At 69.1% G+C, this 57226-nt stretch carries 49 protein-coding genes and 6 pseudogenes; 31 read left to right on the forward strand and 24 right to left on the reverse strand.

Features of this window, described 5'->3' with window-relative positions:
* Positions 1-158 precede the first annotated feature (158 nt).
* Positions 159-344 carry a hydrophobic protein gene (locus ACFYYB_RS32630; RefSeq protein WP_389439989.1) on the reverse strand — a complete coding sequence of 62 codons (186 nt, stop codon included), beginning with the start codon at positions 342-344 and terminating at the stop codon, positions 159-161.
* 456 nt (positions 345-800) lie between these two features.
* On the opposite strand from ACFYYB_RS32630, the gene ACFYYB_RS32635 reads away from it, so the two are divergent.
* Positions 801-1754 carry a hypothetical protein gene (locus ACFYYB_RS32635; RefSeq protein ID WP_389439991.1) on the forward strand — a complete coding sequence of 318 codons (954 nt, stop codon included), beginning with the start codon at positions 801-803 and terminating at the stop codon, positions 1752-1754.
* A 36-nt stretch (positions 1755-1790) separates the two neighbouring features.
* Here the strand turns inward: ACFYYB_RS32635 and ACFYYB_RS32640 are convergent, their stop codons facing one another.
* Positions 1791-2726, reverse strand: a complete 936-nt coding sequence (locus tag ACFYYB_RS32640) for a hypothetical protein (RefSeq protein WP_389439993.1) — start codon at positions 2724-2726, stop codon at positions 1791-1793.
* Positions 2727-3793: 1067 nt separating this feature from the next.
* On the opposite strand from ACFYYB_RS32640, the pseudogene ACFYYB_RS32645 reads away from it, so the two are divergent.
* Positions 3794-4005 (forward strand): annotated as a pseudogene (locus ACFYYB_RS32645) (transposase family protein); the annotation flags it as partial.
* Positions 4006-4072: 67 nt separating this feature from the next.
* Here the strand turns inward: ACFYYB_RS32645 and ACFYYB_RS32650 are convergent.
* Both ACFYYB_RS32650 and ACFYYB_RS32655 read right to left on the reverse strand, forming a co-directional pair.
* Complete coding sequence (locus ACFYYB_RS32650) at positions 4073-4615, reverse strand: SMI1/KNR4 family protein (protein WP_389439995.1); 543 nt, start codon at positions 4613-4615, stop codon at positions 4073-4075.
* Positions 4616-5710: 1095 nt separating this feature from the next.
* On the reverse strand, positions 5711-6424 hold the full coding sequence (locus ACFYYB_RS32655) for a hypothetical protein (protein ID WP_389439997.1): 714 nt from the start codon (positions 6422-6424) through the stop codon (positions 5711-5713).
* Positions 6425-6951: 527 nt separating this feature from the next.
* On the opposite strand from ACFYYB_RS32655, the pseudogene ACFYYB_RS32660 reads away from it, so the two are divergent.
* The 7 genes and pseudogenes from ACFYYB_RS32660 to ACFYYB_RS32690 form a co-directional block, all read left to right on the forward strand.
* Positions 6952-7113 (forward strand): annotated as a pseudogene (locus ACFYYB_RS32660) (transposase); the annotation flags it as partial.
* A 102-nt stretch (positions 7114-7215) separates the two neighbouring features.
* Complete coding sequence (locus ACFYYB_RS32665) at positions 7216-7977, forward strand: isocitrate lyase/phosphoenolpyruvate mutase family protein (RefSeq protein WP_389439999.1); 762 nt, start codon at positions 7216-7218, stop codon at positions 7975-7977.
* Positions 7978-8406: 429 nt separating this feature from the next.
* Positions 8407-8936: pseudogene (locus ACFYYB_RS32670) on the forward strand (alpha/beta hydrolase); the annotation flags it as partial.
* Between the two features lie 210 nt (positions 8937-9146).
* The gene (locus ACFYYB_RS32675) at positions 9147-10406 is read left to right on the forward strand and encodes a protein kinase (RefSeq protein WP_389440593.1); all 1260 of its coding nucleotides are present in this window, start codon (positions 9147-9149) and stop codon (positions 10404-10406) included.
* A gap of 902 nt (positions 10407-11308) precedes the next feature.
* Positions 11309-11470: a hydrophobic protein gene (locus ACFYYB_RS32680; protein WP_389440001.1), complete on the forward strand. Its 162-nt coding sequence runs from the start codon at positions 11309-11311 to the stop codon at positions 11468-11470.
* Between the two features lie 173 nt (positions 11471-11643).
* A complete protein-coding gene (locus ACFYYB_RS32685; protein WP_389440003.1) occupies positions 11644-11997 on the forward strand; it encodes a PRC-barrel domain-containing protein in 354 nt (117 codons plus the stop codon).
* A 243-nt stretch (positions 11998-12240) separates the two neighbouring features.
* The gene (locus tag ACFYYB_RS32690; RefSeq protein ID WP_389440005.1) at positions 12241-12471 is read left to right on the forward strand and encodes a DUF5133 domain-containing protein; all 231 of its coding nucleotides are present in this window, start codon (positions 12241-12243) and stop codon (positions 12469-12471) included.
* 226 nt (positions 12472-12697) lie between these two features.
* Here the strand turns inward: ACFYYB_RS32690 and ACFYYB_RS32695 are convergent, their stop codons facing one another.
* Entirely contained in the window at positions 12698-13063 is a 366-nt protein-coding gene (locus ACFYYB_RS32695; protein ID WP_389440007.1) for an STAS domain-containing protein, read from the reverse strand.
* A gap of 380 nt (positions 13064-13443) precedes the next feature.
* On the opposite strand from ACFYYB_RS32695, the gene ACFYYB_RS32700 reads away from it, so the two are divergent.
* The gene (locus ACFYYB_RS32700; protein WP_389440009.1) at positions 13444-13821 is read left to right on the forward strand and encodes a hypothetical protein; all 378 of its coding nucleotides are present in this window, start codon (positions 13444-13446) and stop codon (positions 13819-13821) included.
* 339 nt (positions 13822-14160) lie between these two features.
* On the opposite strand, the gene ACFYYB_RS32705 is transcribed toward ACFYYB_RS32700, so the two are convergent.
* A complete protein-coding gene (locus tag ACFYYB_RS32705) occupies positions 14161-14652 on the reverse strand; it encodes a hypothetical protein (protein WP_389440011.1) in 492 nt (163 codons plus the stop codon).
* A gap of 300 nt (positions 14653-14952) precedes the next feature.
* A complete protein-coding gene (locus tag ACFYYB_RS32710; protein ID WP_389440013.1) occupies positions 14953-15183 on the reverse strand; it encodes a hypothetical protein in 231 nt (76 codons plus the stop codon).
* A gap of 150 nt (positions 15184-15333) precedes the next feature.
* On the opposite strand from ACFYYB_RS32710, the gene ACFYYB_RS32715 reads away from it, so the two are divergent.
* The 3 genes from ACFYYB_RS32715 (at position 15334) to ACFYYB_RS32725 (ending at position 20183) form a co-directional block, all read left to right on the forward strand.
* The gene (locus ACFYYB_RS32715) at positions 15334-17862 is read left to right on the forward strand and encodes a helix-turn-helix domain-containing protein (protein WP_389440015.1); all 2529 of its coding nucleotides are present in this window, start codon (positions 15334-15336) and stop codon (positions 17860-17862) included.
* A gap of 169 nt (positions 17863-18031) precedes the next feature.
* Positions 18032-19144: an alpha/beta hydrolase gene (locus ACFYYB_RS32720; RefSeq protein WP_389440017.1), complete on the forward strand. Its 1113-nt coding sequence runs from the start codon at positions 18032-18034 to the stop codon at positions 19142-19144.
* A 358-nt stretch (positions 19145-19502) separates the two neighbouring features.
* Positions 19503-20183: a DUF6585 family protein gene (locus ACFYYB_RS32725; RefSeq protein WP_389440019.1), complete on the forward strand. Its 681-nt coding sequence runs from the start codon at positions 19503-19505 to the stop codon at positions 20181-20183.
* 97 nt (positions 20184-20280) lie between these two features.
* Here ACFYYB_RS32725 and ACFYYB_RS32730 read toward each other — a convergent pair whose 3' ends face one another.
* Together ACFYYB_RS32730 and ACFYYB_RS32735 are read right to left on the reverse strand one after the other, a co-directional pair.
* On the reverse strand, positions 20281-20931 hold the full coding sequence (locus tag ACFYYB_RS32730; protein WP_389440021.1) for a hypothetical protein: 651 nt from the start codon (positions 20929-20931) through the stop codon (positions 20281-20283).
* A 352-nt stretch (positions 20932-21283) separates the two neighbouring features.
* Positions 21284-21886 carry a hypothetical protein gene (locus ACFYYB_RS32735; protein WP_389440022.1) on the reverse strand — a complete coding sequence of 201 codons (603 nt, stop codon included), beginning with the start codon at positions 21884-21886 and terminating at the stop codon, positions 21284-21286.
* A 422-nt stretch (positions 21887-22308) separates the two neighbouring features.
* Between ACFYYB_RS32735 and ACFYYB_RS32740 the strand changes: the two genes are divergently transcribed.
* Positions 22309-22740 (forward strand): hypothetical protein, encoded by a 432-nt coding sequence (locus tag ACFYYB_RS32740; protein ID WP_389440024.1) that lies wholly within the window; start codon positions 22309-22311, stop codon positions 22738-22740.
* A 219-nt stretch (positions 22741-22959) separates the two neighbouring features.
* Here the strand turns inward: ACFYYB_RS32740 and ACFYYB_RS32745 are convergent, their stop codons facing one another.
* The gene (locus ACFYYB_RS32745) at positions 22960-24501 is read right to left on the reverse strand and encodes a hypothetical protein (protein WP_389440026.1); all 1542 of its coding nucleotides are present in this window, start codon (positions 24499-24501) and stop codon (positions 22960-22962) included.
* Between the two features lie 527 nt (positions 24502-25028).
* On the opposite strand from ACFYYB_RS32745, the gene ACFYYB_RS32750 reads away from it, so the two are divergent.
* The gene (locus ACFYYB_RS32750) at positions 25029-25412 is read left to right on the forward strand and encodes a hypothetical protein (protein ID WP_389440028.1); all 384 of its coding nucleotides are present in this window, start codon (positions 25029-25031) and stop codon (positions 25410-25412) included.
* A 341-nt stretch (positions 25413-25753) separates the two neighbouring features.
* Here the strand turns inward: ACFYYB_RS32750 and ACFYYB_RS32755 are convergent, their stop codons facing one another.
* On the reverse strand, positions 25754-26281 hold the full coding sequence (locus tag ACFYYB_RS32755) for a GNAT family N-acetyltransferase (protein ID WP_389440030.1): 528 nt from the start codon (positions 26279-26281) through the stop codon (positions 25754-25756).
* A 263-nt stretch (positions 26282-26544) separates the two neighbouring features.
* Here ACFYYB_RS32755 and ACFYYB_RS32760 point away from each other — a divergent pair, with 263 nt between their 5' ends.
* Both ACFYYB_RS32760 and ACFYYB_RS32765 read left to right on the forward strand, forming a co-directional pair.
* Positions 26545-27129, forward strand: coding sequence for a S1 RNA-binding domain-containing protein (locus ACFYYB_RS32760; RefSeq protein WP_389440032.1), 585 nt, complete (start codon positions 26545-26547; stop codon positions 27127-27129).
* A 31-nt stretch (positions 27130-27160) separates the two neighbouring features.
* Positions 27161-27661 (forward strand): annotated as a pseudogene (locus ACFYYB_RS32765) (transposase).
* A gap of 4 nt (positions 27662-27665) precedes the next feature.
* Here the strand turns inward: ACFYYB_RS32765 and ACFYYB_RS32770 are convergent.
* The 3 genes from ACFYYB_RS32770 to trpM form a co-directional block, all read right to left on the reverse strand.
* The gene (locus tag ACFYYB_RS32770; protein WP_389440034.1) at positions 27666-28100 is read right to left on the reverse strand and encodes a hypothetical protein; all 435 of its coding nucleotides are present in this window, start codon (positions 28098-28100) and stop codon (positions 27666-27668) included.
* A gap of 620 nt (positions 28101-28720) precedes the next feature.
* The gene (locus ACFYYB_RS32775; protein ID WP_389440036.1) at positions 28721-29956 is read right to left on the reverse strand and encodes an MFS transporter; all 1236 of its coding nucleotides are present in this window, start codon (positions 29954-29956) and stop codon (positions 28721-28723) included.
* A gap of 63 nt (positions 29957-30019) precedes the next feature.
* Positions 30020-30202, reverse strand: coding sequence for a tryptophan biosynthesis modulator TrpM (gene trpM / locus ACFYYB_RS32780; RefSeq protein ID WP_389440038.1), 183 nt, complete (start codon positions 30200-30202; stop codon positions 30020-30022).
* Here trpM and ACFYYB_RS32785 point away from each other — a divergent pair.
* Entirely contained in the window at positions 30131-30796 is a 666-nt protein-coding gene (locus tag ACFYYB_RS32785) for a Ku protein (RefSeq protein WP_389440040.1), read from the forward strand. The genes trpM and ACFYYB_RS32785 overlap by 72 nt on opposite strands.
* Here the strand turns inward: ACFYYB_RS32785 and ACFYYB_RS32790 are convergent.
* Positions 30765-31622: a GntR family transcriptional regulator gene (locus tag ACFYYB_RS32790; protein ID WP_389440042.1), complete on the reverse strand. Its 858-nt coding sequence runs from the start codon at positions 31620-31622 to the stop codon at positions 30765-30767. The two genes, ACFYYB_RS32785 and ACFYYB_RS32790, sit on opposite strands and share 32 nt — an antisense overlap.
* A gap of 239 nt (positions 31623-31861) precedes the next feature.
* Here ACFYYB_RS32790 and ACFYYB_RS32795 point away from each other — a divergent pair, with 239 nt between their 5' ends.
* The 5 genes from ACFYYB_RS32795 to ACFYYB_RS32815 all read left to right on the forward strand — a co-directional run bounded on the left by ACFYYB_RS32795 (position 31862) and on the right by ACFYYB_RS32815 (position 38087).
* Positions 31862-33157: an extracellular solute-binding protein gene (locus tag ACFYYB_RS32795; protein WP_389440044.1), complete on the forward strand. Its 1296-nt coding sequence runs from the start codon at positions 31862-31864 to the stop codon at positions 33155-33157.
* A gap of 43 nt (positions 33158-33200) precedes the next feature.
* On the forward strand, positions 33201-34112 hold the full coding sequence (locus ACFYYB_RS32800) for a carbohydrate ABC transporter permease (protein ID WP_389440046.1): 912 nt from the start codon (positions 33201-33203) through the stop codon (positions 34110-34112).
* Positions 34109-34957, forward strand: coding sequence for a carbohydrate ABC transporter permease (locus tag ACFYYB_RS32805; RefSeq protein WP_389440048.1), 849 nt, complete (start codon positions 34109-34111; stop codon positions 34955-34957). Before ACFYYB_RS32800 ends, ACFYYB_RS32805 begins: the two co-directional genes overlap by 4 nt.
* A gap of 24 nt (positions 34958-34981) precedes the next feature.
* Positions 34982-36502 (forward strand): beta-N-acetylhexosaminidase, encoded by a 1521-nt coding sequence (locus ACFYYB_RS32810; protein ID WP_389440050.1) that lies wholly within the window; start codon positions 34982-34984, stop codon positions 36500-36502.
* A 124-nt stretch (positions 36503-36626) separates the two neighbouring features.
* Positions 36627-38087: a cellulose binding domain-containing protein gene (locus tag ACFYYB_RS32815; protein WP_389440052.1), complete on the forward strand. Its 1461-nt coding sequence runs from the start codon at positions 36627-36629 to the stop codon at positions 38085-38087.
* Between the two features lie 209 nt (positions 38088-38296).
* Here ACFYYB_RS32815 and ACFYYB_RS32820 read toward each other — a convergent pair whose 3' ends face one another.
* Positions 38297-38677 (reverse strand): MerR family transcriptional regulator, encoded by a 381-nt coding sequence (locus ACFYYB_RS32820; RefSeq protein WP_389440054.1) that lies wholly within the window; start codon positions 38675-38677, stop codon positions 38297-38299.
* An 83-nt stretch (positions 38678-38760) separates the two neighbouring features.
* Between ACFYYB_RS32820 and ACFYYB_RS32825 the strand changes: the two genes are divergently transcribed.
* Complete coding sequence (locus ACFYYB_RS32825) at positions 38761-39570, forward strand: alpha/beta fold hydrolase (RefSeq protein ID WP_389440056.1); 810 nt, start codon at positions 38761-38763, stop codon at positions 39568-39570.
* Positions 39571-39995: 425 nt separating this feature from the next.
* Here ACFYYB_RS32825 and ACFYYB_RS32830 read toward each other — a convergent pair whose 3' ends face one another.
* Positions 39996-40589: a TetR/AcrR family transcriptional regulator gene (locus tag ACFYYB_RS32830; RefSeq protein WP_389440058.1), complete on the reverse strand. Its 594-nt coding sequence runs from the start codon at positions 40587-40589 to the stop codon at positions 39996-39998.
* A gap of 94 nt (positions 40590-40683) precedes the next feature.
* Between ACFYYB_RS32830 and ACFYYB_RS32835 the strand changes: the two genes are divergently transcribed.
* Positions 40684-41052, forward strand: coding sequence for an ester cyclase (locus tag ACFYYB_RS32835; protein ID WP_389440061.1), 369 nt, complete (start codon positions 40684-40686; stop codon positions 41050-41052).
* 747 nt (positions 41053-41799) lie between these two features.
* Positions 41800-42744: a methylenetetrahydrofolate reductase gene (locus ACFYYB_RS32840; RefSeq protein WP_389440063.1), complete on the forward strand. Its 945-nt coding sequence runs from the start codon at positions 41800-41802 to the stop codon at positions 42742-42744.
* Positions 42745-42829: 85 nt separating this feature from the next.
* Here ACFYYB_RS32840 and ACFYYB_RS32845 read toward each other — a convergent pair.
* Together ACFYYB_RS32845 and ACFYYB_RS32850 are read right to left on the reverse strand one after the other, a co-directional pair.
* A pseudogene (locus ACFYYB_RS32845) lies at positions 42830-43120 on the reverse strand (transposase); the annotation flags it as partial.
* A 100-nt stretch (positions 43121-43220) separates the two neighbouring features.
* Complete coding sequence (locus tag ACFYYB_RS32850; RefSeq protein WP_389440065.1) at positions 43221-43751, reverse strand: hypothetical protein; 531 nt, start codon at positions 43749-43751, stop codon at positions 43221-43223.
* A 482-nt stretch (positions 43752-44233) separates the two neighbouring features.
* Here ACFYYB_RS32850 and ACFYYB_RS32855 point away from each other — a divergent pair, with 482 nt between their 5' ends.
* Together ACFYYB_RS32855 and ACFYYB_RS32860 are read left to right on the forward strand one after the other, a co-directional pair.
* A complete protein-coding gene (locus ACFYYB_RS32855) occupies positions 44234-45688 on the forward strand; it encodes an alpha/beta hydrolase (protein ID WP_389440067.1) in 1455 nt (484 codons plus the stop codon).
* Positions 45689-45714: 26 nt separating this feature from the next.
* Positions 45715-45933, forward strand: coding sequence for a hypothetical protein (locus ACFYYB_RS32860; protein ID WP_389440069.1), 219 nt, complete (start codon positions 45715-45717; stop codon positions 45931-45933).
* Positions 45934-45999: 66 nt separating this feature from the next.
* On the opposite strand, the gene ACFYYB_RS32865 is transcribed toward ACFYYB_RS32860, so the two are convergent.
* Positions 46000-47001, reverse strand: a complete 1002-nt coding sequence (locus ACFYYB_RS32865) for a M20/M25/M40 family metallo-hydrolase (protein WP_389440071.1) — start codon at positions 46999-47001, stop codon at positions 46000-46002.
* A 1464-nt stretch (positions 47002-48465) separates the two neighbouring features.
* Between ACFYYB_RS32865 and ACFYYB_RS32870 the strand changes: the two genes are divergently transcribed.
* Entirely contained in the window at positions 48466-49026 is a 561-nt protein-coding gene (locus ACFYYB_RS32870; protein WP_389440627.1) for a hypothetical protein, read from the forward strand.
* Positions 49025-49245: pseudogene (locus ACFYYB_RS32875) on the forward strand (IS630 family transposase); the annotation flags it as partial. The gene ACFYYB_RS32870 and the pseudogene ACFYYB_RS32875, both read left to right, overlap by 2 nt.
* A 100-nt stretch (positions 49246-49345) precedes the next feature.
* Here ACFYYB_RS32875 and ACFYYB_RS32880 read toward each other — a convergent pair.
* From ACFYYB_RS32880 to ACFYYB_RS32895, 4 genes are all read right to left on the reverse strand, one after another.
* Positions 49346-50569 (reverse strand): FG-GAP-like repeat-containing protein, encoded by a 1224-nt coding sequence (locus tag ACFYYB_RS32880; RefSeq protein ID WP_389440073.1) that lies wholly within the window; start codon positions 50567-50569, stop codon positions 49346-49348.
* Between the two features lie 229 nt (positions 50570-50798).
* Positions 50799-51452: an IS3 family transposase gene (locus tag ACFYYB_RS32885; RefSeq protein WP_389440075.1), complete on the reverse strand. Its 654-nt coding sequence runs from the start codon at positions 51450-51452 to the stop codon at positions 50799-50801.
* A gap of 6 nt (positions 51453-51458) precedes the next feature.
* The gene (locus ACFYYB_RS32890; RefSeq protein WP_389440077.1) at positions 51459-51674 is read right to left on the reverse strand and encodes a hypothetical protein; all 216 of its coding nucleotides are present in this window, start codon (positions 51672-51674) and stop codon (positions 51459-51461) included.
* A 249-nt stretch (positions 51675-51923) separates the two neighbouring features.
* Positions 51924-53510: an FG-GAP repeat domain-containing protein gene (locus tag ACFYYB_RS32895; protein WP_389440078.1), complete on the reverse strand. Its 1587-nt coding sequence runs from the start codon at positions 53508-53510 to the stop codon at positions 51924-51926.
* Between the two features lie 1170 nt (positions 53511-54680).
* On the opposite strand from ACFYYB_RS32895, the gene ACFYYB_RS32900 reads away from it, so the two are divergent.
* Complete coding sequence (locus ACFYYB_RS32900; protein WP_389440080.1) at positions 54681-56606, forward strand: FG-GAP repeat domain-containing protein; 1926 nt, start codon at positions 54681-54683, stop codon at positions 56604-56606.
* Positions 56607-57226 lie beyond the last annotated feature (620 nt).

The following is a 57226-nucleotide window of genomic DNA, read 5'->3' on the forward strand; positions in this document are numbered from 1 at the left end:
CCCGCCCGGCCCTGCCCACCCCCCCCCTTTCCCCCCCCCCCCCGGGGTGGGGGGGGGGGGGGGGGGCGGTGGGGGGGCGGGGGGGGGGCCCCCCCCCCCGGGGGGGGGGGCCCCCCCCCCCCCGCCACACTGCATCTGAACTGCGGTTCTGTGAGCAGCTACCAGCGATACCATCGGCCGCTGCTGCCCTTCGGGCGAGCGACGAATCCGATCAGCCACAGGACGAGGACCGCGATCGCGACCCACCAAAGAATTTTGATCGCGAAACCCGCACCAGCGAGAAGGAGAACCAACAGAAGAACGAGAAGCAGGGGAACCATATTTATCAACCTCCGAGCACTCATCTGCCCGACCGCCCCTCGAACATGCGCGCATAACTTACCTGTTTCTTATCGGCGCAGGCGGGAAGGCGTGTAGCCCGTTTTTCGATTCATTGCCGCTTGGTGTGGTGCCAGTCCGCCGATGATGCGGTTCTCGGCGTAGAAGCTCTTCAGGATCGGACCGCCGGCACGGGAGCGGCAGGCCGGCTGTCCGACGGCAGGCCGGTGCAGGCGGCCGCACCGGCCACCGTCCTCGGCACGGCGGCGCACCTGAAGCAGAAGTCGACGGGGGTGTCCGGGGACCCGCTGAAGAACATGACCGAGGGCAGGACCGGCTGACCCCGAAGAGGTGAGGACAAGCCGGGGTGACCGCCCGGCCGTCCGTGTGCATGGCGGCCCGGCCGTGGCGTGGTGCGGGGGAGCGGACGGGCCGCCGGGGCTAGCCTCGGCGGCCGGACGACCAGGACAGGTAGGTGCGCCGTGCCCCGTTCCGCAGTTCCCGAACCCCCGCGTACGAACCGTACGGGCAGTTCCGGCCGCAGGGCCGGCTCCCTCCTGGTGCTGCTGGCGCTGTGCGCGATCGGGCTGGCCCCGGCCGGTACGGCAGCCGCCTCCGACCCGGGACCCGGAGGCGGGGGCAGCCCGCTGTACGTCTCCGACTACGGCAACGACCGGGTGCTGCGGGTGGCGCGCCGCGGCGGCCAAGACGTGGTCCCCGCCATGGGCCTGGTCCGGCCCACGGGCATGGTGGTCGACGCCGCGGGCGACCTCTACGTGGCGGACACCGGGAACAACCGGGTCGTACGGATCCCCGCGGACGGCGGCCCCCAGGTCACCGTCGCGACGGACGGGCTCTCCCGCCCCCTCGGGCTGGCACTGGACGCCGAGGGCGATCTGTACATCGCCGACAGCTTCAACGACCGGGTCGTCGAGGTACCCGCGGACGGCAGCGGGCAGCGCACCGTACCCACCGTGGGACTCCTCCACCCCTGGGGCCTGGCCTTCGACTCCGCGGGTTCCCTCTATGTCACCGACTTCGTGAACGACCGCGTCGTCACCCTCCCCGCCGGAGGCGGCGCGCAGCGCACCCTTCCCTTCACGGGACTCTCCCAGCCGGCCGGCATCGTCCTCGACCCGGCGGGCAACCTCTACGTCTCCGACACCGGCAACAATCGTGTGGTGAGGCTGGCGGCCGGCGGCTCCGGCCAGAGCACGGTCCCCGCGTCCGGGCTCAACGACCCGCTGGGGCTGGCCCTCGACGGGAGGGGCCGCCTCTACGTCGCGGACGCCTTCAACAACCGGGTGGTCCGCCTCGCCCCCGACGGCAGCGGCCAGACGACCCTCCCCGTCACAGGCCTGAACACCCCGACGGGCCTGGCGATCCCGCCCACCCGCACCCTCCCGGCGGGCACCCATCACGAGGGGCGGTCCTAGGAACCCTGCGCCGCCGGGTGGGCCTGACCGGGTGCGTCAGGAGGTAGTCGCTCGCCAGCCCGAGAGGTCGCCCTCGTCGGCGTCTTCGAAGCCGACGGCGACGGGTGCGTCGCCGTCGGCTGTCAGGTGGATGCTGCACTGCGTCACGCTGCGGCCGGGCGCAACCATGGTCTGGTCTTGCTGGGAGGGGCAGGCGGTGATCCCCGGTCCGTCGAGGAGCTGCGCGGGTACGCCGCCGATCTGCTGGCCGCCCTCGGTGAGCAGGCGGATGCTACTAGGCAGGAGGGGGGAGTAGAGGTCGCTCTTTCCGGGATTGCGGTAGGAGATCGTCACGTAGTACGGGGTGCGCAGCCGCTGCTCGTCGTCGAGCTTGAGACCGAGCTTGGCGAGGTCGGCGGGGCTGCCCTTCTTCACGGACTTCAGGGTGGCGGGCAGTTCGAGGACGCCGCCGTTTTGCTTGCCGGCGTCCCACCTGACGGCGATCGTGTCGCCCGCGTTCGCCATGTCCTTCGAGGCGGTGGCGAGGCCGCCGCCGACCGGCCAGGAAGCGACCTGCTTGGCCGGGGTGATGAACCCGCCCCCGGCGGTGTGCACGACGGACATCGCGCCGACGTCCTTCGCCACCATGTACATCCCGCAGGAGGTGTACGAGGCGCCGGGGGCCAGCGTGTCCGGCGAGGTGTCCTGGCAGAGCTCCGAGGCGCTCATGCTGACCTGCGTTCCAGGCGCCCAGTCGGTCCCGGTGAGGGCGAGGTTGCGGAACACCTCATAGGCGTGGGGGATCGCTTCTTTGCCGGTGTTGGTGACCTCGTAGGTGAGGTAGTGAGGGACCTTGCCCTCCAGGTCGCCCTCGACACGCACACCCTGGAGGTCCTTCTCCGACCCGCGGACCAGGCTCTTGACCGCGAGCCGGACCGGGTACTCCTTCTCGTCGATGGAGGTGTGGATGACATCGCGCGCACCGGTCTTCACAGGCAGCGTCGTCCCGGACGGCGAACCTTGCTTCGACTCCACTGAGTCCTGTGCACCCGCACACCCGGCGAGCAGAGCTATTCCTGCCACTCCCGCGACCGCCATCTTAAAGTGCCTGATCAGGCGCACAGCTTCCCCTTGCAACACAATGCTCTGCCATGTTCTTTTGATTGGCACATGCTAAGTGATCGCTGTGTACGGAAACGCGCCGGCCCCACGATCAGCTTCCTGAGCGGCCGTGTGCCGCTGCGCTGAGGCCGTCGGCTCACGGGCCCGTGCTCAGCATCGGCCGGCTTGGTGGGCTGCTCGGTCGTGCCACCGGCAGGACGCGGCCGCCGGGTCGGTCCAGCCACTTCGCGCACCAATACTGAAGTGCCGCGTAGGGGGCGCTGTAGGTGCGGGTCCGGGTCGGTGATCTCCTTCCAGATCTGCTGCATGGCCTCGTCGGGGTAGCCCAGGCCCGGCGCGGCGAAGATCTCATTGACGTAGGGCGAGGGGCTCGGGCCTGGTACCGCCGCCGGGTGCTGGCCCACCGTTGTGGTCGCGGGTGGTGGCGGAGGCTGCCGACCCAGAGGCGATCCGGGCCTCCTGTTCACTCCCTTCCCGGGAACCACCCCACCCCTGCCGGTTCCCGGGAAGGGAGTCAGCAGGAGGCCCGGTGGAGTGCGTCCAACGGCCAGCTACTCGCGTCCCCCGTCATGTCGACGCGCCCAACTACCCTGCGGGCCGCGTGCAGCGCTCACCAAGGCCCGCGCTCCTAAGGTCAGGCCGCACGGTCGAGGTTCGGGAACAGGTACTCAACTTGTTCTTCAAGGTCGGACCGGGCTGGTGGCGACATGTGGCAGCGGGACACCACAGCCCCGAGTAAATCCGATGGCACCGCCAGCCTTTCGGCGACAAGACTGCACTGGTGAACACCCTGCCACCGCCGCCTGACCCGCTCCTCCTGCCGGTACGGGACCCGCGCGCCCGCGACCTCGTTCTCGACTATGCGGACATGCACGCTCTGGTTACCGACCTGGTTTTGCCGGGCGACGCGTCGATGTACGTCATGAGTGCGATGGAAACCTCCCGCGACCACGCCCATCAGACGGCTTCCCGGCCAGGACCTCACCACAACCCAGCAGACGATCATCCGAGCCCTGTCAGCGGCACGAGCACCGGTCGAAGGAAGCATCGCGCGACTCAAGTCCTGGCAGATCCTGCGCCGGGCCCGCTGCAGCCCAACCGGATGACCGTCATCGCCGCAGCCGTCCTCACCCTGGAACGTCAACGCTGATGCATCTCATTGCCGTTCCTAGGGTGAGGACCGATTGGCAATGGTCGTCATCCAGTGGGCAACCGTCTCACGACCAGACAAGTCGCCCTTCGGCAACGGAACAGACCGGATAGTCCCCCGCGCCGATCCTCGTCAGCATCTCCGCCACGGAGTCGAAGTAGTGAGCCAGTGACGCGTACTCGCCGGTGACCGTGGGCTCACCCACAAACCATCTGCCGAGACGTCCGTCCCTCGCGTCGATGAACCGCCCCAACCAGCCGTCCCGGTCCGACTGGAAGGGGATCCACTCCTTGCGCCATTCGTCCCCACCGGACAAGGGGTGATTCGCGTAGAGCCTCTCCATCGCCCGGATGCCCAGAAAGAAGCGTCCCTCGTCGGGGAACCGGTCGAAGCCGCAGCACATCACGTCGTCGTCGACGTCCTCCTGCGGCAGATCCAGATTGTTCTGCAACAGCCACGTCCGCAGGTCCCCATGAAGGGAGATTCCCATCCGTTCCTCGGCTGCCGCGAGCATCTGCTCCGTAGCGGGCCCAGGCAGATCCGCGTGATCGGCCGGCGCGTGCTCTCGAAGAAGGCTCATCACACGCGACCAACTCTCAGCCACACTCATCGCCCTATGCTCTCTGTGCTCTCTCCATGGATGTCTCCGTCCGACTACGCCACTGCAGAGGTTGGGAAGTACCGGCCGGAGAACCTTGCAGGGATGGTACTTCGAGCACGCGTTCCATCCCTGCCCACAGTCACCTTCCGCCCCGAAGCGCAGGACCGGCCCCTCAGCGAAGTGACCGCCAGCGACTTTTCACAGACAACCCACCGTGCCCGGCGGGCCCAGCCGAGGAGCTTCCAGGCTCGAGCGAGGGCCGTGGCGTCACCCTGGAGTGGCGAAGCTGAAAACGTTCACTGTATGAGAGCTGCCAGGCCCCGCTGAAACGCCTGCTCCGCCTTGCTCGGGCCCTTGCCCGCATGCAGGGCTGAGGAGGAGGGGCGAGGGGGAGGGGGAGCCTGGGCGGGTTGTACGCCGAGCTTGGTCAGCCGGTCCTGCTGCTCGCCGGTTGGTTGTCCCCAGGTGCTGGGCTGTTTGTGCTGGCCCAGCCGCCGGTCCGAGGTCGTCTCCGGCGAAGAGGACGCCAGGAGCGATGTCGGGGAGATGCCGCCGGCTTCGGCGTCGACCTGGTGACCGGACGGACGGACGGACGGTGGGAGTCGGCCTGTCCGGTTCTGCGGCGGCACCCTCGCCCGCGACCTGTCCCTGCAGAAGGTTCGCGAGCGCTTCGACCTTCCCGTTGTTGAGGAATGGGCGTGGGCGGAGGCCCGTACGGGCCCGCCCGGCCGTAGCGAAGGTCTCGCTCCTCCTGCACCGCGTCCGGATGTCCGGCCCGCCCCTCGTGTCGAAACACCCTGTCCTCAACCGGCCTCGGCCACCGTCTCGGTACTCACCAACGGCCTCGCGCTACTCACCTCCGCGACGCTGGGGACTCAAGCACCCAGCACCCAGCAGCCGATCCAGACCGGCGTGGACCGGTCCAATAGGGCGGACTCCACGGCACATCGAGCCGCAGCGGAACTCCGCACCCCGCCCCGGCCCGACAGCACAGGGCCCATGACGCCGCAGTCCCAGAAGCAGAACGGTCTCGTGCCGCAGACCGCCTCGCCTCTGGGTGTGTGCTGGGGATGGTGCCTTCACCGCCGGGACCGGGGGTTGCTCTCAGACGGCTGTCGGTACTGGCTGCTTGGCCTCGTCTACGGGTGCGGGGGTGATCTCGGGCACGGGCCAGGTGTAGAACACGGTGCCCTGCTGGCTGACCTTCTCGAGCTCTTCCTTCTTCACGAGACTCTGCAGGGCGTTGCGGAGTGTCTGCACTGAGGCTCCCCGCTCGGGGTGCGCCGCTTGGAACTCGCTCTGGATCTCGCTGACCTTCTTGGGCTCGCCGGGCTGCTTGGACAGGATCGCGCTGAGGAGCTGGCCAAGGGTGGGCCCGGTCGTCGCGGGGTGTTGGGCTTCATCGGCTGCGGTCTTCGTGGCAGCCGTCTGTTTGGCGGCCAGGTTCTTCTTCGCAGGTGTCGCCCCGGTCTTGGCCGTGGCCTTCTTGGCGGCAGTCTTCCCGGGGGTGGTGGTCTTCTTCACCGAAACTGCGCTGGCGGTGGCCTTTCCCGCCCTCGGCGGCGGCACGGCCGCCGTATCCGTGCCTTCGCCGGCCGGGGGAGTGCGGCGCGTGGTGTGGACAGGCGCCGGTGTCGGCTCAGCATGGGCATCCTGCGCAGTGTCCACCAGTGCCGCGGCGAGCCACTTCTCCTCTCCCTGGAGCTTGCTGAGACGGTCGGTGAGGATCGCCTGCTCGGCCTGGTTGGCTGCGAGGGCAGCGGCCAGGTGGTCCGTGTACTTGCTCTGGTTCGGGGTGCTGACTGGCTCGTTTGCCACTGTGGTCCACGCTCTTTCTGGAGGGATGTGTGTTGATTCGCGATGCTACTCGGCTCAGGCTGAGGCTGGTTGGGGATTCGCCTTCTCCTGAAGCAGGCCAAAACCCGCCATCTCGTAGCGGATGGCTAGGCGGTGAAGGCGGAAGGTGGTGGATCTGGGCCACGGCCTGGAGGAGCTGTTGCTGTGCGCCTGATGGCGGGGTGCCGGCTCCACCGGGGTCGGGGGCAGAGTCGGGGAGCCGTCGTTGAGCCGGTCGCGGGGTTGTTTCGGCGTGACGATCCACATGCCCGTACGGTGGGGCCCGCTCGGCGAGTCCGACCAGTTTGCCCTGTATCTCAGTCCTCACTCCGGTCGTTCCCGGCCGGGACCGGGTGCAGTTGGGGGAGGTGGCGCGGGTGTGCCGTGCCGCGGTCGTGAAGTGGCGGCGCCGGTACGACGACTTTCCCGTCAGGGTGGGCGGCACGGAGGTGCAGCCGCTGTTCGACCGGTCGGCGGTGGTCGCGTGGCTGCTCGCTCACGACAAGATCGGCGTGCCTGTGGCCATGCCGGCGGGAAGCTACCGTGGCGAAGGCAAGACCGACGTGAAGGACGCCGCAGTCATCGCCGACCAGGTCCGCATCTGCCGCGAACTGCACCCCTTACGCGCCGGCGACGAAACCGTCGCCGACCTCGAGATCCACACCGGCCGCATGACGATGTGATGGGGGGCAGGGAGAAGGCTTGCACTTCTCCGTCATGGCGCATTGCCGCGTCAGCACGTTGTCGGTGGTGATCAGGGGTAACGTCTCGACATGGACCTTCGCACCACCATTGAGCGCGCTCAACGCCTCAAGCAACTGCACGCCGACCACAAGCCGCTCGTGCTGCCGACCGTCTGGGACGTATGGTCCGCGCGGGCGGCAGCCGATGCCGGGTTCCCCGCGCTGACGATCGGCAGTCATCCACTCGCCAGCTCCCGGGGGGCTCAGGACCAAGAAGGACAGACCTTCGAGGAAGTGCTCGCCGCCGTCAGGCCGATCATCGAAGCGGTCGGTATCCCCGTCTCCGTGGATCTGGAAGCCGGGTACGGACAGGAGCCCGCGGATCTCATCACCGGACTCACCGAGGTCGGAGGTGTCGGCCTCAACATCGAGGACACCGTCCACTCGGAGGGCGGACGCCTACGCAGCACACATGAGCACGCGAGCTACATCGCAGGCCTCCGCACGGCTGCCGATGACGCGGGCATCCCGGTCTGGATCAACGGGCGCACTGACCTCTTCGCGCACGCGCAGGACACCGCCAGCGTCCTTGAGGAGGCGATCGAGCGACTGCTGGCTATGGAGCAGGCCGGCGCCGACAGTGTCTACCCCGTTCGCATTCAGGATGACGACGACCTGCTCGTCGCGGTGACCGGTGCCGTCACCGTTCCTGTGAACTCCACGGCCCATCCCGTCAAGCATGATCTTGAGCGCTTTCGCCGCCTCGGCGTCGGCCGGATCACCTACGGCCCGCTGCTGCAAATCGCGATGACCGATGCGATGAGGGACATGCTCCGGCCATGGGCACTCTGAGTAGGTGATCGAGCGACGGGGGCGCACACGAACAGGGCGGCCCCGTCGCACCCGGTCTCGAACCCTCAGCGTTCCCGCAGTCACGGTCCTGAGATGAGTTCGTAGAGGCTGGGGAACCCGCTGAGGTGCTTGACGCGGGAGCAGGCGCGGGAATGGCCTTCGGCGCGTTGGTCGTTGACGAAGTCGCTGACGGCACGGCGGAAGCGTCAGCGTTGTCCGGGGATGAGGCTGCTCAGGTCGGAGGCGAGGCGCGGCAGGGTCTCGTACGTGGGCACGGCGAACATCTCCGGGAAGCACGGATCAAGGCGATGGGGTGGCCGCGCTTCGGGGCTGGGCTCACCGGTCCGGTGTCGATGTGAGGAGACGGACGAGTCGGCCGCTGCGGTGCTTGTTCACGGTCTGTTTTACCGTCCCGAGCACTTTGCGGTGTTGGCGGAACGGTTGCGGACCGACGGAACCGAGCCTGCTGTGCCCGAGCTCCACCGTGGCTCTTTGGCTGCCGACACCGCCGCCGTCCAGGGCGCCACCGATGCGTTGCCCGAGCCCCGGTCGTCCTTGGCCATTCCTACGGAGGGTCGGTGATCACAGGGGTCCGCGGAGCGTCACACCTGGTCTACCTGGCAGCGTTCGTGCTCGATGCCGGCGAGAGCGCGGCCGGTCTGGGTGGTGCGTCCCAACAGCTCAAGGACGCCATCGTCGCCGAGCCGGACCGCTCGACCACCCTGCACCCCGCGCCGGCCATCGACACCCTCTACAGCGACTGCCCTGGCCCCCTTGCCGCGCGGGCGGGCGGCCTCCTGCGTTCGCAAGCCCCGGGCTGCGGACGAGGAGTCCCCCGACACCACAGCTGGAAGGAAACCGCCTCTATCTACGTCATCTGAGGACAGGACCGGGCCATCGACCCCGGCCTCCAGCGAACCACGGCCTCGCGCTGCACCGACGTGCGCGAGACGACGACACCAGCCTCATCGGAGTCCAGGTGCGCTGAGACTCCAGGTCGCGTCGGGCTGATCGCCGGCGGTCACGACCCGCCGGGTTCGCTGCCGGGAGCCGGTGCGTGGTACGACTCGCAACGGGTAGGCGCGCGGGACAGCCCGCGAGCGGAAGAGGACACTATGCCGGCCCGGCCAGTCCCCACGTACGGAGCACTGCCCGAACGCGACGCTCTGATGGGCGGCCGCTACCGGCTCGAAGGCGCCATAGGATCCGGCGGGACGGCGGACGTCTACCGCGGCGTCGACGAAGTTCTGGGCCGTGAGGTGGCCGTCAAAGTGTTCCGCACGGGCACGGACACGGTCACTGCCGACCGCTTCTGCGACGAAGCACGCCTGCTGGCCCGCCTCTCCCACCGTGCCCTGGTCACCGTCTACGATGCCGGTCGCCACGGACAGGGCGCCTTCATGGTCACGGAGTTGATCCGTGGCGCCACCCTGCGCGCCCGAGTGAACGCCGGCCCCCTCAGCCCAGTCCAGGTCACACGGATCGGCGCCGACATCTCGTCGGCCCTCGACCACGTCCACGCCCACGGCATCATCCACCATGACGTGAAACCGTCCAACGTCCTGCTCAGCGAGGAAGGCTCCCCGCACCTCGCCGACTTCGGGCTGTCCAGGACCGTGCACGAGCATTCCGTGAGCGCACCCGACGCCCTGGTCGGCACCGTGGCCTACATGGCTCCCGAGCAGCTCCTCGGCGAAGGCACGAGTACGGCCAGCGACATCTACGCCCTGGGAGTGACCCTCCTCGAAGCACTCACCGGCCACCGGGAGCACCAGGGAACGCCCGTGGAGATCGGAATCGCCCGCCTCCTTCATCCGCCCCGGATACCCGAGGGGATGCCAGACGAACTCGCCCGCCTGCTGCGGGCCATGACCGGCCGAGATCCTGCGGTACGTCCCGATGCGGCCGCCGTCCACTTGCGTCTGCAGGACGTCGCGCGCGCCCTGCGATCCCGCACCGCATCGAAACCGCACCCCACGGACACCTCCACCACCCACCGCTCGCCTTCGCGGCCCCTCGCTGCTGCGGGTCCTCGCGCTGAACCCGTACGAACGCCCGGACCGACGCATGGCAGCGCCGCGAGCCGTCGGAAGAGGGCCCGATGGGGTCTTGTGGCGGTGAGTGTCGCGGGAGCCTGCACGCTGGTGATGGGCGCTATCCCGGAAGGGGAGAGCGGCGGGCCTGCCACCGCGCCGGTCCACGAGCAGCCGGCGGCATCGAATGGCACTGCACCGGCAGAGCCCCAGCCGGTGCGGTCCGCGCTGCCGTTGCCCACCGCAATACCATCCACGGGACCCGACCTTCAGATACCCACCAGTACAGCCGAGGCGCGGCGGGGCAGTGATCGCCTTCCCCCGGTGGCGCCGGAGGCGGCGAAGACGAAGGACACCCCCGGGAAGGCGAAGGGCAAGAAGGACAAGGGGCGCTGATTGACCGCGTTCCTCCGCCCGTTCTCAACTGGCGGGCGGGTGTGCGGTGGTGGATCAGGGTTTCGGCTCCCACGCCGTGTCGGCGGCATGAGCGCGTCTGGATCTCTGCTGTCCGTCATCGCGGCCCGGGGTCCGCTCGGTTGCTTTCGGTCCGGGCTCGATTCCCGTACGTCTGCCCGGGTGGACGTAAGCCCAGCATCTCGAGGAGCGAGGCCAGGTCGCTGGGGCTGGTGGTATAGGACGTGATCACCTCCTGGGCACGCTCGTGAGCGTCTATGACGCCCGTGAAGGCGCTCCGATGGCGGGGTCGGGCTGATGCGCCCCCTCCGGACCTGCCCTGTCGATCGGGGCGCGATCGGTGCCCGGAGGCGGACGTGCAGACGGCTGTGGTGCCTGCGGCGCGGCCGGCAGTACTCGGCGTGAAACGACGGCAGGGGCCTCCTTCAGGAGGTGGGGACTGATCGTGCGCGGCCGAAGCGGCAAACCGACATGGAACCGTTGGGCGTTGCGACGTCGGCCTGTCAGTTGGTGCTTCTCGCCGTTCCGCTCAGGTCCTGGCGGGTGGCAGCCGGAGCTGCGAGGTCGCCCCGGGTGCGCCGGCCCATCTGCGTCCATTCGGCAAACCAGCAGGCGCTGGCTATCCCCCCACACCAGCCCGCTGAGTAGAGCCATCCGCCAGGATGCGCCTTCGCTGACACGCTCGACGCCCGTCAAGGTCGCCCAGCTGATGGCAAGTACAGCAATCGTACGAAGATGTCGGTGACTGGCGTCACGAGAATGCCTGTTGCCTGTTACCGGAGACGGCCTAGACGTTTTCCCGTCTGCATCGATAGGAAACAGGTAAGTTCTGTGCGCATGGTCGGGGCATGGTCGGGCAGATGAGGCCCCGGAGGTTGATAACTATGGGTCCCCTGCTTCTTGTTCTTCTGCTGGTTCTGATTCTCGCCGGTGCGGGTTTCGCGATCAAAATTCTCTGGTGGGTCGCTATCGCGGTCCTCGTGCTCTGGCTGATCGGTTTTGTCGCCCGCCCGAAGGGCAGTAGCGGCCGGTGGTATCGCTGGTAGCTGCTCGCAGACTCGCAAGCTCCGGATTTGGCCGGAGGGGTGTACGAGACAAAACGCAGGGCAAGCGAGGAGTATCCCGGAACGCGAGTTCCGGCCGTGAACACAAGAGGGCAAAGGGTACGGTAGGGATTTCCTTTCCTTCCGTCCTCATTGACCGAAGGAGTTGTTTTCGCATGACTGAGAATTTCTGGAACTACCGCGAGGCGTCCAACCGTTCGGCTGGTGCTGATCTGACGGGGTACAAGGTCGAGGCGAGCGACGGTTCCATCGGCAAGGTCGATAAGCACTCGGATGAGGTCGGTTCCTCGTACATCGTGGTCGACACCGGGCCGTGGATCTTCGGCAAGGAAGTCCTGCTGCCCGCGGGCACGATCAGCCGGATCGACGCGAACGACGAGAAGATCTATGTCGACCGGACGAAGGAGCAGATCAAGAACGCTCCGGAGTTCGACAAGGACAAGCACCTCGGTGATGCCGACTACCAGCGCCAGGTCGGCGGCTACTACGACGGTCCGCACCACCTCTAAAACACGGGCGGGCACCAAGCACTCCAGGGTGGGGACGACAGCGTCAAGCTGTCGTCCCCACCCTGCTGCTGCGCTCCTTCGGTGACACGAAGCGGGCCGCCGGCCGTGTCGAGGGCTCAACCTGAGGGCGGCACGGGGCCCGCTGGAGAGAGTCCCGCGTTCCGTCCGGGTGCCGGGGTTCAGCGGTGATCGCCAGGGTAGACGTCGGCCATCTGATGGAACGGTCGGCGGAAGGCAATACCCATGTTGATGGCTCACCCGGCGGTGCTTCCCGGGCTTGTTGATCGCTACTGGGCGCTGTCCGTGCTCGATGCCGCGGAAGGCGACTCGCCCGTGCGCAGGGAGATCAGGGACGTTGAGCACACCCTGTGTGTGGCTACCGGCACGGCGGACGTGCACGCCGCGCTGATAGCCGCCCGGCATCACCTGCCCGGCACGGGCGCTCTCGATGACTCAGTACTCGCCTCCCGCTGACCCTGTCGGATGAGGGCGCACAGCGGTTGTGGGCCAAGACCCAGCCCTGGCACCGATCCCGAGTAAGGCGCCACCCAGCAGGGTAAGGAAGCCGTTTCCTTGTAGCCGAAGTGCGCAATGGCCCAGTCCGCCCCCCGGGGGCGGACTGGGCCATTGCGTCGCGTGTCGCCCGTGCGCGCTGCTTAACCGGCGGCGCCGGCCCCCGGCGGGGTCGGGGTGTCCGGTATCACGCTGCCGCGGCGATCGGCGTAGATGCAGCCGAGAACGCGGCGGCGGCCAGGGGGCGGGTGGGCTGGACGGCCAGCCCCTCGGCCCCCGTCTGTGCCTCCAGCGCCCGGCGCGTTTCGGCGGTCGCCGCGAGGACGGTCAGCGTTGCTCCTGAAGAGCGGCACATGCGGTGGGTTCGTACGACCGTGCTCACCGCGGCGGTACTCAGCGGCGCGTCCGAGAGTTCCAGCATGACGGGTGCGGAACGGTGGGCGGTGAGGTAGCCGTCGATCGCCCAGGCGGCCGCGGCCCGGCCTGCGATATCCAGGTCGGCTCGCAAGTGGATGATCAGGACACCGTTCTCGGTCACGTTGCAGGGCAGCACGGACACTCCTTGTCTTCACGACCACATCGTCTGGGTACCGTTCGGATGCCCGCGGATGAGACTGGTATGCGTGTTCCTGGACGGTCGGGCCCGCTGGTGGAAGCGGGGAAGGGACGGGTGATCAACCCGCCCCCCCGGGGGCGCCCCCGGGTCGCCGTCCCGGGGGCGCCCCCGGGTCGCCGTCCCGGCGAGACCATGCGCCGTCCTTGCGCCGTCCTTTCAGATGTGTCGCCAGGTCCGAGGAGCATGCGCCGCCGACGCGGGGGTACGCGAGCGGCATGCACGGACATCATGCGCGTCCCACGAGCACCTTGTTCCGTACCCCCCAGCCCCGCGAGGCTCCTCCGGCCGGCGCGGGACGGCACGCGGGCGGGGGAGGGATGCTCCGTCGGCTGCGCCGCCGGCTCCTCGCCTACCAGCACGTCGACCTGCTGTCCTCGCACATCCCCGGGGACACCGGCACCGGCGACGAGGTCCTGCTCCTCATCCACGTCCGCAAGGTCGTCGGGGAGGTCCACTACCGGATGTGCCTCACCTGCGCCGAGGCCGTGATCGCCGCAGTCGACATCGACCCGCGCTTCCTCGGCACGGGCCTGGACACCCGAGCCCTGTCCCACCTCCGAGCCCGCCATCCGGGACTCGCCTGGCACAGCACCCTGAACCTGCGCGGCACTCGCGACCTACTGCGCCGATCGCGCATCCTCGACGGCGATGAGGTGTGCCACCACCTACGCGTCCATGCTCAACCGTCCCCCTGATCACAGCGGGAAGAAGGGACCGCAGGCCGCGATGTTCCCGGCCAGGGGCAGAAGGCCGCCTCCAGCCGGGCGCCTGACCGGGTCGCCCGCGCAGCCGGCCATCCAGTCGGCGCCGTAGCCACTCAGCCGAAACCGGACGCCGCTGGTCGAGATCATCCGAATGCGGCTGTCGCCTTGCAGCCTGAACCCGATCAGTGCTTTGCCGGGTACGCCGGTGACCGGGGTGGGGTCGGTCTGCCATGACTGCGGAGGAGTGCGGCCTCCCAATGCGGGGGAGAGGTGGGAGGTGTTCCACCAGCGCACCCACTCGAGCAGAGGCGCGGCCGGGCCACATGGCTGTCAGCCGATGTTGGGCGGCAGGCTGGGCGGGAAAGGGGAACGCTCCTCCAGGTAGTCCTTCGTGCCCCGTTGCGAACACAGGGTGATCCCGGTCATCGCGAGCGCGAACGCGGTGATGAACCCGATGATCTGGGTCTGTGCCGATTCGGTGTCGAATTCGGCTTGGGCGATCATGGCGCCGATCGCCACGCCGGACAGACCGGCGATGATGCCGAGCTGCGTGGTCAGTCTCTCAGCCCCGTCCTCGTCGCCTGACAGGAGCAGGAACGCGTTCCGCGCTATGGACAGGCCGAAGAGCAGGAGCACCAGGCAGATGAGCGGGCCGAAGCCGGACTCGAACGTCTTGATCCCGGTGTACGCCGCGTAGCAGGCCATGGTCCCGCCGAGCAGCATCGCGAAGACCCCTGCGGCCGTTGCGACGCCCGGCCGCCGTGCGGAGGCCGGTGCCGGGGTGGGGCGGCGGTCATAGGGGTTGCTGGGTGGATTGGTCACGGCATGCCCTCGCTCTCGTCAACTCTGGTTGCCAAATCGGAAGATGCTTCCCCACTGCGGTCCCTTCTGCTGCCTACCCGGTGCCTGCCTGCGGCCTCTTCGGCGCGACGGACACGGGCCTGAACGTGCACCCGTTCCGGATCCCCGAAGAAGAGGCGGACCTGACCCGGCGTTCCGGACCCGCTTGCCGATCTCGTACGAGATTCCGCGTCGGCCCTGTCACGAGCGGCGCCGGCACCTTGCCCGGAGGCTCTCCGCCGTGCCCCGTCGGTGATGCCTCTTATCAGTGCGCGCAGCCGTTCAGTGGCACCAGGCGGCCACGATGGTGGTGAACACGATGAGTGCGGCGGCCGCCAGCAGGAGACCTCCGTTGCGCGCCCTGGGGCCGAGTCTTCGGGTCTCTACCTGGCCACCTGGGGACGTGCCCGGGTGCTTGCGGGCGTAGTGCTCGATCTGCCGGCGCAGCCCCTCGGACTTCTCGAGCCAGGGCGTCTTGAAGCTGCACTCTGCGCACCAGTAGCGGTTGGCCACATCGGCTCCTTGCCTTCCTTCGGTGGGGGGCACCGACCCGATGGTGAGCTCGGTCGTATGGGCTGTACAGGTCACCCACCCGGCCATTGGTGACCGGCGGCCACAGGTAGGATCACCGCCGTTCGTAGTGGTGGTCAGGGGAGGCGCTGGATGACAGAGGACCTCGGCACGTTATTACGCGAGCTGCGCGATGAAGCGAGCCTCACGCAGGAGCAGGTGGCCGAACGGTCCGGGGTCAGCGTGCGGACCATTCGTCGGCTGGAGGGCGGTAGATCCGCGAACCACCGGATGGGGACGGTGAATCTGCTCGCGGACGCGCTCGGCCTGGATGAACAAGACCGTCTGCGCCTGGCGGCCGCTCTCACCGGATCATCCGGCTCCCCTGCTGCCCGAGCGGGAACCGAATCGGGCTCGCGGCCCGAATCCATACCTGAACGCTTCCCAAGGCCCAGCCAGGAACCCTGGTCGGCGGCCCAGGACGCCGGCGTCCCCGGACTGCCAGAGCTCGCGCCCGCTCCGCCCGCCCGGTCGCCCGTCCACGACGCGCTCGCCGACGCCGTGCAGGAGCTGGCCTCGGAGGTCCGGCGTCGCTGGCGCCGCGAGGAGGCGCAACGCCGCGTCCACGACCCGTTCCCCCTGCCCGTCAGGTGGGAGCCGGCGCCCGCGGTTCTGACCGACCGGGCGGAGAACATCCAGCGCCTGGGACCGGGTGAGACTCCGCGTGAGGTGGATCTGGACGGCGACCTGCGGAGCGTGGCCTCGGTCTACCTCCGGATCCCTTCCGGACGGCTGGTGATCCTCGGCCGGGCCGGCTCGGGCAAGTCCATCCTCACGATCCGGCTCGTCCTGGACCTCCTGGAAGCCCCGGCCTCGCACCATCGCGTACCGGTCCTCTTCAGCATCGGCTCCTGGGATCCGTCGACCACTGCCTTGCGGGACTGGCTGATCGGCCGGCTTCTGCGTGACCACCCGCACTTGGCGCGCCGCAGCTCCGGCGGGGCGCCCCTGGCCGCCGCGCTGGTTGACGCCGATCTCATCCTGCCGGTCCTGGACGGGTTCGACGAGATCGCCGAAGGCCTGCGGCGCGACGCCCTGGACGCACTCAACGCGACCTCCTCACCGCTCGTCCTCACCAGTCGGCGCGACGAGTACGCCGAAGCGGTCCGCGCGGCGCACGCGCCGCTCGTCTGGGCGGGGGGCATCGAGCTCACCGACCTCAGCCTCACCGACCTCGCCGACTACCTGCCCCGCACCACCCGTACCGTCCCGTCCGACGCGAGCGCCGCCTCCCCCTCGGACCTGCCCGGCTCGGCCTGGGATGGGGTCCTCAGGGAACTGCGCACGCACCAGGGACCGGCACACACGAACCTCGCCGCGGTGCTGAGCACCCCGCTCATGGTCGTCCTCGCCCGCACCCTGTACAGCGAGACGCCAGACCGGGATCCCGGCGAACTCCTGGACGCCACCCGGTTCCCCTCGGTGAAGAGCCTGGATGAGCATCTGCTGGCGGGTTTCGTGCCCGCGGTCTACCGACGCCGTGCCCCGGAGCGGGACGCGGCCGGCCGACAGCCCAGGGCGCCGTACGCGGACCCGGCTCGGGCCGAACGCCGGCTCGGCTACCTCGCCCACCACCTGGTCCGCCTCGACCGCGAACGCCAAGACCTGGCGTGGTGGCAGCTGGGGGATTCGCTGTCACGTTCGACGCGAACCCTGGCCTTCGTCCTGGCCACCGCCCTGAGCATCACCCTGGCCGACTGGCTTGTCGGCCTCCTGCTCACCCCACTGTCAATCGGCGAACTCTTCTTGCAGGGCACCCTCATGGGACCCGCCGCAGGCCTCGCCTTCGGAGCCGTCTACACGATGGTGGACAGGACCGGCGGCGCAGCGGCTTTCGAACCGGCCCGGATCCGGCTGACACTGCGCGCCACGCACGAGAGTCTCGGCCGCCGCCCCCTGCACACCTTCACCCTTCGCTTCGGACAAGGCCTGATCGGCGGCACCGTCATGGGCATCGGATGCGCCTGCGCCCTCACCCTCGGGCGCGCCTTGGCCGCGGGGACATCCGTCACCGCCCCGACCGTCATCGAAGGCACCCTGATCAACATGCTGGTCCTCGGACTGGTCTTCGGCACGGCCGCCGGTCTCGTCTTCGGGCTCATGTCCGCGCTCGAAGTGCCTGTGGACGTCACCGCGGCGGCCACTCCGACCAGTTTGCTGTCCTCAAACCGCACGACGGCCGGCCGGCAGTTCCTCATCCTGGCTCCGGCGTTCACCCTCGCCATCGCCTTCGGCGGGTACCTGATCGTCCGTCTGCTCCAGGGCACCATGGGACCGCTCAACTGGGGAGTCCAGGACAGCCTGTTCATCGGCGCGGTCGGCGGGCTGGGCGGCGCGGCCTCCTACGTGCTCACCTTCACCGCTTGGGGCCAGTGGATCGTGCTCGCACGTGTCTGGCTGCCCCTGGCCGGACGGCTCCCCTGGGACCCGGCCGCGTTCCTGGACGACGCCTATCACCGAGGGGTGCTACGCCAGACCGGAGCCGTGTACCAGTTCCGCCACGTCCGGCTCCAGCACCACCTCGGACGCACCTTCCGCAGTCGGCACCCGGACTTCGCACCGGCCACGTTCACACCCTCCTCGACCAGCACCTCGCGACCGCGGGAACAAGACGGCGAGTGACCTCGGCACCCGGGATCCCGGTACCCGGCATGGAGCGGGCCTCACCGATGGCCGGTCACCAATGGCCGGTGGCTTGGCCTGTTGGCCAGGCCGTTCGGCACACCACCATCGGAACGTCCGGCTCGCGGCAGCTCACCACACCGCGAGCCTCCTCAACGAAGGGTCTCCGATGACGTCCCTGCGACTCACCTCGCTGAGCGCGGCACTCGCGCTCACCGCCCTGACGGGCACCGCCGCCGCACACGCCGCAGCACCGACCGCCGCGCCGGCGGTCACCGTCTCCACCCCCTCGGCTTCCGCCGTCGTCCCCGCCTTCAACGACGGCTACGGTCTGAGCCTGGTCCCCGAAGACACGCAGGTGAACAGCCCCACCGACTTCACCATCACCGTCACCACCCCGCAGCTCTCCGGGAAGCACAAGATCCGCATCCTCCTCCCCACCACCTACGACACCGACCCCGGCCGCCGCTGGCCCGTCACGTACTTCCTGCACGGCGGTGCCGGCAACGTGAACGATGTCGCGGCCGCGCCGGCACTGCACTCGGACTCGATGATCACCGTGGTGCCGGACGGGGGACTGAAGGGCTGGTACGCCGACTGGCTGATGCAGAACACCGTCGAGGGGAAGGCGAACTGGGAGACCTTCCACCTCACCCAGGTCGTCCCGTTCATCGACGCCAATCTCCGTACGCGCGCCGACCGCGCCCACCGCGCCGTCGTCGGACTGTCCATGGGCGGCTACGGCTCCCTGCACTACGCCCAGGCCCGGCCTGACCTGTTCGGCCACACGGCCGCCCTGTCGGGGGGCATCGACTTCGGGATGTGGGAGGTCCGCGGGGCTGTCCTGGCCACCGAGCTCAACCTCGCGGGCGCCTGGTGCGCGGCGAGCGCCTCGTCCGGCTCCGGCTCCGGCGACTGCGCAGGCCACGGCCCCTATGTGGACAGCGACGCGATCTTCGGCTCCCCGTACCCGGTCTTCAACGCCGACCGTGTGTGGAAAGCGGTTGATCCGGCCGCGCCGGTCAACCTTGCCAAGCTCTCCCGTACCGGCATCACGCTCTATACCGGCAACAACGACCTCATCGACGTCAACACCGCCGCAGCTTCCCACACCGTCAAGGCCCGCCTGGACCAGCTGGGGATCCCCAGCCGTCTCGTCGACTACGGCGACGGCACGTCACTGGCCCCCAGCTGCAACGGCGGGCACAACTACGGATGCTGGGCCCCGGCCTTCGCCGATTACGTCCCGCGCCTCGAAGCCGCCTTCGCCGCCGCAGGCTGAACGGGCAGGCGCCACCAACCCCCGCGCCACCACACACGCCCCCGCCTCCTGTCGCTCTGCGGGGACCCCTCATGCCGCAGCGCCCAGCCCCCGCCCGGGCCGTCCGGCGCGGCATCCCTGGCCGATGAGCCGTGCGAGCACACGCGGCGATGACCAACCGCCCGCCTCAGCACCATCCAACCGGTCAGCGGTTGGCCACGCTCCGAAGCATGGCGCCGCGCCCGCGTGCGGAGAACCTGAACTCACCACGCATCCCGAGCGGGGAACGGGGCCTGCCCAGGGTCGAGACGCGGCAGCCTTCCGCCTCGAGCAAGCAGCCATTCTGATGATTCGCCAATGTGCAAGGTCGGGAGAAGACATGGAAGAGAAGGACACCTACGAGCAGCCGACCAGCCAGGCCGGCGCGTTGGCGGCCGAACGTGGCCTTGGGCAGTGGTCGCGGACCTTCCGGAGCAAGCAGAGCCGCTTGGTCCGCAAGCACAACGCGTCGAGGCTCTACATACACGCCACCGGCGCGGTGGTGACGGGTCCCGAGGGATTCATGGCCGCGTACGACTGGGAGACGGTGCGAGTCCTGCGGTACTTGAGCACCCGCAACGGCGTCCCGTGGGACGCCCGGTACACCCTGGTGGACCCGCACGGCGCCGCAGTGAACATCGGCCCCGGCATGCGGGTGTTCCTCAAGGAGGAGAGGCAGTCCCTGGGCCTCACTTCGTTGGTGCAGGGCGCGCTCTTCCTGTGGCCGAACGTCTGGGGAGAACACATGATGCAGGCCGTCACGCGGACGCAGCTACCGAAGGTTCTGGGCGCCATCGAACGCGGCGAGACGGTGAACTTCGGCGCCTACAAGGTCGACCGGCACCGCCTGGCGGGCCGCAAGCACTCCGCCTCCTGGTCGGACATCACCGAGATCTCGTCTTTCAGCGGCACGCTGATCTTCAACGGATCCCAGAAGCGCACCACCGTGGACAGCGCACCCATGCAGAACATCGCCAACCCTGATCTGTTCCTTCAGCTGTGCCATCGCTTCATGGGCTGAAGGGACCGGCGACGCCGCCGCGGCGGCGCCAGAGGTCCAGGGGGGCGGCAGGCCATGGACGGCGGCCTCACAGTCGTTCTGACACGGGCAGACCGGGTCAGCCGCCACCCGAGTTGGCCGACGCCGAACCGCCTGAGGTCCAGCCGGAGTTGGCCTGCGGCCGATCGCGCGTGCTGCGCTCGGTGCGCAGCTCCACCTCGACCTCAGCCGGGCCGAGCAGGACGTTCAGCGCGTCGGCGAGCCGCTGCGGGTCGCCGTCGAACGGGAGCGAGAGCCGTTCCCGGACCTCTCGCAGGACGAGTTCCAGCGTGAGCGTGGAGACGGCCGGCTTGTGGTCCCCCTGGTACGGCTCCACCACCTTGTGCGTCAGCCGTACCTCGCGCAGGGTATCGACGGGCAGCCAGTCGTCCGCCCCGGCGGCCCGGACCAACCGCAGGGACGCGGGCGCCCCGGCCGGCGCGAACTCCACCCGCAGCATGTCCCGGGCCCGGGAGAAGGCCAGCGCCGGCCAGCCGAGCAGGTACTCCAGCCCGGCGATCACCCCCACCACCAGGAACACGGTCGACGCCCGCGCCCCGGCCAGCACCATCCAGAAGGCGACGAGCAGGGTCGGCCCGCCCAGAACGAGCGGAATGAACAGCGCCGGCCCGGCCGAGGTCAGCGCGTTCCACGCAGGCCCGGCCGGGCCGGCGCGCAGGACCAGATCCGTCGAGTGGGGGCCTTGCCTCAGCGCGGGATCGGTGGCCATGCCTCCAGCGTAGGACCGGTCCGCAAGAGCGCCCCGACCGTATCCGGCCGATGGGGCACGACTTCTGACAGCCGTAGCCCACAGCCGGCGGCGGGTGGGCGCCGCCCGACGGTGCATCGCGTCGGTCGCCGCCATGGCCGGCAGCAGCATCGCCAACCCGTCCGTCCCCGCAGGCCATCTGCCTCGCCAGCACCCCCGCCAAGCGGCAGGCTGCCGCCGCCTGACCGATCACCGGACCGAACAACCCGGCGCGACGAGTTTTGACCGATCTTGCCCACCCACCGCCGCTGGCCAGCCGGTTGCGGTCCGGCCGGCCGACCCGACACCCGTCGGTCAGGTCCCGGATGGTCGGTCAGGGTCGGTCGGGGGCGGCGCAGAACAGGGGATCGAGCGGATCGCCCTCGTATCCGACGACGAGGCAGGCCGTCGCGACCGGTCCCCTGGAGAGTTCCACAAGCCGGGCCAGGGCTGCCGCCTCGGACGGAAGCGCGGCTGGATCGAGACCGAGCGCCCGGGCCGCGCGGTCGCGTCGTCGGTTGAGGTCGGGCCAGTCCTCCCGGTACTCGTCGGCGACCGCCTGCAGTTCCTCGGCTGTCCGTCCGGGAGCGTCCCGCCACCACGGTGCCACGAGACACAGCCGCACCAATTCCGGCAGTCCGAGGGCGAGCGGTCCGGCCTCGCCGTCGAGGCTCACATACACCACTGGGCGATCCTCTCCGCCCTCGCCGACGAAGCAGAACGCGTCCCCTGAACCTGCACGCGCGAACTGCTCCAGCCGGGCCCCGGAGGCGAGCCGAACCCCGTCTTCCAACTCGTGGTCGGCCGGGTCCGTCGCGTCGAGGTCCGCGACCCCGACAAAGAAGGCGATGACCTCCTCGTTGGTACCCAGGAGAGGCAACAACGTGTCGGGCTGGGCAGGCACGTCCGGGGTGGCCGCTGCATTCGATCCATTCACCAGGCAACCGTAACCGGGTCCCCTGACACCGGCCGAAGCACACCGTCAGGGGCTGTCACAAGACGAAGCGCCACGGACCGTCAGTGCCAGCCGGCGGCGGGGGCGCGGAGTCGAGGCAGGGTGGTCGTCGAACCCATTCCTCCGGGGCAGCCCCTGAACCGTTCACCCACGGCCGAGCCCAGCCGGGAGTCGGGAGAGGCCCTTCGGGCGTTCTGCGCGGACTGCGGAAGCATGATGCCTTGCGAGCAGTGCGTGAGGACGGCCGCAGCGGTGGCGAACCGATGAACGCGATCCGTGCGACTTCCGGACAAGACCAGGAATGTATCTTGAACGCGTTCAGGATGTGTAGTGGCGCGGACCAACACAGGGGGCCCTCAGTGAGTACGTCGGCAGAGCAGCTATCCAAAAGCAAGAGACGGGCCTTGCCCGTCCTCGTCATCGTGTCCGGCCTGGTGATGTTCGCCGCATGCTCAGCCGTCAACGTCGCCTCCCGTCTCCGGGGAGACATGCCCACGGACGTTCCGTGCAAGGAAGCCGTCGAGTTCGCGATGGCCGAGCTCCCGGAACGGGCAACTCACGCCAAGTGCGAAAGCCACGGCGTGATGGACCGCTCCTACAGAGGAACCTGGCAAATGCCGCAGGCTGACGTCGACACCTGGGTAACTCGGTACTTCACCGACCGCGAGCCCCCGCCGGCCCCGGGGATACCTTCGCAATGCGCAACTGACCTCTGTGTGACGGTGCATCGGGACCCCATGGCCGAAAGCACGAAAGGCGCCTACGACATCGGACTGGACATCCGCTTCACACCCGATGGGACCGCACACGTCAGCTACTCATCCACCGACTACTGAGGACACAAGCACAGGCACGCACATCCCCTGGGCACTCCCTCAGCATCATGCAGCAAGATGAAGAACGGTTGGAAGAAGGCCCCGGCTGACCGACGGAAGGGATCCGGATGGTGTCGCGGAGCAGTGAACCTACGCAGCACCTCTTGGTCCGGGCGGTCGCGTCCTGCTCCGTTCAAGCGGGCGCATGACCGGTCGTCGGTCGCTGCTGCTACTCGACTGCTACTCGACATGTTGATGAGCCCTGGAAACGTCTGCCGGTGCGGCGGCGTCTGCAGCCGCTGGGGTGGCGGCGCCGTTCAGGCAGTGGTCGAGGAGCGCGTGCATGCGGGGGACGGGCAGCGATGGGTTGGCGGCAGCGCCCTCCGCGGTGCGGAGGTCGGCGAGGAGGGCCTCCAGGGTCTCCGGTGCAAGGCTCGGGTTGGCTGCGGCAGCCCGGCGCACCGACTCATCAGGGTCTTCCAACGGTGGTTCGGACAGGGCCGGATCGATGGCAGCCAGGGCGCGCACCTCGGGATCCGGGTGGCCGATGAGGTGGGTCAGGCCGGTGCGGGGGAACGCGGGCAGGGTCAGGAGATGCGGGCGGTGGACCGGGCGGGTGACGAAGACGTCCAGGAGGAGGTGTGGCGGAGCCAGGGGGTGGCGGCAGGCCAACCGGATCCGTACCTCCTCGTCTTCGTCCCGCGCGAGGGTGTCGACGAGTTCGGCGGGCATGCCGGGCCAGCTCGCCGCGACTTGGCGGAGCACCGGTTCCTCGGACGCCGCGCAGGCCGCGAACCAGTCGGGCGACGGCTCGTCGGCCGGCTCGGTGATCGGGCAGGTGCAGTCCGGGCCGTGCCCGATGACCGCGTGGATCGCCCAGTACTCGGCCCAGGTGCGGGGGAAGGGGTGGAGGCGTGCGCGCATCCGCACCCCCTTGTCCGGATCCTCCCGCAGCTCGGCGGCCAGGTCCGGTTCCAGGTCGGGCCGGGCGGCGACCATCTCGCGGACCTTGGCTTCGGGATGGCGGGCGAGGCGGGCGACGGCATGGGCCGGGGTGTGGCGGTTCCAGGCCAGGGGATGGGCCTTGTCCTCGGCGAAGCACTCCTCGACGAGCGCGGTAGACAGGGCGCACGTGCCGAGGAAGAACGGCTTGCTGCGCGCGCCCATGGTCGGCAGCTTGGCCTCCACCGCCTGCGGATCCAGCTCCCAACGGCTCTCCCGCGCCGCTTCCCGTACCGCGGGATCCGGGTCGTCGAGCAGGGCCTTCCGCTGCGCAGGGGTGAGCCACTGCCACTCCCAGGTCGCGCGCACGCGGAGGGTGGGGTGTTCGTGTCCGGCCATGGAGCGTTGGAACGACAGTGGTATCTGCCGGGAGGAGGTGAGCTCCTGGATGATCTCGTTCTCGGTGAGAATCCCGTCATCGCCCCCGTCCCGGGCGGTCAGGAGGGTGACGAGGATGCCCTCCGGGAGCGGCCGGACCCGTCGGGCCCGTGGGCGGGGGCCGCCGGCGAGCCAACCGCGGACGATCCCGGACGGGTCCGTGGCCAAGGGGGCGAGTCGCGCGGGGTCGACGTGCCGGTTGAGGGCGAGCGCGCCGCGGATCCTCCACGCCGGATGGCGGAGCGCCGCGTCGACAACGTCGCCGGGCAGATCGCGGCCCTCGCACATCAGCGGGCCTATCCCACCGGCGGCTGGATCCATCAGGCGTATCAGTACGTCGGAGGTCGCCGCCGGATTGAAGGCGACGCCGCGCAGCCACGGTTCACGCAGAGAGTCGGACACCGCGTCATCCTGCCACCCCAACGCGCCCGGAGGGATGGGCCACCACGAGTTTCGGGCCGCGACCGTCAACCTCGACGGGTGACTCGGCAAGGTTGAGATGGCCCCATCGGTCGCGCGTCGGGCTGCACCCGCTGACAGGCCGAGCCCGTCCTGAAGGAGACATCACCCCGACGTGGTCGACCGATCGTCGCAGGCGAAGGCGTCTTCTACGCGGCCTGGTCGAAGGCGGACGGCACCAACAGTGCGGCGAACTGCTGAAGTTTTCTGCTCCGGGCGGCCTGGTGCGCGGGACGACTGTGGCACTCCCGGCCTGGCCGGACACCGCGTCCGCGCTGGGCAACCTCGATGTGAAGGGCGCCGATGGTGCCGATGAGACCGCCCTGCCCACGCGGCACAAAGCGCGCATGGCCGACAGTAGGCGTGGCGGCAGGTGAGCGGCTGCCACATTCAAGTCGGCATGGAATCCCGCGCCCAGGACCCGGCCTTCGGCAATGCCATGGGGCCGTGGCTGCCAGGGCGGTGGCACCGTGCACCTGCGCGGCCAAGCCAAGATCACCAACTGGGCCGTGTCGACCAGCATGGTCGACATCGCTGGAACCGAAAACGACACTGTCAGCGGCGCTTACAGGAATCCGGCACACAGCTATCACGCGCTCGGCAACAGGGCCGGGGTGCTGAACATGGGGACGCTCACGGTCGAGGACCAGGCCAAGATCACCGGCAACAAGGTCGTACGTACCTCGCAGCAGCCCAAGCATGCCCTGAAGGCAGACGCCCACAACACCTACCAGGGCGGCGGCGGCACCTACAACAAGGAAGGGGCCACGGCCACGGTCGTACCCGGCTCGGTCACCGGCAACCAGCCAGACCAGTGTGCGGGCCCCGCCCCGGTCACCGGCTGCAGCAACTGACCACGGCGGTCCTGGGCCGGCTAGGCCGGCCCAGGACCGCTGAGTTCGCTCCGTCCCGCTATGGATCTCCGTGGTCAGGTGCGACTGAGCTTGGAGGTATTCGCGGAGGCAGGCCGTCCTACGCTGCGGCTTCCTCGGCCACGGCGAGGGCCCGGTAGTGAGAGCCGACCAACGGGTCCCTGCCCTCCAGGATCGGCTTGTGGTCCAACTTCGGTGGCAATCATCCAGGTTCCCTGTCACAGGACAGACGGCTCCGCGCCAGAGTCCGGGCCGGAGTGGGTGTCCCGTCTCGGTCGATCCGGTTCCTGTCTCAGCTGAACTGGCCCAACTCGCCCGGCATCTCAGAGGACTTTGTCGCTCAACAGTGACTCACGGACCATCCGTACATTGGGCAACTTGTCGCGCCAGAGCTCGCGCTCGCCAGTGGTCCTGAATCCGTACCGTTCGTAGAAGCGGATCGCCTTTGCGTTGTAGTCGGTCACCCACAGGTGCGTGGAAGCACCGTCCGCCCAGGGCAGGAACTCGTCCATCAGCCGTCCGCCGATACCTTGGCCTTGGGCTTCGTTCACGAGATACATCGGCCCGAGGGTGACCATCTCATCTCGGCGGCCGCAAAGGACCCCGACGACCTCCGCCCCGGAACGGACGACACGACAGAACAGCAGATCCGGCTGCTGTACAGCCCTCTCAATGAACCTGCGCCACTGGGCAATGCCCTCCGCGGTGACAGCGACCCCTCGGTGCTCACGGATCCACGCCTCATCGATCCCCGCGACTTCGTTGGGGTACGTCTGGAGCCAAGCCCTCAGCTGCATCCGGCCCACGGAGGCGGCATCGTCAGGCTCAGGCACTTCGATCCGATGGTCCATGACGCCATTCTTGATGGTGCACCTGATGCGGCTCTCATGATTTCGTCGTGCAGACCAGCTTCCGATCTGATCCGCCGGCGCCGGACCAGATCCATTGAGACTCAGATGAGAACGTCATGTCTGGGGAACTACTTCCTCTGAGATCTGGATCTTCAGATTAGGACTGGTCCGGCCGATCATGGTCCCGGCTGCTGAGGCATGGCGGGGGCTACAGCTCGTTGAGAGGATGGTCGGCCCACATTGTCCTGTGCCAGGGTGGCGGTATGGATTGGCAGTCTGAGAGCCCGGAACTCTGGGCGTTTTTGGAGTCCCTGCACCGCGGCGACATCCTGTCCGGCACCGTTGCGGCGATCGAGCGGTTCGGGGTCTTCGTGGCCCTGGACGACGGGCCTGCCCATCCCCTCTTCCCCGGTGTCGGGTTCATCAGCGTTCCCGAACTGTCCTGGCTGCGCATCGACGCTCCCACCGATGTCGTTCAGGTAGGCCGGCGTGTCTCGTGCGAGTTCCTACAGTTCGACACCTACAACGCGGAGGCCAGACTGTCCTTGAAGGCACTGGAGCCCGACCCCCTCCAGGCCTTTGCAGACCGCACGGCGGCGGGGCAGGAACTCCGCGGGACGGTTGAGAAGGTGCTTCCCTTCGGCATCATCGTCGACCTCGGGGACGGGATTGCCGGGCTGGTCCCCTTCAGAGAAGCCCCCGGCCGCGCTGCGGTGCGCCCGCTTGAAGACTTCGAGGTCGGAGAGGAGATCGCCGTCGTCGTAGCGGAAATCGACCCGCCGACCCGTCGGGTTCTCCTCTCCAGGCCACAGGGTGGCCGGCACGAGGGTGTCGTGTCGGCCACGTGACGGCCGCCGTGCCCCAGCCGTTGATGTGAGCATGGGGCGGGGTCATCTGACGGATGCCGAATGGCAACGGCCCCGACCATTGCTGCCGGTCAGCAACGGGCGTTGTGGCAGGTGGCGGGACCACCGGCAGGTGATCGACGGGATTCTGCACCGGGTCCGGACGGGGGTCTTGGAGAAGATCCGAGTGCCCAGGGCCAGGCCTGGGACGGCCACACATGAAGCCAGACAGCTTTGCGGCCGACAGGGCCTACAGCAACGGCCCCATTCGCGAGTACCTGCGACGGCGGGGCATCCGCCACACCATCCCGGAGAAAACCGACAGTCAGGCGGCCAGCCTGCGCAAAGGCTCACGCGGTGGACGGCCGCCCAGCTTCGACGAGGACCGTACAAGAGGCACAACACCGTCGAGTGGGCGATCAACAGCCTGAAACAGTCCCGAGCGGTCGTCACTCGATACGACAAGCGCGGCTACGTCTTCCTCTTCCTCGGCACCGCCACCGCGGCGGCCGTCGCGATCTTGCTTCGGTCATGAACTGCTACGCGACCCAGCAGTAGACGCCTTGGTCCTGGCGCCGGGCGCTGCTGACGAGAGCAGCAAGACCACCCACGATCGCGTCGGCGATCTCCGTGCCGATGACCTCGCCGTCCTCCGCACGCAGCCGGGTCCACGAGGCGGCGACGTCTCGCGACCTGGCGTGCCCGGCGTCCGCGAGTGCAGTGGACAGGCGAGGCGAGATCGCGAAGACGACGCACCCGTCATGGTCCTGGTCGGCGACGATGCGAGGCTCACCGGCTTCGAAGAGTTCCTCGAAGCCGCCGCCGGTCAGAAGGCATTCCCACTCCACCACGGCCTCTTCAGGATCGAAGTTGCCGAAGGAGAGGGACTCGAATGCCGGTCCTGGCCCGGACTGGAGGGCCAGACCCGCTGACGTGTCGTCCGGCGCCACGAAGAACTTCACGATGATGCTCACCCGGGCATCATGCCCGGCTGCCTACAGCCATGATCGGCCGGACAAGTCCTAGAGCACTGGAGTAACTGGCAGACAGCAGAACCCGCCGTGGACAGCTTTTACCAGGTCACCCCGGAGGGTTTCTCCATGGACGAGTTGTCCCTGCCCCCCCGGCTGGAAGACCGGCGGCTGGACCCGTTGGGGCCTCACCGATCCCGAGCCTCTGATCTGCTCCGTGTACGGCACCCAGGCGCACCCACTGCTCACCAGCGCCGGCACCGAATCGGGCGGCGACAGCTGGAACCCGGAAGAGGACCAAGCACATCCTCCGCAGCTCCTTCCCGGCACGTCTCCGGGCGACTTCGTCGGCTCACGATTGTCAGTGGCTACGACCTGCAACTCCACATCTGCCCGGAATCCCCGGACCACCCGCACATCGAAAGGATCCAGTGAGTCGATGCACAACAGCGCCACGGCATCCGCAAGAGCCGGGGCATCCAACGACGTTCAGGACGAGGTGCCCAGCGTGGTGACGGAGGTCTCTTGAAACCGACATGGAGCGGAGCCGTCAGTTTTGGCTTGGTCAGTTCTCTGAACTAGGACTCCGGTCGTCGGGCCTCGGGCCTGCCCGCCCTCCTGCGTCAGCGTTGGCTTGGTGTCGGCTTGCGTGACGCAACCGCTGCGTGCGAGCGCTGGGCCGGGAAGGCGTGCGTGCGTGCCGCCACCACGACGATCAGTACCGGTATCAGGAGCAGCAGTGCGCTGTCGGGGAAGGAGGCGGGACCGAAGGTCGCGAGGAGGGTGCCGCCGATCGCGCCGCCGCCGGCGATCGAGGAGTTGCAGACGGTGACGTACAGGGCTTGGGCCCGGTCATCTCCGGCATCGGCGACGGCGGTCTGCAAGAGGTTCGCGATGCCGCCGCAGGCCAGCCCCCACAGCACGGTGGCGGCGTAGACCGCGGCGGGGCTGGTGGCGAGGGTCGCGAGGAGGACAGCCGCGGCGAGGAACAGGGTGACGCTGGTGATGGTGAGGGTTCGCAGGTGGTGGTCGACGAGGGCTCCGGCGATGAGGATGCTCACCACGGAGGCCATTCCGAAGACGAGCAGCACGGTTCCCCGGGCAGCGCCCATGTCGTACGCGTCGAGGAGGGCTGCGACGTAGGTGTAGAGGATGTTGTGGGCCAGCATGAAGGCCGCGGCCGTGAAGAGGACTGGTACGACTCCGGGGAGCCGCAGTGCCTTGAGGATGGGGCGGCGCTGGTCGGGGAGCTGGCCCGCGAAGTCGGGCAGCACCGTGGACATCCAGCCCAGCAGGACCAGCGTGACCAGGCTGACCAGGGTGAAGGTGAGCCTCCAGCCGAGCAGTGAGCCGAGCAGGGTGCCCAGGGGGATTCCCAGTGATAGGGCGAGCGGGATACCGGCCAGGGCGACGGCAAGAGCCCTGCCCTGCAGGTGGGGTGGTGCCAGGCGACGGGCGTAGACGACGAGCTCGGACCAGATCACGGCGGCGGCAACGCCCGCGAGCAGTCGCAGGCCCATGGTCAGCAGGTAGTGGGAGGAGACGGCCGTGGCGGTGTTGGCGATCCCGATGACAGCCACGGCGCTGAGCATCAGCTTCTTGCGGCGCCAGGTTGCCGTAGCCCTGGCCAGGGGAATGGCGGAAACACCAGTGGCGATGGCGTACACCGTCAGGGACTGGCCCATGGCGGACTCGCTGACGGACAGGTCGCGGGCCATCTCCGGCAGGACACCAGCGGGCAGCGCCTCGGTGAGCACGGTCATGAAGGCCGCCAGGGCCAGCGCCAGCAGCGGCGACAGGGGGAGCTTGCCCCGCTCCCGCGCTGGTTCCGAGCGGGGAGGAAAGGTGGTGGTGGGCATCGCGGAAACGGTCCAGGTGAACTTACGCGGGCGGCGCTGACCGCCTCCGGTCACCGGAGAAGATCACGCGCATGCCCGCACGCGGGAGGAAGGGGCTGCGGATGGCATGTGGAGCCATCGCATCCCGTTCACCTGGCCGCGCTCGGACCCGATCACGTACCGCACTCGCCGTCCGTGCACCCGCCGCGCCGGAGCCCGGCAGCCACGCGGGCGGCAACCAGGAGCGAGGCGGGTGGCGATAGGCATGATCGAAGCCTAGCCCCCGCGGCATCAGTCCGTCCCGGGGCAAAGGCCCCGCATCCACCGAGCCGTAGGCCCTGCGACCGTTGCCGTCCAGCCGTCTGGTTCAGTCAACGGGACGATCCCGGTGGCACGTGTGCCTGCTACCGAGGACCACTCGATCTCCTTCCGCCAGATCCATACGACGGACGGCGGCCGAGTCCGTACGGCAAGCGGTGTGAGCTCGACGGCCAGCAGCTGAGCCAGGCGGACATCGGGCGCCTCTACGAGACCGCGACCGGCACCCTCGTGGAGGTCACCGACCAAGACCTCGACGGAATGCCGCTCCCCACGGCCAAGACGACGGCCAAGACGACGCCCAAGACGATCGACATCGTCTGCTTCGTCCCGGCCGTCTCGATCGCCCCGATCGTCCCGAGCCAGATCGGCGCCTCCTCCTGCCCGGCCGCCGAAGGCGTCGCCGCGAAGCCCTACGAGCTGCTGCGCCCGGCGCTGGAGCGCAGTAGCAAGGTGGCGGTGGCCAAGTTCTCAGCCGCAGGGGCGCGGCCGCGGGGCGACGGCCCGCGGGTCAGAGCAGTGGCTGGATGTCTCCGCGCGTGACGCTTCGGCCGCTGGCGCGTGCTGTCAGGTCGCCCGGCGGGATGCCGGGGTGGTGCTGCGGGCCGTCCGCCGGGGCTGGGCCGTCCTCGGGGCCGGGCGCGGCGAGGGAGATTCTGGAGACCATCCGGTAGCGGTCGCCGCGGTAGACCGAGTGCACGTACTCCACGGGCCGTCCCGTGCGGTCGGTGGTCAGCCGCTCGAAGCGCAGGGCCGGTGAGATGACCGGCACGCCGAGCAGTTTCGCCTCCTGCTCGCTGACGACGGTCGGCTCGATCGCCTGTACCGCTTCGTGGACTTTGATGCCGTGGGCGGTGCCGAGCAACTGGTAGAAGTCGCCGCTTTCCATGTCGGCGGGGGAGAGCCCGGGGGTGAGCTCGGCGGGTACGTGCAGGTGCTCGATGGCCATCGGTTCGCCGTCCACCAGGCGCAGCCGCGCGATGTAGAAGATGTCGGCGGCCGGGGAGAGGCGCAGCTTGCGGCCGATGCCGGCGCCGGCCGGGAGCGTGGTGAACTCCAGTACGCGGCTGGCCCAGCTGCCGGAGGCCTTCGGGAGGCTGAAGCCGGGTTCGCCGATGGCCGGCGCCAGCTCCTGGGTGATCTTGGCGGGGGCCACGAACATGCCCCGGCCGTGTTCGCGGACCAGCCGTCCGGTGGCCACCAGTTCGTCGGCGGCGGCCCGCAGGGTGGGGCGGGAGACGCCGAGTTGCTCACTCAACGCCCGTTCGGACGGGATCGCGTCGCCGGGTGCCCCGGAGTCCACCAGCTCCCGCAGGTACGCGCGGACCCGGGTCCGCTTCACCGCCGCCCCGGGCATCCCCTCGGCCATCGCTGCGCCCTTCCACTCGACCTGACCAGACCAGTTCCTGGACTTTACCAGCTGGGTTTTACCTGCTGCGAGGCCCAACCTCCGCGGCCTCTCCCCGTATCTTCCCCTATTTTGCGGCCAACTTGTCATCACGCAAAGGTCTTGACCACCCTTCAGGGCTGTGTCACTTTCTCTTCCATCGCTTACCAGTTGGTCAACTGGTGAGGTCGCTTACTCCTCCCCATCGAGGTGGCAATACCGTGAGAACTCCCGCGCGTCCGCGCCTGGTCCCCATCGCAGCAGCCCTCACCCTCGCGCTGACCGGCGCGGGCCTGGCCGGTTGCTCTTCCTCCGGGGATTCCCCGGGCTCCTCCGGCGGTTCGGCCGGTCCGGCCAAGCTGACGGTGTGGATCATGCGTGACAGCGTGACCGACGGCTATCTGCAGCGGTTCAAGTCCGACTTCGAGGCCACCCACGCCGGAACCACCCTGGACGTCCAGATCCAGGAGTGGGACGGCATCGGCCAGAAGATCACCAGCGCGCTGGCCAGCAAGGACGCCCCGGACGTCATCGAGGTCGGCAACACGCAGGTCGCCCAGTACGCGGCCAGCGGCGGTGTGCACGACCTCAGTGACAAGGTCACCGAGCTCGAGGGTGCGGACTGGATCCCCGGCCTGGCGGAGCCCGGGAAGATCGACGGCAAGCAGTACGGCATCCCCTGGTACGCCGCGAACCGCGTGGTGATCTACAACAAGGACCTCTTCGCGCAGGCCGGCATCACGGCCCCGCCGAAGACCCGGGACGAGTGGATCGCCGACACCGAGAAGCTCAACAGCGGCGGCAACGACGGCATCTACCTCGCGGGCCAGACCTGGTACGCCCTGGCCGGCTTCGTCTGGGACGAGGGCGGGGACCTCGCGGTCAAGGGCTCGGATGGCAAGTGGAAGGGCGCGCTGGACACCCCGCAGGCCCGGGCCGGCGTCGAGTTCTACAAGAAGCTGCAGGCGCTGGGCAAGGGCCCCAAGGACTCCGACGAGGCCAAGCCGCTCCAGGCGGAGGTCTTCGCCAAGGGCAAGAGTGCCCAGGTGATCTCCACCCCGGGCGGCGCCAACGCGATCATCAAGGCCAACCCGGCGCTCAAGGACAAGCTCGGCTTCTTCCCCATCCCCGGCAAGACCGCCGACAAGCCGGGCGCGGTCTTCACCGGCGGATCGGACCTCGTGATTCCCGAGGCCTCCAAGCACCAGGCCGCCGCGTACGAGGTGGTCAAGGCGCTGGCCGGGGCGAAGTGGCAGAGCGAGATGGCCAAGGAGATGAACTACGTCCCCAACCGCACCTCGCTCGCCGGAGTGCTGTCCGGCAACGAGGGCGCGGCGGCGATGGCCGCGGGCGCGGTGAGCGGCCGCGGCACCCCGAACTCGCCGAACTGGGCCGCCGTCGAGGCCAACAACCCGATCAAGCAGTACATGACCCAGGTGCTCACCGGCGCCGACCCGGACCCGGCCGGCAAGACCGCCTCCGAGGCCATCACCAAGGCCCTCAACAGCGCTTCCTGAACAGCGATTGCCGACAGCGCTTCCCGACAGGAGAGTCACCGCCGTGTCCACCGCTCCTCCTCCAGCCCGAACCCGGGTCTGGCCGTACCTGCTGGTCGCCCCCACTGTGGTGGGCGCGGCGTTCCTCCTGGTCTATCCGCTCCTGCGGAACCTGATCATCTCGGTCCAGCACTTCCGGATGGCCGAACTGATCCACGGCCGCGCTCCGTTCGTCGGCGCCGCCAACTACACCGCGCTGCTCGCCGATCCGGAGTTCTGGGAAGTGGTCCGCCGCACCCTGGAGTGGACCCTGCTCAACACCGTACTGATCACCGGCCTCGGCACGCTGATCGCGCTGCTGCTGGTCCGGCTCGGCCGCCGGATGCGGCTCGCGGTGATGAGTGCGCTGGTGCTGACCTGGGCCACCCCGGTGATCGCCGCCACCACGATCTTCCAGTGGCTGTTCCAGTCCCGCTTCGGAGTGGTCAACTGGGCCCTTGACCAGTTGGGGCTGCACGGCTTCCGGGAGTACGCCTGGTTCGCTCACGAGCGCTCCACCTTCGCCATCCTGGTCGCCCTGGTCGTCTGGCAGTCGGTGCCGTTCGCCGCGCTCACCCTGTACGGCGGACTGACCACCATCCCCAACGAGCTGTACGAATCCGCCCGGCTCGACGGTGCCGGGGCGTGGCAGACCTTCCGACTGGTCACCTTCCCGATGCTGCGGCCGCTGTTCGCCCTGATCACCTCGCTGGAGGTGATCTGGACCTTCAAGTGCTTTGCCCAGATCTGGGTGGTCAGCCAGGGCGGCCCGAACGGCGCCACCACCACGCTGCCCGTGTACGCCTTCCAGATCGCCCAGTCCCTGCACAAGTACGACGTCGGCTCGGCCGCGTCCACGCTGACCGTCCTGATCCTGCTCGTCGCCTTGGTCGCGACCCTGCGCCGGATGTACCGCCAGGAAGGCGAGACCTCGTGACAACCTCCGCCCCCGCAGTCCGCGCCCTGCGCCGGCTCCCGCTGACCCTGGCGGCCCTGGCCGTCCTGGTCACCTCGGCCTTCCCCGTGTACTGGATGGTGATCACCGCCTTCAAGCCGACCGCCGAGATCCAGTCCGAGACCCCCGGCTTCCTGCCGCTGCACCCCACCCTGGACCACTTCGCCACCGCCGTCCGCGCCCCCGGCTTCGGCTCGTACTGGCGCAACAGCCTGCTGGTCACCCTCGGCGCGGTGCTCCTGGCCCTCGTGGTCGCGCTGCTCTCCGCCTTCGCGGTCGGCCGGATGCGCTGGCGCGGCCGGCGCGCCTTCCTGCTCCTCGTGTTCACCGCGCAGATGGCGCCCTGGGAGGCGCTGCTGATCCCGATGTACGTCATCGCCCGCGACACCGACATGCTCGACAGCCTGACCATGCTGACCCTGGTCTACTTCATGACCACCCTGCCCTTCACCATCGTCACCCTTCGCGGCTTCCTCGCCTCGATACCCGCCGAGCTGGAGGAGGCCGCCCTGGTCGACGGCTGCACCCGCACCTCGGCCTTCCGCCGGATCACTCTGCCGCTGCTCGCCCCCGGGCTGCTGTCCACCTCGCTGTTCGGCTTCATCACCGCCTGGAACGAGTTCGCCTTCGCCAACACCCTGATCATCAAGAACCAGGACGCCCGTACCCTGCCGGTCTGGCTGTCCTCCTTCGCCAACGTCTTCGGCACCGACTGGGGCGCCACGATGGCCGCCGCCAGCCTGTTCATGCTGCCCGTCCTGCTGGTCTTCCTGTTTCTGCAGAACAAGGTCACCACCGGGATGACCGCCGGCGCCGTCAAGGGCTGAGCCCGCCCCTTCTGGAGAGAATCCGTGATCCTGCCGACCCCCGTCGAGCTCGTCCCCGCCGCCGGACACTTCACCCTCACCGAACGCACCACTGTTCACGCCCCCGGCGACGCCGCGCCCGCGGCCGACCTGCTGCGCACCCTGCTCGCCCCCGCCACCGGCCTGCCGCTGCCACCGCACCCCGACGGAGAACTCTCGCTGCTCCTCGACCCCGCCGAACGCGGGCTCGGCGAGGAGGGCTACCGCCTCCGTGTCACCCCCGAGGGCGTGCGGCTGCTCGCCGCCGGCCCGGCCGGGCTGCGCCACGGCGTCCAGACCCTGCGCCAGCTGCTCCCGGCCCAGGCGCTGACCGACCGCCCCGCGCCCGGGGCGGACTGGACCGTGCCCTGCGTGGACATCACCGACCGGCCCCGGCACGCGTGGCGCGGGGTCATGGTGGACGTCGCCCGGCACTTCCAGCCCCTCGAACTGCTCCTGCGTACCGTCGACCGGCTCGCCCTGCACAAGTTCAACGTCCTGCACCTGCACCTCACCGACGACCAGGGCTGGCGCATGCCCGTCGACGCCTACCCCCGGCTCACCGAGATCGGCTCGGTCCGTGCCCGTACGATGCTCGGCCGGGCCGGCTCCGACCGCTACGACGACCGCCCGCACGGCGGCGCGTACAGCAAGGACGAGCTGCGCCACCTCGTCGCGTACGCCGCCGAACGCGGCATCACGGTCATGCCGGAGATCGAGATGCCCGGCCACGTCCGGGCCGCCCTCGCCGCCTACCCGCACCTCGGCAACCGGCCCGAGCGACGGCTGGACGTCTGGACCGAATGGGGCGTGTGCGAGAACATCCTGGGCGTCCACGACGAGGTGCTGGTGTTCTGCCGCACCGTGCTCGACGAGACCATGGACCTCTTCCCCTCCCGCTACATCCACCTCGGCGGCGACGAATGCCCCACCGTCGAGTGGGAGACCAGCCCCGGCGCGCTCGCCCGCACCGCCGAACTGGGTCTGGCTGCACCGCGGGAGCTGCACGGCTGGTTCCTCCAGCAGATGGGCGCCCACCTGCTGGCCAACGGCCGCCGCCCGGTCTGCTGGGCCGAGTCCGGCGACGGCTCACTGCCCGAGGACTTCACCGTGATGCCGTGGCGGGACGCCGACCACGGCCTGGCCGCCACCCGCCTCGGCCATGACGTCGTGATGTCCCCCTACCGCTCGACATACCTCGACTACCCGCAGTCGGACCGTCCTGACGAGCCGCTCGGGCAGGAAGGAGCGATCGTCGACCTGTCCGCCGCGCACGCCAACGAGCCCGCCCCCGCGCAGTGGGCGGCCGCCGAGCGGGACCGGGTGCTCGGGACCCAGGCCCAGCTGTGGACCGAGTTCGTCACCACTGAGGAGCAGTTCGACTACCTGGCCTACCCGCGGCTGTGTGCGATCGCCGACCGCGCCTGGAACCCGGCCAGCGACTACTCCGCCGACTTCCTGCCCGCGCTCGCCCGGCACCGCCCGCGGCTGGCCGCCCTCGGCATCCACCACGCCGACCGGCCCTGAGACCGGGGGCCGGCGGCCCCGATCCGCCGGCCCCCTCGCACCACCCCGCACCATCCCCCCCGCAGTACAGCTCCCCGGCTCGTCGGCTCCGGCCCGCGCAGCCACCTCGTTGAAAGGGATTCACGTGTCAGCACGACCGCGCCCGAACTCCCGGCTCCTCGCCGCCATCGCCCTCGCCTCGGCGGCCGGCCTGGCAGGGGCCGCCCTGGTGGCCGCTCCGGCCTCCGCCGCCGCCGACGCGCTCAGCGTCCAGTACCGCACCAGTGCCACCGGTGCCACCGCCGACCAGACCGAGCCGTGGCTCCAGGTCACCAACACCGGCACCACCACGGTCCCGCTGAGCCAGGTGAAGCTGCGCTACTACTTCAAGTCCGACGGCCCCTCGGTGACCTACCGCTTCGCGTGTTCCTGGGCGGTCAAGGGCTGCGGCAACATCACGGGAACCATCGGCACCCTGGCCAACCCGACCGCCACTGCGGACCGCTACCTGGAGATCGCCTTCACCGCGGGCGCCGGTTCGCTCGCCCCGGGCCAGTCCACGGGCGACATGCAGCTGCGCTTCAACCGCGCCGACTGGCAGACCCTGACCCAGTCCGACGACTACTCCTTCAGCTCCACCCAGACCTCCTACGCCGACTTCTCCCGGGTCACTCTGGAGGCCAACGGCGCGCTGATATGGGGCACGGCCCCGGCCGGCAACGACCCCACGACCCCGCCGACCACCCCGCCCACGACCCCTCCGACCACGCCGCCCACGACCCCACCGAACGACCCGAACGCTCCGGTCCTGTTCGACGACTTCAGCTACGCGTCGAGCAGTGACCCGGCGATCCAACAGCACGGCTGGACGGTCAAGTCCGGCCAGGGCGGGCCCGGCGTCCCCGGCGCCACCTGGTCTCCGGCCGACATCACCTTCCCGGTCACCGGAGGCAACTCCGTCATGAACCTGGGGCTCACCACCGACGGCACCGCGAGCGGGACTCGCGAGACCGAACTCCAGACCACAGCAAGGAAGTTCAAGAACGGAACCTACGCGGCCCGCGTCAAGTTCGACGACACCCCGACCGGCGGCCCCGACGGCGACCACGTCAACCAGACGTTCTTCGCCTTCACCCCGCTCAACCGCCCGATGGACCCCGACTACAGCGAGCAGGACTTCGAGTACCTGCCCAACGGCGGCTGGGGCGAGCAGGGCAACATCATGTACGAGACCACGTGGGAGACCTACAACCCCGACCCGTGGAACGCGGTCAACGCCCACGGCCAGCAGCGCCAGTCCTACGACGGTTGGCACGACCTGGTGTTCACCATCGACAACACCAGCGTCACCTACTACATCGACGGCCAGCAGGTCGCCAGTCACGGCGAGCCCTACCTGCCGGAGACCGGGCAGTTCATCGACTTCAACCACTGGCTGATCGACCTGAACGGCCAGACCAGCAGCACCCCGCGCTCGTACGACCAGCAGGTCGACTACGTGTACTTCGTCAAGGACCAGGTACTGACCCCGGCCCAGGTCAACGGCAGCATCGCGGCTCTGCGCAGCGCCGGCACCACCTTCAAGGACACGGTCCCCGGCAGCTGACCCACCCTGACCGCCGTCCGCCGTCCGCCGAAACGGGCAGCCGGCGGACGGCGGCATCTCTCGGTCCGCGCACTGCCCTTCGGTTCGGCGAGGAAGGCTCGCACAACAGGCCCCGGCCGCCGCACGGGGCGGGCCGTCAGTGCGGATCTCGCCGGGAATCGTGCTCAGGCGCGCTCCAGCTCGCCGGCAGCCTCCGGCCGATGCGCAGCTCAGCCGGGTGGCCTCAGCGTTCCGGCATCTGAGGGCGCGGCCGTGATGATGGTGTTGAGGATCGCGCGTGACGCCTGTAGATCTTCGATGGCGCGGGTCATTCGCTCGCCTTCCCGGCGCAGCCGGGCGAGGAGGTCGGGGCAGGTCGGCACGAGAAGCTCCTCGTCCGCCCGGATACATGGCAGGACCTGGGCGATCAGAGACGTCGGAAGCCCGGCCGCCAGCAGAGAGCGGATGCGGCGCACCGTCTCGACGTCCGAGTCGCTGTACACGCGGTAGCCGCTGGGCAGCCTGTCGGGCGTCAGGAGTCCTTGCTGTTCGTAGTAGCGCAGCAGCCGTTCATGGATCCCGGTACGCCGCACCATCTCCTTCATGCGCATGCCGATCGCCTCAACCCTGTTCCCCGGCCACGCCGTTCCGCGCCTTGACTCTCACATTGATGTCAGAGTTTAGCTTAGGCGTCATGACCACTGATCTCGCGCTTCCCACCTCTGACCTCGACGTTCTCGTGCGGGGACGCGGCCCCGCACTTCTGCTCGCGCACGGCGCCGGGGGCGGTATCGAGGGGAACTTCGGCCTGGTCCTCGACGATCTTGCCCAGGACCACACCCTCGTCGGACCGCACTACCCGGGGGCAGGCGGCTCCGCCGTGGCCCTCGAGCCCCTGGCCCTGAACGATCTCGCCGACCGCCTGGTCGCGGCCGCAGTAGCAGCCGGCCAGGACTCCTTCGCCGTGATCGGGGAGTCCCTCGGCAGCGCCGTGGCGGTGCGGATCGCCACACGGCACCCTGACCGTGTCCGGGCCCTCGTCCTTACCGCCGGCTTCGCCGTCCCCGACCCCGTCCTGGCGCTCGCCGCGCAGCTGATCAAGTCTTTGGCCGCTGCCGGCCAGTGGGATGACTTGGCGCGGCTTGCTCTTGTGTCCTGCATGTCTCCGGCGGACCTGGCGGGCATCGATCCAGCCGTCCTCGACCAAACAGTCGCCCGGACTCTGACCGCTATGCCGCCGGGCATGCTGGACCACTTCGATCTGGTGTCCCGCGTAGACGTCCGGGCCGACCTGGCGGAGGTGTCCGCCCCGACCCTGGTGGTGGCGCCGACCGGCGACCGACTCGTGCTGCCCGAGAGCTCGCGCCGTCTGGCGGCCGGCATCCGAGGCGCCCAATTGGTCGAACTGCCTGGCGCCGCCCATGTCCTGAACCCGTCGGACCGGGCGGCCTGGCTCCGACACGTACGAGAATTCCTTGCCGCACTCCCCGCTACATCTGCGTGAGCACACCATTCCTCACAGGTCCTGCCGGGGCCCGGCATCCGCCCGCGCGCACTGCAGTTCTCCGTCGGACCCGCAGACCAAACGCCGGACGACCAACTGGCAGCAAGCTCTGGTGGGATCTCTCGGTTCGGGGACAGTGGTGTGAGGGAGCGTGAATTGACCGCGTGTGCGGCCCGGGGTGAGGGCGAGTCGCCTCCGTCGATTCCGACGTTGCATCGTGCGATCCGGCGGGATCTGACGGTGGGGGAGCGCGGACGGAATCGGCAGATGGCAGTCGCCCTGCAGCTCTGCTGAGGGCGGCTACGGTCGGGGCAGTCGGCGCCCATATGGCGTGCGCGGGCGAGGCCCGGTTCCGCCTTCGATCGGGGGCGGTACCACCGGGCCGCCCCAAGCCGACAACCCCGGACGCCTTCCTGAGGTCCCCTTCATGAACGCCCGACCGCAGGGACGGGTTGCAGCGGTGCGCGGAGGCCGGCGGTGATGACCGCGAGCATGCGCTGCGCGGCCCCGCGGTCTGCCCCGGCGGCGCCGGCCACGGCGGTCACGAGGGCGAGGACCTCGGGCCAGGACAGTGCCGGGTCGACCAGGTCCTGCTGCTGCGCGCGGACGAAGAGCGGCTCGGCGGCCGCACTGATGCGCTCGTGCCACTCGTCCACCTCCGAGGTCGACTCCCCGGGCGCGAGTGCGTAGGCGGCGATGAAGGTGTCACGCAGGCCCCGGCTGGCCAGCATGTGTTCCACGACGGCGCCGAACCAGGCGAACAGGGCATCGACGCGGCCCTCCTCGGCCCGCGTCCGGGCCTCGTCGCAGAGCGCGTCGATGGTTCGGGCATAGACGGCGCTCACCAGCAGTCGGCGGGTCGGAAAGTGCCGGTACAACGTCGCGTTCGCGACGCCGGCACGTTCGGCGATCAGGTCGAGGGAGGCGTCGGCACCGGCTTCCTGGAAGACCTGGGACGCGGCGTCGAGCAGCCGCGCACGGTTGCGCTGGGCGTCCTGGCGAGTGGGTCGGCCTGTCATGTCACTCCCGTTGCTTATCCGGGGACTGTCCTCGTATTGTGGCACGGACAGAAATCCGGGGACACTCCCCGTTTATCGGAAGGCGGGACTGCGCATGTCAACTCCTGGCCCGGCCGAGGTGGTTCACGCCATCAACGCCCTGCGTGCCCGCGGCGAGTTCGACGTCGCCCTGCAGTACATCGCGCCCCTGTCCCTCGACCAGGGAACCGAGAGCGACCGCACACGGTGGCGCGAAAAGTGGGAGAGCATCCTTGCGGGCGTACCCGACTTCGAAGTCGCCACGGTGCGCAGTGTCGAGGACGGCGAGTGGGTGGCGAACCACTACCGGATCACCGGCACCCACACCGGGGACTTCTTCGGCCGTCCCCCGACGGGCCTGCGGTTCGATGTGATGGGGATGGACATGGTGCGTGTCGTCGGCGGGCAACTGGTGGAGCACTGGGTCGTCGCCGAACCCTTCTGACCGGCCACGTCACATCCGCCCCCGACATCTCGGCCCGCGCGTTCAACCCCCTTGGTCCCCCAGAGTGAGATACCGCGGGTGATGGTCACTAGGGCGCCGCGGTAGCTGCCCGTCGCTTGTAGGTCGTCGCTGATGCTGGTCATGGGTGTGCGTGCCTCTGGTGGTGACATTTTGGTGTGGTGTGTTCGGTGTCATCGGTGTGTTTGCCCGGGTCAGTGGCCGTGGTTGTGTCCGGGCCCTCTGCCCCGTACCAGGGGCGAAGCTGCAGGTATCTCTCGTTCATGGAGGGGCCGAGGTGCCCTTCGATGCCGTACCCGGGTTCCCCCTGGTACGGGAGGGCGTAGAGGAACGAGGTAACGACGACCTCGATCGCTCTGGGCAGGCGACGGTGTGTCTGCTCTTCCAGGAACGCGAGGACCTGGCACCAGTCGGGACCGTTGCGCGACGTGTGAGTTGCGGTGGTCGGCGACGGGGCTTTCCGTAGGGGTCTGTCTGGTGGGTGGGTTGTGGGGTGTCGCTTTTCTACTGAAGTCCGGTGTCGTTTCTCGCTGAAGTTTGCTGTCGTGTGTGTGGGCTTGTGGGAGGGCCTGACTGTTCGGTGAGTTATTGTCAAATTCTGTGGATCTGATCAGCGCGGTCGTTCCACCGGAGCCTTGTGATGGTTCCCTCAGGCGAGAGCGGCCGAATCCGGTCTCACAGAGTGACATTCGCCTACTGACTGGTGAACGAGCTGGTAGCTTCCGCGACATGACGGACCTCAGAGACAGCACAGCTCTCCGGACGCTGGTGACCGACACCGAGAGCGGCATCCTGCTGTTCGGCATCACGCCGCCGCGTCTGAGCACCGCTCCCGAACGGGTCCAGGAGATCACCGCAGCCACGTTGGCACGGTTGGACTCCCTCGATCTGGACGGTCTGGCGCTCTACGACATCGACGACGAGAGCGACCGCAATCCTGCGGAGCGACCGTTTCCGTACCTGCCGACCATGGACCCCGCCACCTACCACGCGGAATACCTCGCCGAGTGGAACCGCCCCGCGGTCGTCTACCGGTGCGTCGGCAAGTACCCCGAGGCGGAACTGCGGACTTGGCTGCAGACGGCCGACACGGACCGCGTGCTCAGCGTCTTCGTCGGTGCGGCCTCGAAAGACAAGACGGTGCGGACCCGCCTGTCCGAGGCGCAGGCCCTGCGCCGTGACGTCCGCCCGGACCTGCTGCTCGGCGGCGTCGCCATCACCGAGCGGCCCGACGAGCACCTGCGGCTGCTCGCCAAGCAGGAAGCGGGATGCACGTTCTTTATCTCGCAGGTCATCTACAACGTCGACGCAGTGAAGAGCATGGTCTCCGACTACTACTACGCCTGCCGCGACCGGGGGCTCGCACCAAAGCCCGTCCTGTTCACGCTCTCGGTATGCGGCTCGGTGAAGACGCTGACATTCCTCAAATGGCTCGGAGTCGACGTGCCACGCTGGATTGAGAACTCGCTGCTCCACGCAGAGGACACCCTGGCCGAGTCGTACGAGCACTGCTTGGCCAACGCCCGTGACCTGGTCGCCTTCTGCCGCAGGCTCGGCATGCCGTTCGGCTTCCTCGTGGAGAGCGTGTCGATCCGCAAAGTAGAGATCGATGCCTCGGTCGCCCTCGCCGACGAGGTAAGCGGACTGCTTGGGCGCGGTCGACCATCCGCATGAGGCCGGCCATGAACGTGCCGTCGTCAAGTCCTCTGATCACGACGTAGCTCAGGCTGCTGAGGCTTCCTCGCGCTCGACCGAGGACTCACTTCTCGAAGCGGGCGCCGGCGCGGACTAGGGCGACCAGGTGAGGCGCGTTGACCGCGCGCCATCGGGTCTGGGCGGACTCGATGAGCTTGAACACCATGCCCAGGGCTGCGGCCCGGCTGCCCGCACCCATGGTGATCTTCGTCCGTAACCTGACCGTGGCGAACGTGGACTCGATCGGGTTCGTCGTGCGCAGATGGATCCAGTGCTCGGCCGGAAAGTCGAAGAACGCCAGCAGCTCGTCCTCGTCGTCGGCGATCCGCTTGACGACCTTCGGGTCGCCTGCCCCAGGGGATCGCCGATCCAGACCATGCGGCGCGGAGATGGAGGCAGGCGAGGCAGCTCTCGGGTCCGGTGCTCCACCGGCCGAATCCGGCAGGTGCCTCCCGTCATTGGACACGGGACGAAACCGCCGGACCACCCCCGCGAACTGCTCGCGCAACCGGCCCGGGTGCGGGCCGGCCGTACCCACCGGTCGACAGATGCGACTCACTATGAACTTCCACTGCCGGGACCCGAACCCGCGCCGCGGCCAGAGCGGGGACGCAGCCCAGCAGGGTCAGGTAGGCCCACCACTGCCAGGCCGCGCCGTCGAAGGAGTAGGCGACGGCGGCCGGGATGAGGGGTGGGATGGGCACGGGTGCCAGGTGCCACAGAACACGGCCGCCTGGCAGCCGCAGGGCCAGTGCTTCGCCGGCCAAGGCCGTCGGAGCGGCGAACAGAACGGCCTGGGCCAGCCCCAGGGCGGCGCTGAGGAAGGCGAGCCACACCAGCGAGTAGAGCCAGTCGCTGTGGTTGAGGGGCGCCCCCTCGGTGATCAGGGACAGCACCATCAAGGCGACGCCGATGGCTGCGTACTGGACTGTTGTCGCGTACACCGCGACGCGCAGGGTCCGCTTGCAGCTTGTCTTCCGCACCATTGCGCATTCCCCCTGCTCGCTTCGGGAGTACCGAACCATTAGCTAATTGAACACGTTCAATCGCTCGTTACGCTACACCCCGCCCCTACGTGGTGGAGTGGCGGGGCCGAATCGTGCGTACTCCCAGACGGTGCGTGGAGGAATCGCCGCCGCAAGGCTGAAGGTCGCCGGCTGTTCGTGGCGTCACACAGGCCCGAGCCGAGCACGTGTCCTGTGTGACCTTGCCGCCCATGGCGGATGCGGTGGCCGGGTTCTTCGACAGGCTTGGTTGCCGTGTTGGGGTCGGCGTCCACCATCCCCTGCAGGGGAGCTCCGTCATGCCGATGTCTGCAGGCCCCTGGAGCGCTGTGTCACGCCGTGGTTCTGATGCGGTGCTGAGCGCCATCCGATGCGGTTCTGCCGTATTCCGCTGCGAAGTTGTGCGCATTCGTGGACGGAAAGAGGGGGTCTCCCGCATGTGGAGCAGAGGAATCAGGTCTGTCGTGGCGTTGGGAGTGGCGGCTGCCACGCTCCCGCTCACTGCTTCGCAGAGCACGGCCGCTGCGGCGGTGATGGGCGATGCGGCGCCGTCGGTGTTCTCCGGCCGGCGACTGGACTGGCGGCCCTGTGCCGGTGGCGGACTCGCGCAGTGCACCTCCGTTGAAGTACCGCTCGACTACAGCCGGCCCGAGGGGAGGACGATCCGCATCGCGGTGTCGCGTATCAAGGCGAGCGAACCGTCCGAACGCCATGGCGTGCTCCTCGTGAACCCCGGCGGCCCGGGCGGCGACGGGCTGACCGTGCCGCAGATGATGCTCGACGAAAAGGTCATCCCGGATTCCGTGCGGCGCAGTTTCGACCTGATCGGTTTCGATCCACGCGGTGTCGGCCGGAGTGCTCCCGTCAACTGCGGCCTGACGGAACAGGAGAAGACCCTCAGCGGCCCCGCCTACCGGCCCGAGACCTTCGCGGACGACGTCGCTCAGGCACGGGGTACCGCAGCAAAATGCCAGAGCAAGAACCGGGACATCCTCCCGCACATCACCACCCGCAACACCGCCCGGGACATGGACGTCATCCGCGGAGCTCTGGGTGAGAAGAAGATCTCCTACCTCGGCATCTCCTACGGAACCTATCTAGGCGCCGTATTCACCCAGCTGTTCCCCGGCCGGGCCGACCGGTTCGTCCTGGACAGCGCGGTGGACCCCGGACGCGTCTGGCGGAGCTTCTTCCAGGACAGAGCGCAGGACGCGGAGAAGGCCTTCACCCGGTGGACGCGGTGGACCGCACAGCGCCACGCCACCTACGGACTGGGGGAGACGCCCGACAAGGTCCGGGAGACGTTCTGGGCCCTGTTCAACAGGCCCGCCCCCAACCAGGTCCACGACTTCGTCTCTGGCTTCCCCACCGTGTTCTACGACGTAGAGGACGCCGCCCGGACGATCGCCGGACTCCGTGACACGGCCACCACCCCCACCAACGGGGCCATCGGGATGGGCGCCGGACCGGCCGCGCCATCGGACACGAGCGACAACTTCCACTCCGCCTACTGGAGCCTGACCTGCGCCGACAGCAATTCCTGGCCTCGCAACCCGGAGCGGTACCGTCGCGACGCCGCCTTGGACAAGCAGCACCATCCGCTCCTCGCGGGCTCCGCGTCCAACATCAACCCCTGCGCGTTCTGGCCCAAGGCGACCGAGCAGACGACCGTGGTGGACAACGCGGTCGGCGCGCTGGTCGTGAACAACGAGTGGGACACCCAGACGCCCCTCCCCGGGGCCACCGGCCTGCACAAGGCCATGAAGGGCTCCAGGATGATCACGGTCCAAGGAGGCCTGGGACACGGCGTCTACGGCACCAACCCTTGTGCGGACGACGCGGTCAACACCTACCTCACCACGGGCCGGCTCCCCCAGAAGGACATCACCTGCCACCCCACCGGCCGACCCGGCCGCTGAAGGCAGGCCCCCCGGGGACGAGGGCGATGAGGCGGAAGCGGGGCAGGGGCAGCGAGAAGAAGCGGCCCTCGGACAGGAGCGGGGCCGTGGCGCGGCGCTGCGGGGAGGTCGCGGCGCCTGCCGTCGCCGAGGCCGGTGACGGCGATCCCGGCGTCTGCCAGGGCGACGAGCCCGTCGGCCAGGTGCTCGACCTCGATGACGAAGCGGCCCCCGGAAGCCCTATTGGTGGCGCGCACATCCACTGAGACCAGGCAGGTCTCGCTCACCCGAGGCGCCGGGAACGGGCTGCGCCGCAGTCCTCGTCGGCCGGGTCAGGTGTTCTCGTCTGCGAGTGCGGTGACGGCGTCGGAGAGGGACCGTGCGGCCTGCGCGGTGCGCGGGACATCGACCTTGTCGAGGGTGTCGCATTTCTGGTGGTAGCAGGGGGCGTAGGTCAGGACGCCCTTGTCGTCGACGCTGGAGTGGACGGATGTGATGTCGGCGGTGGGGATGCCGGTGGCGATGAACGGTGCGGAGTCGGTGGACATGTAGTCGACCTCGTCCGGCTCGCGGGGGAGGGCACGGCGATCCAGGGCGTGTTCGAGTTCGTGGCTGAGCGCGGCGGATCCTGCCGGGGGCCGGGGTACGTCCAGCTTGGCCAGGGCGTCGCGTTGGGCGGCGGGAAGTTCGGCGAAGCCGTGGCCGTCGCTGTCGGAGATCCGGAAGGTCCCGTCCTTGGCGCCGATCATGTCGATGTTCACGTAGCCGCGCAGGTGCTCGCGGCCGTGGGCGGCGAGCCAGCCGGTGGAGCCCAGCAGGCCCTGTTCCTCGTCACCCCAGAACGCGAGCCGCACGGTGCTGCGCGGTTTCCAGTGCTGCTCCTGGGCGTGTGCGGCGAGCGCGAGCAGCGCGGTCACGCCGGTCGCGTTGTCGTTGATGCCCGGGCCGGCCTGGACACTGTCGAGGTGGGCTCCGACCAGCAGCACCTGCTCGGAGGTGCTGGGGATGTCGGCGGTCAGGCTCGTGGTGGTGCGGCCCTTGAAGCGGCCCTCGGGCGTGGTGGTGGTCGCTTCCTGTGGATGCAGGCCGGCCTTCTCCAGCTCCCCGCGGACGTAGTCGAGCGACGCCGCGTACCCAGGGGTCCCGCTCGCTCGGGTGTCGCCGTGGGCTCGTGCGATGGACTCGAACGCCTCCAGCTTCCCCGCCACGGCCTTGACGGAGAAGGGATCTGGTGCGGCGGAGTGGGCTGCGGCTTGCCCACAGCCGGAACACAGCAGCGCGAGCGCCAGCGCACCGAGACCGAGGGAACGCGCAGAGCGGGCAGAGCGAAGCATGGGGGGAGCCTTCCGGGAACACGGCGGCCACCGGCCGGCCACTCCTCCCATTCGAGCATCCGACCCCGGGCCCGGGCGTCACGCTGAGGTCGTCTGGAGGGCCGCTCTCAGGTCGCACGCCGCAGTGGACGCTCTCGGCCGAACGGCCGGTATCACCGGACTGGTCCGGGCGGGGATTCTGCCGGGAGGGGCCTTGCGGCAGCATCGCCCGGCTTGCGGGCCGGGTTCCCGGGTGGGGGAGTGGGCGTGACGTCGGGGGTGCGGGATCGTTTCAGCGGGCATGATCGACAGCCCTGGCTCCACAGTGTCCTGCCCCGCTTTGCGGTCCTGCCGGCGACCGGCCGCGGGTCGCCGTCCGCTCGCCGCCTACGGGGTAACCGGTGTCCGTCAGCCCGGGAGCGGGGTGGGGGAGTGAGTGAGCGGGAGCGGTCGTTCTACTGGTGCCGCAGCTGTCGCCAGCCCCTGTACGCGACGAGCACGGCGACGGAGACGGCTCTGCGGGACTGGGAGATCGACCATCAACGGCCGGGTTCCTGTACCCGGGGCCATGCGCTGCCGTTGACCGGAGTGGCCACAAGCCCTGAGGAGCTGCCGGCTGCCTCAGCGGTCCTGCGGCACTTCGGACCGTAGCGGCCGGGCCTACCCGGCGGACGCCGTCCGCCGGGGTGCGCCGAGCTCCTTCTTTTCGCGGGCATCCGTGTGTCACGGCCGCCCCTGGCGGGTGCGCTCTTACGGTGTCCGTCCCGTCTACGTCACTGGCGGCCAAGGCCGCGATCGTGTTCGCCGGAGAGACGCCCATCAGCGACCAGGCCTCCGCTCTTGCCGATCGAGCGCCCATCCCCGGTTCTGGGCGTGATCGGGGGCCGCTTCGAGGGGTGCGTAGGGGCCCGTACGCCACCGGCCACCGGCCACGGCCACGGCCACGGGCGGGGGCACGGCCACGGGATCAGCCGAACAGCCGCCGGTGTCCCTGCCGACCGCCGCCGTGGGGCGACCCGGCTACTGGCCGGCGCGCACGGAGGGGGCTGGCGGCAAGGTGGTGTGCAACAGCCTCAACAGCGATACCGCGGCTCGCCTGGCCGGCCGCTCGGCCAGTGCGGCTTCCTCGTGTGTCATAGAAGACCCGTGCGCTCCGGTCCGGGGGGAACGCACGGGTTTCATGAGGGAATCCGCAACATGTTGGCGGACGCAATGACGGATCTGGTGATGGGGTTAGCCTGCGTGCGGCGGAACGGGGCCGGGCAGCCGCGGCGTTACCGCAAACCGGCCGGAGCCTGCGGGAGTTGTCTGGCTTGGGGCAGCTTCCGGGGGTCGCTCTGTCCTGCCTGCTACGTATTCGGACGCACCCACGAGGCATCGGCCTGCGAGGGCTGCAGTCGGCTCCAGCCGTTGAAGTGGGGCTATTGCCGGCTGTGCTGGTGCCAGGCCCGGATGCCTACCCCGGCCGCTCCTGGAATCCAGGACATGGCGACCGGTGTGAGGCTGCGGCTCGGTGCGGTCCGCTACCACCAGCTGTTCCTTGCCGGCATGCACCACCGCAACGGATCAGCACCGGCTGCGCGGCACACGGGTGGCCGACGGGGCGCCCCGCGCAAACCGCCGCCCCCTCTGGCCGGGCGCCCTGATCCCGGCTGGCAGCAGCTTCCACTGTTCGGACAGCTGCCGCGGCACTACGGCCGGACCGCCCCGGACGGCATCGATGCGGCGGGTCCGTGGCTGGCCTGGGCCCGGTATCTCGCTCACAGCCGGGCCGAGGCCGGCCGATGGAGCGTCGACAGCCGGCTGTCGGTCAACCGCGCCCTGACCGTGGTCCTGACCGGCTACACGGAGGGTGACGTCATCCGCCGCGGCGAGATCAGCACCCAACCGTGGGGGAGGGGCCTACGAGGTGGCCTCCTCATCAGCGTCCTGCAGGAGATGGGCATCTTCGAGGAGGCTGTCGGGCCCCCTGCCCGAGCTGACCGTCCGCCCGCACGGAAGCGGACGACCGGGGCATCGGGGCGCCAGGCCGTTTCTTACGGATAACCCCGTCGAGGCACACTTCGGACCGCTACGGCAGTTCACCCTGGCCAACTCGAACCACCCCAACCACACCATCCAGACCCGGGCCCTGCACGCCTACCTCCGCCGACGCAACAAGAACGCCCGCCACTCCGACGTCCTCACAGCCCAACGACGCGAACGCGCCCGCATCCGCAGCGAGGCCTCCGCTGGGGCCGCAGACCCCTACCCGCCGCGGCCTGACCACCCCACCCGGCGAACCTTCCCGGTCACAGCACTGGAATACGACGGAGGCCTCCGCCCAGGTCCTGGGGGAGGCCTCCGCTTCTGACGGTCGGAATGATCAGAAGGCGCCGTTCAGGCCCCACCAGTTTCCGTCCTCCGGGACGCCCGCGGTGAGCGCGCCCGTCCCCTTGCCGGGATAGAGGACCAGGCAGCCCACACCACGGCACTCCGGGGAGACGTAGCCGCTGTTGGTGATCGTCGCCAGGTCATTGCGGCCGTCGGCGTTGAAGTCGCCGACCGCGAGGAAGGAGGCCATGACGTTCCAGCCGCCGGAACCGATCAGCACGCGCGAGCCAAGGGCGCCGGTGCTCGTGGCCGGGTAGAGCCAGAGCTTGCCCGTGGCGCCCTCGCGAGCGATCAGGTCGGCCCGGCCGTCGCCGTTCATGTCGCCCGGGGCGACCAGGGCGTTCATCGCGTTCCAGCCGCCGCTGCCGATCAGCTTCCGGGCGCCGATGGCGCCGGTCGACGTGCCCGGGTACAACCACAGCTTGCCCGTCGACTTCTCGACGGCGAGCAGGTCCGTGCGGCCGTCGGCGGTCAGGTCGCCGAACGCGGTGATCTTGTCCATGGCGTTCCAGCCGCCGCTGCCGATCAGCTTGCGCGTGCCGACGGCCCCCGTGCCGGTGCCCGGGTAGAGCCACAGCTTGCCGGTGGCCGACTCGCGGACGACGACGTCCTCGCGGGCGTCGCCGGTGAAGTCGCCGTGCCGGGTGAGGGCGTTCATGGCGTTCCAGCCGCCGGTGCCCACGAGCTTGCCCGTGCCGTCACCGGCCAGGAACCACAGGCGGCCGGCCTTGTCGCGGGCGATGACGTCCGGCTTCTTGTCGGCGTTCAGGTCGCCGAAGCCCGCCGCCTTGGTGCCGGTCGCCGCATACCACTCGGGGTACGCGGGCAGGACGCACTCGCGCTCGGTGGGGACGAACTTCAGCGAGCTGACCGAGTTGCTGCCAGGGCCGCCCCACTCGGTGCCCGACGGGTTCGGGCCGATCACGCCGGCGCCCGTGTCGTCACCGTAGTTCGGGTCGTCGTAGAGACAGGCGAACTTGTTGGTGCGGTTGACGACCGAGCGGAACGTGTTGTTCCACGTCCCGAGCGTCGCCGCATTCACGTTGGTCTTGTACATCGCGCCGGTGCCGTTGTCGGTCTTCCAAGCGCAGAAGTAGCCCGACGGGCAGTCGCCGATCGCGGCCTGGGCGGGCGTGCCCGTACCGAGGAAGCCGGCCGACGTGAGCCCCAGCGCCGTGGCCACCGTGGCCAGGCGCTTCAGTAGTGATGTGCGCAAAATCGATTCCTCCCTGAGGTGGCGCGGAGAGGACTCGACGCGCCACGGGGAGGACTGTATCGCGCAGGGGGAAAGGTGCTGCCGCAAGGGGTGGCTGAGGCCGTGAGCTCCACGGCGACAGCGCGGCCCTCCGCGCCAAGGCCGTGTCCGATGGGTGGTGGAATCGCTTGGGCGTAACAGGGCGTTTCATCCTGTTGGGGTCTGATGCAGGTGTGGGTGGCAGGTTCGGTCACGCGGCCTGGAGGGCCGGTGTGGTCATGACGGTCTCGAATTCGACGGGGGTTAGCCTGCCCAGCGAGGCTTGTCTGCGGCGGCGCTGGTAGGTCCTATCGATCCACGTGACGATCGCGATCCGCAGTTCCTGGCGGGTGGCCCATGTCCGGCGGTCGAGGACGTTCTTCTTTAGCAGGCTGAAGAACGACTCCATGACCGCGTTGTCGCCGGCCGCCCGGACCCTCCCTATTGATCCGGCCATCCGGTGCCGGTCGAGTGCCCGGACGAATTGTTCGGTGATGTCGGTGAGCCACAGCCGGTTCGGGCCACTTGCGGTGAAGTCGCGGCGAACGAGATCGTCGTGCACGGGTGGGCCGGCCTTCTTGTTCCTGCCACGCTTCTTGCCGGACACCCTCCACCAGCGGTTGTCCCGGCAGATCCGCCACGCGGTCCGGTCAGCCATGGCGGATCCCGCGCTGCGGGCCTCGTCGGCCAGGCAGCGGTAGCCGAACTCCGGGTCCTCACGGTGGGCGTCGAACAACGCGTTCGCGCGAGCGGCCCGCTCCGCCTCGGCGTCGGTCACCGCCCGCTCCAGCCACCGGCAGTGGGGCTGCCTGGCGAGCTTGAGGACCCGGCACGTGCCCGTGACGGGCACCCCGTTCGCGGCCACGATCTTTCACGAGCGGGTAGATCCTTTTCCCGGAAGGTTCGCCTGGGACAGGCAGGCCGAGGCCCGGCGCAGGACCTCGTTCTCCCGCTCCAGCAGCTTGATGCGCCGACGCGCTTCACACAGCTCCGCGCTCTCTTGGCTGGTCATTCCGGGCTTGGCCCCGTCGTCGATGTCCGCCCGGCGCATCCACTTCCAAGCCGACACATTGGTGCGGGAAGGCATCGGTCATCGTCTGCGGGGACGGGGGGCCTCCGCCCCGCCGTCGGTCGCCCCGGCACCGTCGGGACCGAGCTCCTGCGAACAGCGACGGCGCCGGGCCGCACAGCGCACATGCGGCTCAGGGGTGGGTCGGGCTGGGGAGGGGACGGCGATTCCGCGCGAGCTGGAGCTCTACGCCAGCTCGCGCCGGATGGGTCGCCCTGTGGCTGGTACCCGTTGGTGCCGGTACCGGCCACAGGGGTGGGGCTGTGCTCAGAGGAGTCGGTCGTAGGTGTGCCAGCCCGAGCTGATGCGGGTACGGGCGTCGAACGGGTCGGTCGCGTTGCCGGTGCCCTTGTACAGCCAGAGCACGCCCGCGGTGTCCCGGGCGACGAGATCGGCGCGGTTGTCGCCCGTGACGTCGCCGACGATGCTGAACTGGTTGTAGCTCTTCCAGCCCGAGCTGATGCGGGTGCGGGCGTCGAACGGGTCGGTCGCGTTGTCGTTGCCCTTGTACAGCCAGAGCACGCCCGCGGTGTCCCGGGCGAGAAGGTCGGGTTTGCCGTCGCCGGTGATGTCGGCGGAGCCGATGAGCTGGTTGTAGATGTTCCAGCCGCCACCGACCCGGGTGCGGGTGCGGAAGGGGCTGCCCGAGTTGTCGTTGCCCTTGTACAGCCACAGCACGCCCGCGGCGTCGCGGGCGAGGAGGTCGGGCTTGCCGTCGCGGTAGATGTCACCGGCGCCGATAAGCTGGTTGTACACGTTCCAGCCCCCGCCGACGCGGGTACGGGGCGCGTACGGGCCATTCCCGGAGAACTGGCGCTGGTAGTGCCAGAGCACGCCGGCGGCGTCGCGGCCGACGAGTTCACCGTTCCCGGTCATCAAGCTGGCGGGGGTGCCGGACGGGTACCAGAGCCGCTCGGTGACCGGAGTCAGCTTGGTCAGCTGGTCGTAGGTGTTCCAGCCTCCACCGACCAGATACTCGTCACTGGACAGTGAGCCCTTGTCGTTGGCGCTGTACGCGAACATCTGGCCGCTGCCGTCGCGAGCGAGGAGCTGGTTGAGACGACGCAGGGGCCCGCTGCCCACCTTGAAGGAGGCCGCATCCCGCCTGGAACCCTTACTGGGGCTACCTGTGTAGATGTTGCTGGTGCTGTCCACGATGAGGGGAGTCGTGCCGCTGCCCTTGGGTACCGTGACGGTGAACTCGATCCAGTGCTCGCCCGCGGTGTAGTTGCAGTTCGCGTTCGCCCAGCGCCAGGTGATGGCCGGGTCGAGCGTGCACGACATGCCCTTGCTGGTGCGCAGATCGCTCAGCTGGGCGAGTGAGCCGGATCCCCACTCGGGTGCACCCGCGCCGGGCAGGTAGACGAGGTTCCGCCAGCCCGCGTCCAGAGCGTGTACGTCGATGCGGTGGCGGACCGCCTTGCCGGCCGGGACATCGGGTGTGTGGAAGGTGACCGTGTTGCGGGCGGCCCGCTTCAGGGTTTTCACCGTCACCTTGGACGAGCCGCCGGTCGAGCTGTCGGGGCGGGTGCCGGCACTCTGCGCCACCTTTATGGCGGCCTTCAGGTCCCCGCCGGCGGGCACGTAGGCGTAGCCCTGGTAGATCGTCGTCATGTCGACGGTGTCCCGGCCGATGAAGAGGTCCGGAGAGGCCCTTTCCCACACCGAGCAGGCGTAGACGGAGGTCGCCCCGGCGACCTTCTCGCATGCATTGGGCTCCCTGGTAAGGGAAGCGGGCAGTCCGTCGGCCGCCGCTACCGGCCCGTCGAGCGGCTTCGTGGAGAACGCGTAGATCATCGTGCCGCGCGTGACACCGAACCCCACCCCGTTCTGCCACAAGGTACCGGGCATCATGACTTCGTCCCCGGGATGGCCGGTGATGGGAGCGGCGTCAACGGCTACTGCCGGGCCCGCCATGACACCGAGACCGGCCGCGACAGCGGACGCCGCGGCGGCTATGGAGACTGCTCTGCGCAGAGTCCTCTTCAACTGGTCCTGACTTTCGAATGAGAGACGTCCGCAAACAGCGGAGAGTCCGGTTGTAGGCACCGGGGCCCGGCCAAGGCCAGCCGCACGGTGCGTGGATCTCAGGGCATGAAACGGCGAATCGCCACCCAATCCCGGTACACGGCGCAGATGTGATGGTGGAAAGGAGGCGGCGAGCCGGGAGAACCCGAACTTTACTGCGCCCCTTGCTACCTGCCAGGGAGATCATCAGCTGCCGATGACCAGAGCGCAAACCTTCTGAGCAAATTGCTTCACCACCGCCTCCGCGACTCACCAAGCTGAACTCCGCAGGACGCCTACTGAATGGGGATATTTGAATCTGAGGCTCCCTATCGGCGCGATTGCCCGTGTTGTGCAGGAGTCCACCAACCGGTTGCGGCAGCGCGGTCGGACCGCAGGCGCGAGGTGATGGCCGAGCAGGTCGGCTGCTGGGCGGCCCACGGCACCGCCGCTCCGGTACCACCGGCACCTCCATCAGCCTCACCGACCTCGGCACTTCCCTGGGTGAGGCCGAATTCGGAGCCCCCTCACCCGGTGACCCCATCGGACCGGTCCGTCCCCCTGCGGTGGGTCGGTTGATCGAATAGGCCTGTTCGGTTGCTGATCACTGACGCTGGCGGGCCGGTGGTACGGTCCGCTTCTGCGATCAAGAACGCACGGACGTCAGCGGGGAAACCCCACGTCCGGTCACAGCATTTCAACTCGGGGGCCTCCATGCCGTACCGCCGCACGTCCCGGCGACTCGTCTCACTCGCCGTCCTTACCGCTCTCGCGGCCGCCGGCGGCCCGGTGGTCCTTCCCGCAGCGGCCGCGCCGGGGCCGTCTGCCGAGGCTGAGGCCTTGGCGGCACTGCCGAGGATTCCCAGGGACGCCCGGGTAGTGAGCGGGGGACCGGGGGGCTTCCTGGTGCGGGCCAACAGCAGCGACCGAGGGCAGGATCTGGCCTGGACGCGTTACTCCGACGGCTCGGTCACGCGGTTTGACTTCCCGTCGACCACCGACGAGGCAGCAGGAGCCATGTCCGACACGGTGGTCGAGGACAGTCGGCCCGTGCGCCTGCACCACATGGACACCGGAACCACCACGGAGGTGGACGTGTTCGGGATGGGGTACAACTACCTCGGCGCCGTCGGGACGACACTCATCGCTTTCGGGCCCCGCCCCGGTTCAACCCCCCTGCTCCACCTGCTCGGCGACCCCCGGAAGGGGATGACGGACCGGCCGGTCAGTGGCCTGCCTCGCGGCATCATCACCCCAGAGGGCGGAAGGGTCGTCGCGTACGCGGACGGGGCCTTCGTCCTCGAGTACGAGACCGGCACCTGGGAAGACCCGATCGTTTACCACGCGGTCGTCGACGTTGCTTCGGCGCGCATCGTGAACACCTACCGGGTGTGGCGCTCCTGGGGTGACGTGGCCCTCTCGGGCACGCACATTGCCTGGGTCGGCACTGCCAACGGGGTGAGTGGGGACGTCCTTCGCATCGCGAAGCGCGGCTCGGTCACCGTGTCGGTGACCAAGCTCGGGCAGATGGGCGACCGCCCGTTTCTCGGCCTGCTGGGTGGCTGGTGGCTCGCGGCCCCGCAACGGAACGACCCATCCGACGATCACGCGCTGTACGCCCATCCCCTGGGCGGGGGCGCACCGCGCAAGGTGCTGGACTCCGTCGCCTCCTACACCCCGGGTCTGGCTCCGGGCGGGGCCCTGCTGGTGAAGGGAGGCACGGTCGCCCACGGTGACGGCCTCTACCGCATTACTCAGGGCTCCGACGGGCTCCCGCACACTGAGATCGTCGCCACGATGAAGCCGCCCACACAGGTGGCTCTGGTGCGCGAGGAGATACCCACCACCATCGACCTCTCCCGTACTCCCTCGGTCAGCCTGAACTGGAAGCTGTCACGCGACAACGTCCGCACGGAGTTCATCCTGCACAACGTGAGGACCGGCGAGCGCGGCTACTACCACGACGAGGACATCCTCCAGCCCGAGAAAACGGCGAGCGGGTTCTTCGAACTCCACTGGGACGGACTCCTCAACGGTATGCACATGCCGGCGCCCAACGGTGAATACGAATGGACGCTCACCGCCCGGCCGCGCGACGGAATCGGCCGCACCCTGGCCGTGCACGGCCAGCTCACCGTCACCCGGGATGCGGCACCGCACGACCTGACCGACGACGGCACACCCGACCTCCTCACCCGCACCCAGGACGGGCATCTCATCAGCCAGAACACTCTCTGCGACAAGGGCGTGATATCGAGTTCGTCGAGTTATGAGACGGACCTCGGCAGCTTCTGGGGGAAGTACACCGCGCTCGTTGCCGCGGGGAACGTCGGCGGCTCCCGCCACGCGGACCTCCTGGCCCGTGACGGGGAGGGCGTGCTGTGGCTGTACACGGGCAAGGGCGACGGCAAGCTCTCCGCCCGGAGCAAGATCGGGGGCGGCTGGAACACTTACGACGAACTGACCGCGGGCGGCGACGTGACCGGTGACGGGAAGGCCGACCTGCTTGCCCGTGACAAGACTGGCGTGCTGTGGCTGTACCAGGGCACCGGCGCGGCGGACGCCCCGTACGCGACCCGCAAGCGGATCGGCTCCGGCTGGAGCCAGTACGACGCCCTGGTCTCGACGGGCAACATCGCCGGCGGCGCGGCGGGCGACCTCCTGGCACGTGACAAGGCCGGCGTGCTGTGGCTGTACCGCGGGCGCGGCGACGGGACGTTCGGCACGCGCACCCGCGTCGGGTCCGGCTGGGACAAGTACAAGGACCTGGTGGCCTGGGGCGACGCCAACAGGGACGGGACCCCCGACCTCTACGCACGCGACAAGACGGGCAACAGCTGGCTCTACCAGGGCACGGGGGACGCCGAAGCACCCTTCCGCAGCCGCAAAGCCGTAGCCCCAACCTTCAACTACGACCTGCAGAAGTACTCCGAAGTCCTCTGACACCAGGCAGATCGCGCAAAACCCCGGGTTGATCACAGGGGCGATGAGGCGGCGGCGACGGACACAGGACTCCACGTCTCCGCTGGCGAACCTGGCCACCGTTCAGCGCGGACCGGGTTCACCGAAGGGCCCAGCGCGGAGGCTGGTGGGCTGCTGTCAATCGCGTGAGGTACCGCACGCCGTGACCGTTACCACGCAGGTCTGGCTTCCCCACACGGGGAAGCCAGCCCTCTGCCTTTGTTCCTTCCGGCAACGGCGGTCTATCGGGTGGATCGGTTGGTGCGGTGGGTGGCGCCGTTATGTTCGCCGCTGCCCGGGTCGGGGGCTGTGTCCTCGCGGGGGGCCGTCGGTGCGGGCCCAGGCGAGGGAGTGGATCTCCAGGCCGGGCGCCCGGCGGGTGACAGTCGCGGCGGCCCCAGGGCGTCGGCCGAGGTGTCGCCGGTGCAGACGATCGCGTCGAACGCAGAGATCTCACACGAGCTGGTGCGGTCAAGTGCCGTGCCTGGGAAAGCTTCTGAGAATCGGCCGGACTACGGATCCGATCTCCGGCGTGTCGGCGGGCCGGGCGTGACAGAGCCCGGCCGTCTGATGGTGGGCCCGGCCGGGCTCTGCGTGTGTGG

The sequence above is a fragment of the Streptomyces sp. NPDC002886 genome (assembly GCF_042888445.1).
GTDB lineage: Bacteria > Actinomycetota > Actinomycetes > Streptomycetales > Streptomycetaceae > Streptomyces.

Bases quoted from the DNA above. Each gene is read 5' to 3' on its own strand.
- ACFYYB_RS32840 (WP_389440063.1), top strand. From the start codon at position 41,800: ATGACGGACCTCAGAGACAGCACAGCTCTCCGGACGCTGGTGACCGAC.
- ACFYYB_RS32685 (WP_389440003.1), top strand. From the start codon at position 11,644: ATGACTGAGAATTTCTGGAACTACCGCGAGGCGTCCAACCGTTCGGCT.
- ACFYYB_RS32790 (WP_389440042.1), bottom strand. From the start codon at position 31,622: ATGGCCGAGGGGATGCCCGGGGCGGCGGTGAAGCGGACCCGGGTCCGC.
- ACFYYB_RS32895 (WP_389440078.1), bottom strand. From the start codon at position 53,510: ATGATGCCCGGTACCTTGTGGCAGAACGGGGTGGGGTTCGGTGTCACG.
- ACFYYB_RS32700 (WP_389440009.1), top strand. From the start codon at position 13,444: ATGCTCCGTCGGCTGCGCCGCCGGCTCCTCGCCTACCAGCACGTCGAC.
- ACFYYB_RS32630 (WP_389439989.1), bottom strand. From the start codon at position 344: ATGAGTGCTCGGAGGTTGATAAATATGGTTCCCCTGCTTCTCGTTCTT.
- ACFYYB_RS32890 (WP_389440077.1), bottom strand. From the start codon at position 51,674: ATGCCTTCCCGCACCAATGTGTCGGCTTGGAAGTGGATGCGCCGGGCG.
- ACFYYB_RS32675 (WP_389440593.1), top strand. From the start codon at position 9,147: ATGGGCGGCCGCTACCGGCTCGAAGGCGCCATAGGATCCGGCGGGACG.
- ACFYYB_RS32725 (WP_389440019.1), top strand. From the start codon at position 19,503: ATGGAAGAGAAGGACACCTACGAGCAGCCGACCAGCCAGGCCGGCGCG.
- ACFYYB_RS32650 (WP_389439995.1), bottom strand. From the start codon at position 4,615: ATGAGTGTGGCTGAGAGTTGGTCGCGTGTGATGAGCCTTCTTCGAGAG.
- ACFYYB_RS32715 (WP_389440015.1), top strand. From the start codon at position 15,334: ATGACAGAGGACCTCGGCACGTTATTACGCGAGCTGCGCGATGAAGCG.
- ACFYYB_RS32720 (WP_389440017.1), top strand. From the start codon at position 18,032: ATGACGTCCCTGCGACTCACCTCGCTGAGCGCGGCACTCGCGCTCACC.
- ACFYYB_RS32825 (WP_389440056.1), top strand. From the start codon at position 38,761: ATGACCACTGATCTCGCGCTTCCCACCTCTGACCTCGACGTTCTCGTG.
- ACFYYB_RS32690 (WP_389440005.1), top strand. From the start codon at position 12,241: ATGTTGATGGCTCACCCGGCGGTGCTTCCCGGGCTTGTTGATCGCTAC.
- ACFYYB_RS32835 (WP_389440061.1), top strand. From the start codon at position 40,684: ATGTCAACTCCTGGCCCGGCCGAGGTGGTTCACGCCATCAACGCCCTG.
- ACFYYB_RS32680 (WP_389440001.1), top strand. From the start codon at position 11,309: ATGGGTCCCCTGCTTCTTGTTCTTCTGCTGGTTCTGATTCTCGCCGGT.
- ACFYYB_RS32865 (WP_389440071.1), bottom strand. From the start codon at position 47,001: ATGCTTCGCTCTGCCCGCTCTGCGCGTTCCCTCGGTCTCGGTGCGCTG.
- ACFYYB_RS32830 (WP_389440058.1), bottom strand. From the start codon at position 40,589: ATGACAGGCCGACCCACTCGCCAGGACGCCCAGCGCAACCGTGCGCGG.
- ACFYYB_RS32665 (WP_389439999.1), top strand. From the start codon at position 7,216: ATGGACCTTCGCACCACCATTGAGCGCGCTCAACGCCTCAAGCAACTG.
- ACFYYB_RS32775 (WP_389440036.1), bottom strand. From the start codon at position 29,956: ATGCCCACCACCACCTTTCCTCCCCGCTCGGAACCAGCGCGGGAGCGG.
- ACFYYB_RS32820 (WP_389440054.1), bottom strand. From the start codon at position 38,677: ATGCGCATGAAGGAGATGGTGCGGCGTACCGGGATCCATGAACGGCTG.
- ACFYYB_RS32860 (WP_389440069.1), top strand. From the start codon at position 45,715: ATGAGGCGGAAGCGGGGCAGGGGCAGCGAGAAGAAGCGGCCCTCGGAC.
- ACFYYB_RS32755 (WP_389440030.1), bottom strand. From the start codon at position 26,281: ATGGACCATCGGATCGAAGTGCCTGAGCCTGACGATGCCGCCTCCGTG.
- ACFYYB_RS32900 (WP_389440080.1), top strand. From the start codon at position 54,681: ATGTCCGACACGGTGGTCGAGGACAGTCGGCCCGTGCGCCTGCACCAC.
- ACFYYB_RS32760 (WP_389440032.1), top strand. From the start codon at position 26,545: ATGGATTGGCAGTCTGAGAGCCCGGAACTCTGGGCGTTTTTGGAGTCC.
- ACFYYB_RS32850 (WP_389440065.1), bottom strand. From the start codon at position 43,751: ATGGTGCGGAAGACAAGCTGCAAGCGGACCCTGCGCGTCGCGGTGTAC.
- ACFYYB_RS32870 (WP_389440627.1), top strand. From the start codon at position 48,466: ATGGCGACCGGTGTGAGGCTGCGGCTCGGTGCGGTCCGCTACCACCAG.
- ACFYYB_RS32730 (WP_389440021.1), bottom strand. From the start codon at position 20,931: ATGGCCACCGATCCCGCGCTGAGGCAAGGCCCCCACTCGACGGATCTG.
- trpM (WP_389440038.1), bottom strand. From the start codon at position 30,202: ATGCCTATCGCCACCCGCCTCGCTCCTGGTTGCCGCCCGCGTGGCTGC.